55 protein-coding genes, 1 pseudogene and 1 riboswitch are annotated in these 57,671 nt (G+C 40.8%); of the genes and pseudogenes, 25 read left to right on the plus strand and 31 right to left on the minus strand.

The features are described from left to right. Positions 1-391: 391 nt before the first annotated feature. Positions 392-842 (plus strand): annotated as a pseudogene (locus H6G18_RS17075) (DUF4277 domain-containing protein); the annotation flags it as partial. Positions 843-1,013: 171 nt separating this feature from the next. Here H6G18_RS17075 and H6G18_RS17080 read toward each other — a convergent pair. From H6G18_RS17080 to H6G18_RS17095, 4 genes are all read right to left on the minus strand, one after another. Next, positions 1,014-1,562 carry a hypothetical protein gene (locus H6G18_RS17080; RefSeq protein ID WP_190408295.1) on the minus strand — a complete coding sequence of 183 codons (549 nt, stop codon included), beginning with the start codon at positions 1,560-1,562 and terminating at the stop codon, positions 1,014-1,016. A gap of 48 nt (positions 1,563-1,610) precedes the next feature. After that, positions 1,611-2,834, minus strand: a complete 1,224-nt coding sequence (locus H6G18_RS17085; protein WP_190408296.1) for a type II secretion system F family protein — start codon at positions 2,832-2,834, stop codon at positions 1,611-1,613. A gap of 74 nt (positions 2,835-2,908) precedes the next feature. Further along, complete coding sequence (locus tag H6G18_RS17090) at positions 2,909-4,045, minus strand: type IV pilus twitching motility protein PilT (RefSeq protein ID WP_449224090.1); 1,137 nt, start codon at positions 4,043-4,045, stop codon at positions 2,909-2,911. 106 nt (positions 4,046-4,151) lie between these two features. Continuing rightward, the gene (locus H6G18_RS17095; protein WP_190408298.1) at positions 4,152-6,167 is read right to left on the minus strand and encodes a GspE/PulE family protein; all 2,016 of its coding nucleotides are present in this window, start codon (positions 6,165-6,167) and stop codon (positions 4,152-4,154) included. A gap of 347 nt (positions 6,168-6,514) precedes the next feature. On the opposite strand from H6G18_RS17095, the gene grpE reads away from it, so the two are divergent. The 5 genes from grpE (at position 6,515) to rsgA (ending at position 12,452) form a co-directional block, all read left to right on the plus strand. Continuing rightward, positions 6,515-7,261: a nucleotide exchange factor GrpE gene (gene grpE / locus H6G18_RS17100; protein WP_190408299.1), complete on the plus strand. Its 747-nt coding sequence runs from the start codon at positions 6,515-6,517 to the stop codon at positions 7,259-7,261. Between the two features lie 240 nt (positions 7,262-7,501). Next, the gene (gene dnaK, locus H6G18_RS17105) at positions 7,502-9,463 is read left to right on the plus strand and encodes a molecular chaperone DnaK (protein ID WP_190408300.1); all 1,962 of its coding nucleotides are present in this window, start codon (positions 7,502-7,504) and stop codon (positions 9,461-9,463) included. Between the two features lie 426 nt (positions 9,464-9,889). Then, positions 9,890-11,017, plus strand: coding sequence for a molecular chaperone DnaJ (gene dnaJ, locus H6G18_RS17110; protein WP_190408301.1), 1,128 nt, complete (start codon positions 9,890-9,892; stop codon positions 11,015-11,017). Further along, positions 11,017-11,274, plus strand: coding sequence for a sulfurtransferase TusA family protein (locus H6G18_RS17115; protein ID WP_190408302.1), 258 nt, complete (start codon positions 11,017-11,019; stop codon positions 11,272-11,274). The genes dnaJ and H6G18_RS17115 overlap by 1 nt, the downstream gene beginning before the upstream one ends. Further along, complete coding sequence (gene rsgA, locus H6G18_RS17120; RefSeq protein WP_190408303.1) at positions 11,271-12,452, plus strand: small ribosomal subunit biogenesis GTPase RsgA; 1,182 nt, start codon at positions 11,271-11,273, stop codon at positions 12,450-12,452. The genes H6G18_RS17115 and rsgA overlap by 4 nt, the downstream gene beginning before the upstream one ends. 23 nt (positions 12,453-12,475) lie before the next feature. Here the strand turns inward: rsgA and H6G18_RS17125 are convergent, their stop codons facing one another. From H6G18_RS17125 to H6G18_RS17145, 5 genes are all read right to left on the minus strand, one after another. Continuing rightward, complete coding sequence (locus H6G18_RS17125; protein WP_190408304.1) at positions 12,476-13,225, minus strand: cobalt-precorrin-6A reductase; 750 nt, start codon at positions 13,223-13,225, stop codon at positions 12,476-12,478. A 38-nt stretch (positions 13,226-13,263) separates the two neighbouring features. Next, the gene (locus tag H6G18_RS17130) at positions 13,264-13,671 is read right to left on the minus strand and encodes a DUF1636 domain-containing protein (protein WP_190408305.1); all 408 of its coding nucleotides are present in this window, start codon (positions 13,669-13,671) and stop codon (positions 13,264-13,266) included. Between the two features lie 20 nt (positions 13,672-13,691). Next, positions 13,692-13,868, minus strand: a riboswitch (cobalamin riboswitch). 20 nt (positions 13,869-13,888) lie between these two features. Beyond that, positions 13,889-14,383, minus strand: coding sequence for a hypothetical protein (locus H6G18_RS17135; protein ID WP_190408351.1), 495 nt, complete (start codon positions 14,381-14,383; stop codon positions 13,889-13,891). A gap of 220 nt (positions 14,384-14,603) precedes the next feature. Continuing rightward, complete coding sequence (locus H6G18_RS17140) at positions 14,604-16,820, minus strand: pentapeptide repeat-containing protein (protein WP_190408306.1); 2,217 nt, start codon at positions 16,818-16,820, stop codon at positions 14,604-14,606. 142 nt (positions 16,821-16,962) lie between these two features. Next, positions 16,963-17,289 carry a hypothetical protein gene (locus H6G18_RS17145; protein WP_190408307.1) on the minus strand — a complete coding sequence of 109 codons (327 nt, stop codon included), beginning with the start codon at positions 17,287-17,289 and terminating at the stop codon, positions 16,963-16,965. 478 nt (positions 17,290-17,767) lie between these two features. Here H6G18_RS17145 and H6G18_RS17150 point away from each other — a divergent pair, with 478 nt between their 5' ends. Continuing rightward, complete coding sequence (locus tag H6G18_RS17150; protein ID WP_190408308.1) at positions 17,768-18,229, plus strand: hypothetical protein; 462 nt, start codon at positions 17,768-17,770, stop codon at positions 18,227-18,229. Positions 18,230-18,505: 276 nt separating this feature from the next. Here the strand turns inward: H6G18_RS17150 and H6G18_RS17155 are convergent, their stop codons facing one another. The 3 genes from H6G18_RS17155 to H6G18_RS17165 form a co-directional block, all read right to left on the minus strand. After that, positions 18,506-18,706: a hypothetical protein gene (locus tag H6G18_RS17155; RefSeq protein ID WP_190408309.1), complete on the minus strand. Its 201-nt coding sequence runs from the start codon at positions 18,704-18,706 to the stop codon at positions 18,506-18,508. A 387-nt stretch (positions 18,707-19,093) separates the two neighbouring features. Beyond that, positions 19,094-19,417 (minus strand): hypothetical protein, encoded by a 324-nt coding sequence (locus H6G18_RS17160; protein WP_190408310.1) that lies wholly within the window; start codon positions 19,415-19,417, stop codon positions 19,094-19,096. Positions 19,418-20,060: 643 nt separating this feature from the next. Beyond that, a complete protein-coding gene (locus H6G18_RS17165; RefSeq protein WP_190408311.1) occupies positions 20,061-21,692 on the minus strand; it encodes a serine/threonine protein kinase in 1,632 nt (543 codons plus the stop codon). A 378-nt stretch (positions 21,693-22,070) separates the two neighbouring features. On the opposite strand from H6G18_RS17165, the gene H6G18_RS17170 reads away from it, so the two are divergent. Together H6G18_RS17170 and bioB are read left to right on the plus strand one after the other, a co-directional pair. Continuing rightward, positions 22,071-22,811: a class I SAM-dependent methyltransferase gene (locus tag H6G18_RS17170; RefSeq protein WP_190408312.1), complete on the plus strand. Its 741-nt coding sequence runs from the start codon at positions 22,071-22,073 to the stop codon at positions 22,809-22,811. An 85-nt stretch (positions 22,812-22,896) separates the two neighbouring features. Then, positions 22,897-23,901 (plus strand): biotin synthase BioB, encoded by a 1,005-nt coding sequence (gene bioB / locus H6G18_RS17175; RefSeq protein WP_190408313.1) that lies wholly within the window; start codon positions 22,897-22,899, stop codon positions 23,899-23,901. A 70-nt stretch (positions 23,902-23,971) separates the two neighbouring features. Here the strand turns inward: bioB and petL are convergent, their stop codons facing one another. Beyond that, a complete protein-coding gene (gene petL, locus H6G18_RS17180; protein ID WP_190408314.1) occupies positions 23,972-24,067 on the minus strand; it encodes a cytochrome b6-f complex subunit PetL in 96 nt (31 codons plus the stop codon). Positions 24,068-24,296: 229 nt separating this feature from the next. Between petL and H6G18_RS17185 the strand changes: the two genes are divergently transcribed. The 7 genes from H6G18_RS17185 (at position 24,297) to H6G18_RS17215 (ending at position 35,755) form a co-directional block, all read left to right on the plus strand. Continuing rightward, positions 24,297-24,899, plus strand: a complete 603-nt coding sequence (locus H6G18_RS17185) for a Uma2 family endonuclease (RefSeq protein WP_190408315.1) — start codon at positions 24,297-24,299, stop codon at positions 24,897-24,899. A 191-nt stretch (positions 24,900-25,090) separates the two neighbouring features. Beyond that, on the plus strand, positions 25,091-26,182 hold the full coding sequence (gene aroB / locus H6G18_RS17190; protein WP_190408316.1) for a 3-dehydroquinate synthase: 1,092 nt from the start codon (positions 25,091-25,093) through the stop codon (positions 26,180-26,182). Positions 26,183-26,971: 789 nt separating this feature from the next. Continuing rightward, complete coding sequence (locus H6G18_RS17195; RefSeq protein WP_190408317.1) at positions 26,972-27,730, plus strand: peptidylprolyl isomerase; 759 nt, start codon at positions 26,972-26,974, stop codon at positions 27,728-27,730. Positions 27,731-29,146: 1,416 nt separating this feature from the next. Beyond that, complete coding sequence (locus H6G18_RS17200; protein WP_390825246.1) at positions 29,147-29,737, plus strand: helix-turn-helix domain-containing protein; 591 nt, start codon at positions 29,147-29,149, stop codon at positions 29,735-29,737. Between the two features lie 145 nt (positions 29,738-29,882). Next, entirely contained in the window at positions 29,883-32,921 is a 3,039-nt protein-coding gene (locus H6G18_RS17205; RefSeq protein WP_190408319.1) for a peptidase domain-containing ABC transporter, read from the plus strand. Positions 32,922-33,058: 137 nt separating this feature from the next. Next, positions 33,059-34,606, plus strand: a complete 1,548-nt coding sequence (locus H6G18_RS17210; protein WP_190408320.1) for an HlyD family efflux transporter periplasmic adaptor subunit — start codon at positions 33,059-33,061, stop codon at positions 34,604-34,606. Positions 34,607-34,972: 366 nt separating this feature from the next. Next, complete coding sequence (locus H6G18_RS17215; protein WP_190408321.1) at positions 34,973-35,755, plus strand: peptidylprolyl isomerase; 783 nt, start codon at positions 34,973-34,975, stop codon at positions 35,753-35,755. A 231-nt stretch (positions 35,756-35,986) separates the two neighbouring features. Here the strand turns inward: H6G18_RS17215 and H6G18_RS17220 are convergent, their stop codons facing one another. The 14 genes from H6G18_RS17220 to H6G18_RS17285 form a co-directional block, all read right to left on the minus strand. Next, a complete protein-coding gene (locus H6G18_RS17220) occupies positions 35,987-36,280 on the minus strand; it encodes a HetP family heterocyst commitment protein (RefSeq protein ID WP_190408322.1) in 294 nt (97 codons plus the stop codon). A 140-nt stretch (positions 36,281-36,420) separates the two neighbouring features. Next, positions 36,421-37,503 carry a T3SS effector HopA1 family protein gene (locus tag H6G18_RS17225; RefSeq protein ID WP_190408323.1) on the minus strand — a complete coding sequence of 361 codons (1,083 nt, stop codon included), beginning with the start codon at positions 37,501-37,503 and terminating at the stop codon, positions 36,421-36,423. A gap of 99 nt (positions 37,504-37,602) precedes the next feature. Then, on the minus strand, positions 37,603-38,775 hold the full coding sequence (locus H6G18_RS17230; protein WP_190408324.1) for an aminoglycoside phosphotransferase family protein: 1,173 nt from the start codon (positions 38,773-38,775) through the stop codon (positions 37,603-37,605). Positions 38,776-38,943: 168 nt separating this feature from the next. After that, the gene (locus tag H6G18_RS17235; RefSeq protein WP_190408325.1) at positions 38,944-39,165 is read right to left on the minus strand and encodes a hypothetical protein; all 222 of its coding nucleotides are present in this window, start codon (positions 39,163-39,165) and stop codon (positions 38,944-38,946) included. 188 nt (positions 39,166-39,353) lie between these two features. Further along, positions 39,354-39,587 carry a hypothetical protein gene (locus H6G18_RS17240; protein ID WP_190408326.1) on the minus strand — a complete coding sequence of 78 codons (234 nt, stop codon included), beginning with the start codon at positions 39,585-39,587 and terminating at the stop codon, positions 39,354-39,356. A gap of 116 nt (positions 39,588-39,703) precedes the next feature. Further along, entirely contained in the window at positions 39,704-39,937 is a 234-nt protein-coding gene (locus H6G18_RS17245; protein ID WP_190408327.1) for a hypothetical protein, read from the minus strand. 116 nt (positions 39,938-40,053) lie between these two features. After that, a complete protein-coding gene (locus H6G18_RS17250) occupies positions 40,054-40,287 on the minus strand; it encodes a hypothetical protein (protein ID WP_190408328.1) in 234 nt (77 codons plus the stop codon). A 132-nt stretch (positions 40,288-40,419) separates the two neighbouring features. Further along, positions 40,420-40,665: a hypothetical protein gene (locus tag H6G18_RS17255; RefSeq protein WP_190408329.1), complete on the minus strand. Its 246-nt coding sequence runs from the start codon at positions 40,663-40,665 to the stop codon at positions 40,420-40,422. 132 nt (positions 40,666-40,797) lie between these two features. After that, entirely contained in the window at positions 40,798-41,043 is a 246-nt protein-coding gene (locus tag H6G18_RS17260) for a hypothetical protein (RefSeq protein WP_190408330.1), read from the minus strand. 137 nt (positions 41,044-41,180) lie between these two features. Next, complete coding sequence (locus H6G18_RS17265) at positions 41,181-41,426, minus strand: hypothetical protein (protein WP_190408331.1); 246 nt, start codon at positions 41,424-41,426, stop codon at positions 41,181-41,183. Positions 41,427-41,568: 142 nt separating this feature from the next. After that, a complete protein-coding gene (locus H6G18_RS17270) occupies positions 41,569-41,820 on the minus strand; it encodes a hypothetical protein (protein WP_190408332.1) in 252 nt (83 codons plus the stop codon). 570 nt (positions 41,821-42,390) lie between these two features. After that, positions 42,391-42,645, minus strand: coding sequence for a hypothetical protein (locus tag H6G18_RS17275; protein WP_190408333.1), 255 nt, complete (start codon positions 42,643-42,645; stop codon positions 42,391-42,393). A gap of 275 nt (positions 42,646-42,920) precedes the next feature. Further along, the gene (locus H6G18_RS17280; RefSeq protein ID WP_242040378.1) at positions 42,921-44,393 is read right to left on the minus strand and encodes a M16 family metallopeptidase; all 1,473 of its coding nucleotides are present in this window, start codon (positions 44,391-44,393) and stop codon (positions 42,921-42,923) included. Positions 44,394-44,454: 61 nt separating this feature from the next. Beyond that, positions 44,455-46,047, minus strand: coding sequence for a M16 family metallopeptidase (locus H6G18_RS17285; protein ID WP_190408335.1), 1,593 nt, complete (start codon positions 46,045-46,047; stop codon positions 44,455-44,457). A 152-nt stretch (positions 46,048-46,199) separates the two neighbouring features. On the opposite strand from H6G18_RS17285, the gene H6G18_RS17290 reads away from it, so the two are divergent. Next, positions 46,200-46,814: a TetR/AcrR family transcriptional regulator gene (locus H6G18_RS17290; protein ID WP_190408336.1), complete on the plus strand. Its 615-nt coding sequence runs from the start codon at positions 46,200-46,202 to the stop codon at positions 46,812-46,814. 35 nt (positions 46,815-46,849) lie between these two features. Here H6G18_RS17290 and H6G18_RS17295 read toward each other — a convergent pair whose 3' ends face one another. Both H6G18_RS17295 and H6G18_RS17300 read right to left on the minus strand, forming a co-directional pair. Next, positions 46,850-47,290 carry a DUF4332 domain-containing protein gene (locus H6G18_RS17295; RefSeq protein ID WP_190408337.1) on the minus strand — a complete coding sequence of 147 codons (441 nt, stop codon included), beginning with the start codon at positions 47,288-47,290 and terminating at the stop codon, positions 46,850-46,852. 99 nt (positions 47,291-47,389) lie between these two features. Further along, complete coding sequence (locus H6G18_RS17300) at positions 47,390-48,184, minus strand: PhzF family phenazine biosynthesis protein (protein WP_190408338.1); 795 nt, start codon at positions 48,182-48,184, stop codon at positions 47,390-47,392. A 28-nt stretch (positions 48,185-48,212) separates the two neighbouring features. Here H6G18_RS17300 and H6G18_RS17305 point away from each other — a divergent pair, with 28 nt between their 5' ends. After that, the gene (locus tag H6G18_RS17305) at positions 48,213-49,586 is read left to right on the plus strand and encodes an aminopeptidase P family protein (RefSeq protein WP_190408339.1); all 1,374 of its coding nucleotides are present in this window, start codon (positions 48,213-48,215) and stop codon (positions 49,584-49,586) included. Positions 49,587-49,628: 42 nt separating this feature from the next. On the opposite strand, the gene H6G18_RS17310 is transcribed toward H6G18_RS17305, so the two are convergent. Then, positions 49,629-50,267 carry a Uma2 family endonuclease gene (locus H6G18_RS17310; protein ID WP_190408340.1) on the minus strand — a complete coding sequence of 213 codons (639 nt, stop codon included), beginning with the start codon at positions 50,265-50,267 and terminating at the stop codon, positions 49,629-49,631. Positions 50,268-50,638: 371 nt separating this feature from the next. Between H6G18_RS17310 and ffh the strand changes: the two genes are divergently transcribed. The 7 genes from ffh (at position 50,639) to H6G18_RS17345 (ending at position 56,074) form a co-directional block, all read left to right on the plus strand. Then, positions 50,639-52,108 carry a signal recognition particle protein gene (ffh, locus tag H6G18_RS17315; RefSeq protein WP_190408341.1) on the plus strand — a complete coding sequence of 490 codons (1,470 nt, stop codon included), beginning with the start codon at positions 50,639-50,641 and terminating at the stop codon, positions 52,106-52,108. Between the two features lie 192 nt (positions 52,109-52,300). Beyond that, a complete protein-coding gene (rpsP, locus tag H6G18_RS17320) occupies positions 52,301-52,567 on the plus strand; it encodes a 30S ribosomal protein S16 (protein ID WP_190408342.1) in 267 nt (88 codons plus the stop codon). Next, positions 52,524-52,964: a KH domain-containing protein gene (locus H6G18_RS17325; RefSeq protein ID WP_190408343.1), complete on the plus strand. Its 441-nt coding sequence runs from the start codon at positions 52,524-52,526 to the stop codon at positions 52,962-52,964. The genes rpsP and H6G18_RS17325 overlap by 44 nt, the downstream gene beginning before the upstream one ends. 325 nt (positions 52,965-53,289) lie before the next feature. After that, complete coding sequence (gene rpsU, locus H6G18_RS17330; RefSeq protein WP_190408344.1) at positions 53,290-53,466, plus strand: 30S ribosomal protein S21; 177 nt, start codon at positions 53,290-53,292, stop codon at positions 53,464-53,466. Between the two features lie 333 nt (positions 53,467-53,799). After that, positions 53,800-54,753, plus strand: coding sequence for a PhoH family protein (locus H6G18_RS17335; protein ID WP_190408345.1), 954 nt, complete (start codon positions 53,800-53,802; stop codon positions 54,751-54,753). A 39-nt stretch (positions 54,754-54,792) separates the two neighbouring features. Next, a complete protein-coding gene (locus tag H6G18_RS17340; RefSeq protein ID WP_190408346.1) occupies positions 54,793-55,197 on the plus strand; it encodes a ChuX/HutX family heme-like substrate-binding protein in 405 nt (134 codons plus the stop codon). An 82-nt stretch (positions 55,198-55,279) separates the two neighbouring features. Beyond that, positions 55,280-56,074, plus strand: coding sequence for a DUF6816 family protein (locus tag H6G18_RS17345; RefSeq protein ID WP_190408347.1), 795 nt, complete (start codon positions 55,280-55,282; stop codon positions 56,072-56,074). 13 nt (positions 56,075-56,087) lie between these two features. On the opposite strand, the gene H6G18_RS17350 is transcribed toward H6G18_RS17345, so the two are convergent. Further along, positions 56,088-57,401 carry an NAD(P)/FAD-dependent oxidoreductase gene (locus tag H6G18_RS17350; RefSeq protein ID WP_190408348.1) on the minus strand — a complete coding sequence of 438 codons (1,314 nt, stop codon included), beginning with the start codon at positions 57,399-57,401 and terminating at the stop codon, positions 56,088-56,090. Positions 57,402-57,671: the final 270 nt, after the last annotated feature.

The raw sequence follows: 57,671 nt of genomic DNA on the forward strand, positions 1-57,671 counted from the left end.
TCCTGAGCCTATTTTATTAAACCAGATTTTTGCCAAGCTTACTTCTTTAGGACGTATTCATCCCGTTTCTACGGGCGTTGAACCCTCGTAATTTGGCAAAGGTATTGCAATAAAGAGTATAATTTTGTTATCAATCCTGTAAGGCAGTACTGGCTTTCTTGGCGCAAAGACCCAAATAGAAGAATTTTAAATACTTGATTTTTAATACCAATTTAAAAAACGATGGCGACAGATAGACGAAGAAAACCCAGATACATCAAGCAGTTTTCAATCTAAAATTTAAAATCTAAAATCCAAAATGGTATAACTTCAGACTTCAATAGACTTCAATTTAGTAAAGACTAAAACCCAGATTCCCCAGGTGCGATTGTAAATGCTGCATTTTAGAAGCATGACAGCATCACCATTAGATATAAAGATACAGGATATTGACCACTGCGGTATAGTCGCAGACATATGTGATGGGATGAACCTAGTAGAACAAATTAACCGACTGCTGGGAACTCACCTCAAGAAATAATCAGTGCAGGTCAAGATGTCAAAGCGATGGTTTTGAATGAACTTGGGTTTATCAGTGCGCCATTATACTTATTTGAAATTTTTTTGTAAGTAAAGCTACAGAGCATTTATGAGGAGAAGATTTATTAGGAGAAGGCATACGCCCAGAACATTTAAATGATGACCGTTTGGATCGAGTATTGGACAAACTATATGAGGCTGGACTAACCGAAGTATTTGTGACGGTGGCGCTTTGTACAGCAAGTAATTCCGGTGTAAAAATGGACAGCCTGTACCTTGATTCGAGTTCGTTCCACGTCAATGGCGATTACATAAATAATGCCAAGGGTGAGAAAAAGGAGCAAACCTGGGGAATGTGGGCTAAAAGGAAGCATTCCTAATTTTAGTTTGATTTTAAACGTAGAGGAACGCAGGATTTCAAGCAGAGAAAAGTTTCTTGAAGCCGGGAAACCCTGCGCTTAGTAACTGTTAAAACTCATTATTCCCTCTTTACGCTAACCTCTAGCTTCTAGCCCCTCTTGATCTCTGTCCTCCTCCATTAGCGAACATGGTGCTTGAATCACAAATGGTAATTCTGTACCTATAAGACCGCGTTGAATACGTTCAGATCTTTCATTAAAAACCACAAATAAAGGATATACAGTATCAGCCCCTTCACTTAAAATATGACTGTGACGAAGGGGCATTAACCATTCATAATCTTGGTGTAGCAAAACTTGAGTTTGTCGCCAACGTCCCAACAAATCAGAAAAGTCTTCATGGGGTCGATGAATAAATAGTAGAATTTCGGCTCCTGTTTTGATTTTCCATTCGGGGTCACACATGATAATAGCCACATCGCAGGGTAAACAAGTCGCCTGTGTAGTTGCAGATACAGAATTACGCAGGTAAACGATTGGCAGAGGGATTATTATGACACTTTCATCAGGACGACGCAGACTAGGGATCATTTCCAAGTATGGACGGTGTTGCTTGAGTAGTGCGATCGCTGCCTGATGATTGCTATACTCTGCCAAGCTCGCTTCATAGTCAGATTTTTGCACAAGCTTAACAATTCAAAATTCAAAAAATTAAATTTTCTTATGTCTTATCTATGCCAAAGTTTCAAATACTTTGAACAGTGGTAAATACATCGCTAATAGAATTGTCCCCACCATACCCCCTAGAACCAAAATCATAATCGGTTCTAAAACGCTGGTTAATGCTTTTACTGCTTGCTCAACTTCATCTTCATAGAAATCAGCAATCTTCATCAACATTCCATCTAATTCCCCGGTTTCTTCGCCAATACTAATCATTTGAATTGCCATTGGTGGAAAAACCGCTTCTTTTTGGAGAGCAATACTAATCATACCTCCTTGTTGAATTTCGGCTCGTGCCGCATCAATAGCATTAGCAACAACCTGATTTCCTGATGTATCTCGCACAATCTCTAAAGAAGTAAGAATAGGTACACCAGAACGAGTCAAAGAACCAAAGGTGCGACTAAAACGAGCAACTGAAGACTTTTGAATTAAGTCACCAAATAAAGGCATCTTTAAAGAAAGTCGGTCAATTGTTTCCCTCCCAACACGAGTTTTATAATACTGTGAATAGGCAAATTTGAAGCCGACAATCCCAGCAATAATTACTAAAGACCACAAACTTCTCAAAATTTGGCTACAAGTCATTAAAAATGCAGTTAGTGGAGGTAATTCTGTTCCTAATTCTTGGAAGATTTTCGCAAAAATAGGAATTAAAAATACAGTCATTCCGACAAAAATACCAGTTGCTAAAATACCAACCACCACAGGATAAGCTAGGGCTGACTTAATTTGGTTCTGTAACCTAGCCATATCTTCTAATAATTTTGCTAGGCGGTTCAGCACTTCATCTAAAACACCACCCACTTCCCCGGCTTGAATCATACTGACATACAAACCATCAAAACAATCAGGATGTCTACGCATGGCATCTGAAAGATTTACACCACTTTGAACATCATTACTAATATCAGTTAGAGCTTGTTTGAGTTTAGCATTGGTACACTGATCACCTAATACTCCCAGTCCTCGGACAATTGCTACTCCCGCATTCACCAAAGTAGCAAGTTGTCGAGAGAAAACTGCCTTTTCCTTTACAGTAACTTTGACAAAGGAATTCTGAAATTTTTGAAAATCGAAATTAGCTCCAAAGCTTTGAAACTGTTTAAGTTCTTGAATGACGAACCCCTGATCTCTGAGATTAGTCCGCGCTTGCGCCAAAGATTCAGCCACAACTTTCTCGCTTCTGGTTTTTCCTTGTGTATCTCGAACACGGGCAATAAATGTCGGCATATATCAATTCAAATTTAATCATGATTCAATAGTCGTTAGTCAATAGTTATTACTAATAACTATTGACTAATTTTTTAATGTGTTTTGACAGATCCAGTTTTAGATCCTGGGGGTGGTGCAGAAGGGCCAATAAGGCGTTGAATTTCATCTGCTTTGGAGGTTTTAGACATTGCTGCTTCAAATGAGATGTTTCCTGCTTTATAATAATCAGCTAAAACCTTCTCTAAAGTCTGCATTCCTAACTTACCTCCAGTCTGAATTGCTGAATAAATTTGTGAGGTTTTACCTTCACGAATTAGGTTGGAAATAGCAGGAGTAACAATCATGATTTCCTGTGCCATGATACGACCATACTCGCCGGGCTTGGGGTTTTTCTTTGGCACTAATGTTTGACTAAATACTGCTACTAAAGAGTTAGATAACTGCACCCGCACTTGAGTTTGTCTTTCGTGAGGGAAAACGTCAATAATCCGGTCAACAGTTTGAGAAGCTGAACTAGTGTGTAGTGTACCAAAGACTAAATGTCCGGTTTCTGCTGCGGAAATTGCCAAAGAAATAGTTTCCAAATCACGCATTTCCCCAACCAAAATAATATCTGGGTCTTCACGTAAGGCTGCTTTCAAAGCATTAGCAAAACTTTTCGTATCTTCGCCTAATTGTCTTTGGTGAACTAAGCTTTTAATTGGTTCATATACAAATTCAATTGGGTCTTCTACTGTTAAAATATGTTCAGCTTTAGTGCGGTTGATTAAGTCAATCATTGCTGCCAACGTAGTTGTTTTACCTGAACCTGTTGGCCCTGTGACAAGGATTAGTCCTCTAGGCTTATCACACATTTCCCGTACTACATCTGGCAAACCCAATTTTTCAAAGTTAGGAATTTTGGAACTGAGCGCCCTTAAACAAGCAGCATAAGCACCACGCTCTTTATAAACATTGACCCGGAAGCGAGCTAAACCCTTAACACCATAAGAACAATCTAACTCCCAAGTCTGCTCTAGGGTTTTACGTTGGGTGTTATTGAGCATACTAAAAATCAGTCTTTGACACTGGTCGGCGGTCAGTACTTCTTCGCCTATGGGTGTGAGTTTACCGCTAATTCGGAAGTAGGGAGGTAGACCTGCGGATAAGTGCAGATCCGAGCCACCCATTTCAATCATCTGCTCCATCAAATCTTCAATCATCATTTCCATAGGGTCGCTTTGCTCCAATTCAAACTTCAAAATTCGTCTTGAAAAGTTGCTCTTCTGGGGCTTTGCTCAAGACCGCACTTTCTGCAAAATTCAAAAAATGTAGAGACGTAGCAATGCTACGTCTCTACGAATCTTGAAAACGGGGTGTCAGACAGTAGGGACAATCTAGCCATTCTGGTTGTAATAGGGCGTTACAACTCCGGCAGGTAAGACCAGTCTTGCGTTTAGCTTTTAACTCAGCTTCTAAACCTGTATCTGTAAATGTCACCCGTTCCACTTCTTCTAAGGTGGTAGCACCTTGGCGAACTAAGTCTAAGCTGTACGCCAGCAAGGTTTTCATCCCTTCTTCTACAGCTACTTCTTTGATCCGTTCTGTTGGTGCGTCTTCGTTAATTAAAGTTTGCAGGTTTTCTGTAACCCGCATCACTTCATAAACACCACAACGCCCTTTGTAGCCGACACCGTTACAAGCTGGACAAAGCTGATTTTTAGCTTTGGCTTCAGCGATCGCTTCTGCTGGTACAGTGTTAGCTTTATAGAAAGTAACTGACACTTCTTGAGAAGCAGTCATCCCATAACGAGCTAATTCCTCTGATGTTGGGTTGTAAGGGATACGACACTCACTACACACACGCCGCACTAGACGTTGTGCCAATACCCCAATCAAAGAACTGGAAACCATGAACGGCTCAATACCCATTTCTCCCAAACGAGCGATCGCTCCTGGGGCATCGTTGGTGTGTAATGTAGTTAATACCAAGTGACCGGTTAAAGCAGCTTCAATCGCTGTTTTCGCTGTTTCTTTGTCTCGTGTTTCACCCACCAGCAACACATCTGGGTCTTGTCTCAAAAAAGCCCGTAATGCTGTCGCAAAATCTAGCCCTTTTTCCCGAATTACCTGTACCTGGGTAATCCCTGGCAAACTGTATTCAATCGGGTCTTCTACAGTACTGATATTAATCCCTGGTGAGTTCTTCTCAGACAGTGCCGAATATAAGGAAGTTGTTTTACCAGAACCAGTAGGCCCTGTCACCAAAATTAAACCGAAAGGCTTACTCACCATATCTTGGACAATCTGCAATGTTTCTGGGTCAGTAATTAACTTATTGAGTCCCAGTTGCGTAGAAGAGTTATCCAAAATCCGCAGTACTACCTTTTCGCCGTAGCGACTGGGTAAGGTATTCACCCGGAAATCCACCTTACGTCCTTCAAACATCCGGCGGATGCGTCCGTCTTGGGGTAAACGTCTCTCGGCAATATCCAAATTGGAGATAATTTTAAATCTGGCTGTTACCGCAGGGATAATTTTTTTCGGTAGGGGAGGAAACGCTTCTCGCAGTACACCATCTTTACGGAAGCGGATGCGGAGGTTTTCTTCCTGCGGTTCAATGTGGATATCAGAAACCTTATCGTGCAGAGCCTTCGCCAAAATTCTATTGACGAGGTTGATAACTGGGGCATCTTCTGCACCCTTCATCGCTGCACCTAAATCAGCCTCCATATCGTCAGGAGCCTCTTCTAGGTCGAGACTACCGAGATTTTCTAAATCCTGATTAATATCTGTAAATTTTTCCTGTTCCAGGTGCTTTTGTCGCACAGCCAATTCATCCAAATATTGATTAATTAGCTGTTGGTAATCTTCCTGGGTGATAACCATACGCTGTAATGCCAAACCTTGTGGGCGCAAGATGCGGTTTAGATCATCTGACGCTTCCAGATTGTCTGGAGCAACCATCGCCACTAAAACGTAAGGCGGCGTTTGTTCATCATTCTTGGATAGTGGGACTAAACGATGACGACGGCAGATATCAACTGGGATGAGAGTTTCAATCAGATTACCCACCATCGTACTACCGATATTGTTGACCTCAGGATCGAGGTATTCAACACCGTATAGTATTTTCAATTCAAATAATTGCTGTTTCTTGTATTGCCTGAGGTACTCAGGTGATAGTTGTCGCCCTGTAATTGACTCCAAAACTTCTGTTAAGGGTCTACCAGACTTGCGACTTTCAATCAGCGCCTGTCTCATCTGTTCGGTATTAGCGTAGCCAGATTGTACTAGCTTGTTACCGAAAGGCGAAAACTCTGTTCTTGTAGTAAGAGCGGTACTGCGCCGTTGTGGTGACGAGTAAGTCATAGGTGAGCAATGAGTAGGAAAAACCTCTGCTTAGAGTATTCCCAGTCAGAGATATAAAATTTTCATTTACACTGAGTAAATTCCAGCCAAAACTTTATGAAAGGAGTAGGTGTGGAGGGATAAGAGAAAAATTTTTGATTTTTGATTTGATTCCTCGTTCGGAATACCGCCCCTATAATGTTTACGCTAACTGGTTCACCATTTGTAAAAATTAAGATGACGGTGACAACATTTCCAGAGAGATTTCAGGGAAAAATCAGTCTCAGTGTACAGCCATCAACTACAAGGGTTGTTCATTGTGGTGAAATACTGCTGTAAATCGCATTTGGGATGAGTAGACTTGAACAATGATCGACGAAAATAAACAGGTAAACAATACCAGCCAGCAATTGGGTGAATCAACAGAGGTAAAGCAAGTAATTATGAGTGAATCCCCAGCCGAAATTAACACTAACGAATTTGCTAGCGAAGTGACTGAGCAAGTGGCAACTCCAACTAATGTAGTGGGAGACACTACACTTACAGAAGATAATAGCTTCGCTGCAACACAGACACCGGAAGTTGATACAGCCGCTTTGGCTGAACTGACTCAACAAATCAATTCCCTCAAAACACAGTTAGAAGAACGTAGTACGCAATATATGCGGATTGCGGCAGATTTTGAAAATTACCGCAAACGGACTCAAAAAGAGAAAGAAGAGCTAGACGTACAGGTGAAGAGAAACACAATTTTGGAATTGTTGCCCATAGTCGATAATTTTGAACGGGCGCGATCGCACCTGAAGCCACAATCCGATGGCGAAATGACAATTCACAAAAGTTATCAAGGAGTTTATAAACAACTCGTAGATTCCCTGAAACGCTTAGGTGTATCACCAATGCGCCCCGAAGGACAAGACTTCGATCCCAACCTTCATGAAGCAGTAATGCGGGAACCTACGGATGAACATCCTGAAGGAACAGTGTTAGAAGAGTTAGTGCGCGGATATTACTTGGGCGATCGCGTGCTGCGCCATTCAATGGTCAAGGTGGCTGCTCCAAAGGAAGATACACCGCCTGCACAAGAAGATCAGTCGAGTCCAGCCGACAGTTAAGCTGTATTAGCTCGCCTCGCTGACCAATAGTGCTTGGGTTGTAGCAGAGGCGAGCATTGTTAGGGACTAAGAATTTTAGATTTTAGATTTTGGATTTTAGATTGGTTTTCAATTCAAAATCGCAAATCCAAAATCCAAAATTGAATACCCTTCTGCCGTTAGAGTCAGCCTAAATCCGTACCCAAACAAAGATAGTCCGCGTAAAATTACGGCAACAGCACTCAATATAAATACTTACGTATGGGAAAAGTTATTGGGATCGACTTAGGCACTACAAACAGTTGTGTTGCGGTTTTGGAAGGTGGTCAACCAATAGTGATCGCTAATTCTGAAGGTGGGCGAACTACACCGAGTATTGTGGGATTTGGAAAAAGTGGCGATCGCTTAGTCGGTCAACTAGCAAAACGCCAAGCTGTGACTAATGCCGAAAACACGATTTTCAGTATTAAGCGGTTTATCGGTCGTCGTTGGGAAGATACGGAAATAGAACGCGATCGTGTACCTTATGGCTGTGTCAAAGGTCGAGACGATACTGTTGATGTACAGATTCGCGGACGCAACTACACACCCCAAGAAATATCTGCCATGATCCTGCAAAAGCTCAAACAGGATGCAGAAAATTTTTTGGGTGAAGCTGTAACACAAGCAGTAATTACCGTACCTGCTTATTTTACTGATGCCCAAAGACAAGCCACTAAAGACGCTGGTACCATTGCGGGGCTAGAAGTTTTACGAATTATCAATGAACCAACTGCTGCTGCTTTAGCCTTTGGATTAGAAAAACAAGACCAAGAGCAGCTCATTTTAGTGTTTGATTTGGGCGGAGGAACCTTTGACGTATCAATCCTACAGTTGGGCGACGGAGTATTTGAAGTCAAAGCCACTAGCGGTAATAATCAATTAGGCGGTGATGACTTTGATGGCTGTGTTGTCAGTTGGATGATTGAACGCTTCCAACAACAAGAAAAAATTGACCTCGCCCAAGATAAAATGGCGTTGCAACGCCTACGAGAAGCAGCCGAAAAAGCCAAAATTGAACTCTCTAGCATGGCAAGTACCTCAATTAACTTGCCTTTTATTACGGCTGATGAAACTGGGCCAAAGCATCTAGAAATGGAACTCAGCCGTTCTAAGTTTGAAGAATTGGTGGGGCAGTTAATTGAAGCTACCATTGAGCCAATGATTCAAGCTCTTAAAGATGCAGACCTAAAAGCACAAGACATAGATAAGATTATTTTGGTAGGTGGTTCCACTCGCATTCCCGCAGTGCAGAATGCCTTAATTAAGTTTTTTAATGGTAAAGCCCCTGACCGTTCGGTTAATCCTGATGAAGCGGTAGCTTTGGGTGCAGCTATTCAAGCTGGTGTACTAGGCGGGGAAGTTGATAATCTGCTGCTATTGGATGTCACTCCCTTATCTCTGGGAATTGAAACCTTGGGAGAAGTATTTACTAAAATCATCGAACGTAACACCACAATTCCTACAAGCAAATCTCAAGTATTTTCCACAGCTGTTGATGGGCAAACCTCGGTAGAAATTCAAGTCCTCCAAGGTGAACGAGCAATGGCACGGGATAATAAGAGCCTGGGCAAATTTCTGTTGTCAGGCATTCCTCCCGCCCCCCGTGGTGTTCCACAAATCGAAGTTTCTTTTGAAATTGATGTCAACGGTATTCTCAAGGTTGCTGCCCAAGATAAAGGCACAGGTAGAGAACAAAGTATTAGAATTACTAATACTGGTGGATTAAGTACCAATGAAGTAGAACGGATGCGGCAAGAAGCCGAAGTGTTTGCCGAAGAAGATAGAAAACGCAAAGAACTAGTTGAACTGAAAAACCAAGCAGATAATCTGTTGATAATTTATGAATCTACTTTAAAAGATAATGGTGAATTGATTGGCGACCAAATGAAAGCTTTAGCAAGTGAAAAATTTGCCCAAGTCCAGACTGTAATGACGAATCCTGCCATTTCTCTTAAAGAATTTCAACAATGCTTGGATGATTTCCAACAAACTCTATTTTCTATCGGTGCTGATGTTTACCAACGAGCTAACACTCAAAATGGTGATGAGGTAGAGGTAATATCTGATAGTTCGTTACCCTTAGACATAGAACACACGATCAGTGGAACCTTAATCCCACAATTTAATTTTGATTTTGATGACGAAAGTACAGCACAGGCTGATTATGAAGCGATAGATTAAGGAGTAGTGCTGAATGCTGGGTACTGAGTAATGAGTGCTGAATGAGTAAGATTATCTACCGAGTACTTGTTACTCAGTACTCAACACTAACTAGCATGGGGGGTTTTCCACACCTAATGGTGCGGCTAGCCCCTCTAGTTCATAAGCAGGGTTTTCCCGTAGTACGTAGCACAATTGTAAAAGAGGCAGCCGACTTGGCAGTGAGATACCAAAGTTATGCTTTCTCTGCTCCCAACTTCGGTAGCTTTTTTCGGTTCTACCAGGAAAGTACTCATTACTTGACTTGTTGGTGATTTTTGTAAAGAGTAAAAGGTAAAATCAGTTATTAACATAATTTAACTTTGCCTTCTATCTATTTTCCGGCAAGTTGCCCTTGTGGTGTCTACTGCCTATTGCTGTCTTCCTCCTAACCTTTACCTTTGCTATATGGCCCGCGACTATTATGAGATTCTAGGCGTTGCTCGTGACGCTGACAAAGAAGAAATCAAACAAGCCTACCGCCGTCTAGCCCGGAAATATCACCCTGATGTGAATAAAGAACCGGGAGCCGAAGAGCGTTTTAAGGAAATTAACCGTGCTTATGAAGTACTTTCTGAGCCGGAAACCCGTGCGCGTTACGATCGCTTCGGCCCTGAAGGTGTTTCAGGTGCTGGTGTTGGCTTCCAAGATATGAGCGATATGGGTGGTTTTGCCGATATCTTTGAAAGCATTTTCAGTGGTTTTGCTGGTGGTATGGGTGGACCAACACAGCAAAGGAGACGCGGCGGCCCAGCGCGGGGTGATGATTTACGGCTAGACCTGAAGTTAGACTTTCGGGAAGCAGTATTTGGTGGGGAAAAAGAAATTCGCATTTCCCATCTAGAAACCTGTGAAACCTGTAGTGGTTCGGGCGCGAAACCAGGGACTCGTCCACGTACTTGTTCAACTTGTAGCGGTTCTGGTCAAGTCCGTCGTGTCACAAGAACGCCATTCGGTAGCTTTACTCAAGTCTCAACTTGTCCTACCTGTAATGGTACGGGTATGGTAATCGAAGACAAATGTGATACCTGTGATGGTAAGGGAACCAACCAAGTTACCAAAAAACTGAAAATTACCATTCCCCCTGGTGTGGATAATGGCACACGCTTACGTATATCCCAGGAAGGTGATGCTGGTCAACGTGGTGGACCCCCTGGTGATTTATATGTGTATTTGTTTGTCAACGAAGACGAAGAATTTCAACGTGATGGCATTAATGTCATCTCGGAAATCAAAGTTAGTTACTTGCAGGCAATTTTAGGTTGTAGATTGGAAGTAAACACTGTAGATGGGCCTGTTGAATTGATTATTCCGGCTGGTACTCAACCAAATACGGTGATGAAGCTGGAAAATCGTGGTGTACCTCGCTTGGGTAATCCCGTTAGCCGGGGAGATCATCTATTAACAGTGTTAATTGATATTCCGACTAAAGTGATCCCTGAGGAGAGAGAACTGCTAGAGAAGCTGGCTAAAATTAAGGGAGACCGCACTGGGAAAGGTGGTCTAGAAGGATTCTTGGGAAATTTGTTTAAGTAATGACGCTCTCTTCTTTATCAACTTCTGATGGTCAACTTGACCTCCGTGGCACTCCTTGCCCGATTAACTTTGTGCGGACAAAACTCCGTCTGGAGAAAATGCCCCCAGGAGCATTACTGGAAGTCTGGCTAGACCCAGGAGAGCCAATTGAGCAAGTCCCTGATAGCCTGACAATGGCAGGTTATCAGGTTGAACAAATTACAGATTGTACTGGCTATTTTTCTTTGTTAATTCGCCGTCCTCTAACTGCCCAATGAAAGTTTTAACCACTGGACAGTTCATCGGTACGGTGTTAGCCGTGCAAGCAAATTTTTACAAAGTACAGCTAGACCAAGAGGCAGGAGAGCAGGGGAGCAGAGAGAAGTCCGAGCGGAGGCTTCCTCCGATGGGCGAAGCCCCACCTTTGGTGATCGGAACTTCGGAGGGAACAAGGGAGAAAGTGCATTTGGATTCCCCTCTGCCCCTCTGCCCCCTGCCCCCTCTCCTCCTATGTACTCGCCGAACCCGGTTGAAAAAAATCGGTCAACAGGTGATGGTAGGCGATCGCGTGGTCGTAGAGGAACCAGATTGGGCTGGAGGACGGGGAGCGATCGCCGATGTTTTATTACGGCGAACCCAGCTAGATAGACCGCCAATCGCCAATGCTGACCAAATTCTGCTAGTTTTTGCGGTGGCTGACCCTCCCCTAGAACCCTATCAACTCAGTCGATTTCTGGTTAAAGCGGAATCTACTAGTCTGGATGTAGTTTTATGCTTGAATAAAAGCGATCTAGTTTCACCAGAAGTGCAGGAACAAATTAGCGATCGCCTATTAGCTTGGGGTTATCAACCACTATTTATTAGCGTCCAAAATCAAATCAATATTGACCAAATAGCCAAATATCTGAACAAGAAAATCACTGTAGTTGCAGGCCCTTCTGGTGTAGGTAAGTCAAGCTTGATTAATACTCTGATTCCCGACATTAACCTGCGAGTGGGGGAAGTTTCCGGTAAACTGGCTCGTGGTCGTCATACCACCCGCCATGTAGAATTATTTGAGTTACCCAATGGTGGTTTGTTGGCGGATACACCGGGTTTTAATCAGCCTGATTTGGATTGTAGTCCAGAAGAATTAATACACTATTTCCCAGAAGCCAGAGAACGTTTAGCAGTTGCTAGTTGTCGGTTTAATGACTGTCTGCATCGAGATGAACCAGATTGTGTTGTGCGGGGTGAATGGGAACGATACGAACATTATCTAGAATTTTTAGCAGATGCGAGCGATCGCCAAACTTATCTTCACCAACAAGCTGATCCCGAATCTACCTTGAAGCTAAAAACAAAAGGTAAAGGTCAAAGTCAGTACGAACCCAAACTTGAAAGTAAAAAATATCGTCGAACTTCCCGACGCACTCAAGTACAAGGGCTACAAGATTTGTATCAAGATGAAGAATGAGGCGATAGTCTAGGACTGAACGCCTATGTTTCTAAAGAGAATTGTTCTAGCAGCCAGGCGATCGCAGCATCAACTTCTGTAACTTGTTCACCTGCTGGTACAGCTGGACGATTTACCATAACAACCTGTACACCTAGTTCTCGCGCTGCTACAATCTTGGCGTAGGTGGCATTACCACCACTATTTTTGCTAACGATGGTGTCAATATTGTGTTGAATGAGGATTTCCCTTTCTTGAACAAGGGCAAAGGGGCCGCGATCGCACAATATCATTCCGGTTGGCACTAAAGCATCAGTAGCCGGAGGGTCAATCATCCGCATGAAAAACCAGATTGCTTGCAAATGGGCGAAAGCTGCGAGTTCTTGTCTACCAACAGTTAAAAATACTCTTTTTGCTTGATTTTCTAAAATAGCGGCGGCGGCGCTTGTACTATCAACTTCAATCCAGCGATCACCTGATACTTTCTCCCAAGGTGGACGGATTAACATTAAACGTCGTATCCCCACTTCATCAGCCGCCACCGCCGCATTGTGAGAAATTTGGGTGGCAAAGGGATGAGTAGCATCAATTAATACATCGATTCCCATCTGACGTAGATACTCAGCTAGACCAGACGCACCACCGAAACCTCCTACTCGGACATGACCAGATGGGACAGAAGGTTCACGGGTGCGACCAGCTAAAGATGCGATCGCTTCAATACCTGGGATATTTGCAACTCTGGCACTTAGTTTGGCTGCATCACCAGTTCCACCCAGAATTAAAAGGCGCATCTTCACAATTCAAAATTAACATTAATACTCTATACGCCCTAGTTGTTGACGGGTAAGGTTGGAATCCTGGCCAGAATTCCTTTTTTCAACGGTTCAGGGCGTTCTGACCAAGGTAGTAAACCTTCTGCTTGCTCATAGTATTTACTAGCACATTCCAGCACAGCAGAAGCACTGTTATCTAGAGTTAAATCCCCAAACATATAGGTTAATTTACCTTTGCCGGTAAAAGCAATAACACAAGAACGGTTGCAAGCACTCATACACTCAACTTCTTGAATCGGGAATTTATCTCGTAATTCCCAGTCTTGTGCTAGCTGCTGAAGTTCGTTTAAGAGTTTTTGACCACCACTTTCACCTACGCGTTTACCATCTTGCCAAACACTAGCGCAGGTTTTGCAGACAAATAAGGTGTGTTCCGCCACACCCACGGTATTATTAGTAGTCATCCGTACCTCGCAGATGTTGATAATAAGAGGAGATTTCGGCGGGTGTTCTGACTGAGAAAGTCAAAAAATTTGCCTTTCCTTCACAGTTGCGGGACAGCGCCGGATTTACACCGTTAGCCTACGGAATACCACAGGCATACTTTCCCCGTTACCTCTAGTGACTGCTCCCCACCAGAACCGAACATTCACTTAATAGTAACACCAATGTTTACAATCTTTAAAAGCGTAAACCTACACCACCTTGTACAGAGACAGCCGCACCGCCACCATTACGATAAGCATCAAAAGCGATGATGGCATTACCAAACAGCACCGTATTACTATTAGGAACGACGTAATCAATACCTGGTTGTAGGGCAAAACTAATTTTATCGCCTACGGGAGAGGCGCTATTACCACCAGTCAACACTAACCCAGCACCTAAGTAAGCATCTGTTTGCCAATTTAAGGGTAAGTCATAAGAAACTGTAGGTACAACGGCGGTATTCTGCCCTACTAAAGCTTGAGCGCGGAAGGAAATTGGTGATTCTAGAAGTTTGTAGCGAAAAGCCAGTACTCCCCCAACTTGGATACTATCCGTTAAACCAATGGTCGGACCAACACCCACATAGCTACCGTATGCGACTTGAGCTTGTGCTGATTGAGTGTTGACAACAAGACTCAAAGCAGAACTAATTCCCAAAACTGCAACTAAATAAGGTAAATACTTCATCACCCGACTCCTCACACCATCTTGGATTTTCAAGGTTCCTTTGAATACTTATGTTATCGCTGTTGCTGGTCATAGGTCATGGGTAATATAGCAGGGAATCGGGAACAGAGAAAAGGGAACAGGCTTGAAAGTCTCTTGGTATGGAAGTTTTCTGATGAAAGAAGAGTATAAAGATATGAAGAATTTTTCCTCACACCCTTATACTTACACCCGCAAATGACTACGGACAACGTGGGTGAATACCACCTTGAGTGCAAATGTAAGCTAATTGCTTACCATCTAAATTTTTGGCTTGAGAAAAATCTACTCCTTTAACTACCGCAGATACTGAGCCTAGTTCTGGAGTTTGTACGAATTGATCTGCTGGATCTTGTCTGCTCGGTGTGAGAATAGTGTCTTTAAAATCAGCGCCTGCAACATTGGCTCCCCGTAAATCTACAAGGCTCAAATCTGCATTTCGCAGATTGGTATTTTCTAATTTAGCGGAGCGTAAAATCGCACCTGTCATTCGAGTGGCGCTGAGGTCAGCATTACTAAGATTAGCTCGTTCAAAATCAGCACCAGAAAGGTCTGAGCTTTGCCAATCGGTTTTAGTTAAATTGGCAAAGGACAATTGAGCGCCTATAGCGATGACTCGACCGAGACGCGCACCATAGAGGTTAGCTTCTTGCAATTTAGCATCACCTAAATCTGCCCCCGTTAAGCTGGCATTTTCTAAAACTGCACCCCGCAGATCGGCTCCTACTAATTGAGCGCTGCTGAGGTTAGCACCAATTAAACGTGCATTCGATAAATTAGCTCTGTTGAGGGTGGCGCGGCTTAAGTCGCTGCGAGTCATGACAACGCGACTGAGGTTCGCATCAGTGAAGTTGGCTTGTTTCATCTGCGCTTGGCTTAAATCAGCGATCGCATCGTCGTATGTATCCCAACGTCCATCTTCACCAACACCACGAAAACGGCTACCCTTAAAACTAGCTTGGTTGAGATTGGCAGATTTAAACTTAACCCCTGATAAATCAATGTTTTCTAAAACCAAGTTAAAGAAGGAAATACCCGGAGTACCACTTTGACCTAGTTGAGTACGACTGAGGTCAAGCCCTAAGGTTTTACCACTGTAAACATTGAGAATTTTGTTAATTGTCTGCTGGTTGATTTGTAAACGTTTTTGCCGAGTTTCTCGTTCTTGTGATGCGCTACCAATAGAGTCTAACTCTGTAGCCAAAAACTGGTTTTTGTTTTGTAATTCGGGGATGGCGGCGGTTCCTATGCTGGTGAGTGCTTGTTGGATGGTATCGAGAAGGATGGGATCAGTTTCTTTCACCATCAGATCCGTCAAAAACTGGATAGACTGGGCATCATTGAGACTACCTAAAGCCAAAATTGTCCTCTGGCGGTCTTCAATGCTAGCTCCAAACTCAGGACTTAATTGTTGAACTAGTGCTAGAAACTGCTGACTATTAATTTTTTGCGATTCTTGATGGCTTTGTTGGGCTTGGATATAAACTTGAGTACCAATTAGAGTAGCCAGTACCGCCGTCATGCTTGTGAGTGCGACCCCAAATAAGGTGAGGCTGGGGTTTTGCTGCATTCGTCGCCACAGGGAAAGCAAATTGCTGTTGTCTGTAGCGATGACCTCCGGTCGGTTGGAGATCATCGCTTCTGGTTGGGGGTAGCTCATCGCCATTGCTGTTGTCGCTAATGTGGCATTTCCCTCTAATTGTTGTTCTGTCTGATGACTAACAGTAGACAAACTTCGGCCACTAGCGGCTACATCTACGGATGGTGCGGGACGATTGGCATCTATTACGTAAGTCCCTGCCAACCAATCGTGCAAAGCTTTCCGTCCCCGGCGCGCAGGTAAGGCTAAGGCTTCCCCTATGACCATTAATACAGCTAATGATGTAAACAATCCCAAGTTGGGAAAGGCAAAACTGTAACGCCAGAGAATATAGGCGACGGACATAGGTACAGTCCAGCGACCAATACCTTCTCGTACTGCTACGGCGGCTAAACCTGGGGGAGTACCTTCTTCGTTCACAACCTTAATGCCAAACCAACGCTTAGGAAGAGTACTCCCTGTTTTTGCTAGTAAGTATAATTGCCACCACGAAATGGTTGTGGGTGCTAACAAGGCTAACATCCATAAGTAATTCGTCGGCCAAGCTACATTACGAATGCCGTAGTCTGCCGGTAATGCCAAAGGTCTGGCGATCGCTCTTTCTGTAACTATCAATGCAGGGTGAAGCGGTACTCGATTAATATCACTTCTGGAATTGATGTATACACCAAGGCCAAAGGGAACTAAGCCTGTTGTCGCCAGCAAAGTGATCTCTGTCACCCAAGCGGCTAACCGTCTTGTTGTCAGGGGTAGTGAATTTGGTTTTGCCAGATTTTTGCTAGGTTGATTATGAATTTTTTTAACAATTGGGGTCGTCATTTAAATAATTCCCTTTAAAAGTTATTTTTTGCCGCTTCCGACATGGTTAACATATAGCGTTTCTGATTTTGCTCAGGTATACCTCTTAGAGGTTATAAGCTAGGGTGTACTTGATGTAATTGACAACTGCCATAAGACAAGACTATTGCTTATTTTGAGAATTGCCGGATACAAAAAATTTGTATCCAAGATACACTAAGCCAGCTAACAGTGCCAAAGATATTGCAGATACAACAACTTTCAAAACCATTTGGGCGATCGCTATACCTAAGACTACTGAACCACCAACAACTACAACTTTCTTCGTACCTGATAAGCCCTTAAACCAGAGTTGTAATTTCTGAAAATTAGGGTTCCAATTTAGCCAACTCAATGGGGAATTTTTTTCTGGCGCTGGAGGCTGGGAATTCATTTGTGCCTCTAGCTGTTGGAGACGACGCTGCAAATCATCATCTGGTTGAGGATTCATTGATCTTTTTTACCTCGGTTAACATCAAAGGGAATGGGTGGGACTTATAAAGAGACAGAGTAGCCAGGGTAAGCCGTGGATCAGTTTAGGTTTTTAACCAAGCAATGAGTGATGACTATAAAAGTAAGGAAAAAATCATAGTTTCATCAACTCCCATACCCTACCCCTACTCCCCTCACAGGTTTAAGGAACGTTGTTTTTGTTAGAGAAATTAGACAATTTGTGTTTTGGTATTCTCATATTCCTAGCCTCTAGTGAATAATCGCTTATTCCTAGTCCCTATTTTCAAGAGAGCTATCGTCTTAATTAGACACTTTATCTAATCTTTAACATTTAGCCATATATTCATTAACTTAGTAGATAAAATTTTATACAATCTATTTTGGAACATAGCCGGATTGGCAACGTCTCTTAGCTTAGACTATTTAATTTATATCTATAAAAAATGCTCTATAAATAGTCAGAAGCATTAATTTATATGAAAATGTTTAGGCTGTTGAAAGTTCTTCCTGTAGCTTTGGTCATGATCTTGGCATCAACCGAAGCTAATTTTGCTCAAGTACCATCGATTCAAATCAGGAGAAAGTTACCCTCAGACCCACTAGTTTTACGTGGTCAGTCTGAAGGCTCAGTCAAAAGTAATTGCGGCCATGTCGGGACTGAACCCAATCAAATTATCCAAGTTACAGAGGCGCTACCTTATTTACGATTAACTGTTGAAGGTCCTGGTAAACCCACATTGTTTATTGATGGTCCTGACGGACGGTTCTGTGTCTTAGCGGATAGTTACTCAGGAAGTAAAGCCGAACTGTCCGGTTTTTGGCAACCAGGAAGGTATTTATTACACATAGGTAATTTATCACCAGGACAGTATAACTACAACCTCTTGATTTCTCAAGAAAAACTGCCAAATAGCAGCAACATTAGGCAATCTCGATAAATTATTATTCAGTTCTAAATGCTGAAGGCAAGTAACAATAGTTACTTTCGCTTCTACTTGTTCCCTCTTGTTTTAAAACTAGACAAACAAGCTTCTAAGTGCGTACAGTCTTCACACTGGATTTCTTTACCAGGGTTATGACATCCACAGGGAGGATTAACAAAACAATCATTTGGGTTTGTAGGGAATAATTGCTTTTTGCGTAGTAGTTGTAAAGCAGCCTCTTGTAGACAAAAAATACAATCTTGCACCATCGTTATCTCCTATAAGGTGGAATTAAGAGGCTACTGACCACCTAATCCATGCTGAAACTCGATCTTCCACTACAAATACTCGCTTTTGCGAATTAGCACTTTCAGCCACAAGCACTTTCAATGTCACCGTATCTACATGATTAATAGGATGGTTTCCGTAACCAACAACTTTTCCTAAATGACCAGTTTGTTGATTAAGTACATAATCTCCAATGGAGAACATAACAGTATTACAACTTTTTAAAATAAATTAATCACACTGCATTGATCTTCTGTAAATGGTTTAGTAAAAGCCTCATACTTCTAGAGTGTTTTAATCAAAACTTCAGAAATATATTAGACCTATTCATTCTCTTACCTGAGATATAAGACAATTTTTATTGTTGCCATTATTCGCTATATCAGCAATTAAAAAAAACTGTGGTGTAGACTTTTAGGTTACACCACAGTTTTTTTACCAATGAATTAATAATGGAATTGAAAAATTCCCCTAATTCAAGCTTTTGCATTTGCTAGCTTGAAAAATTGCATTTTTACCAACTAACAAACCTAGTCCTATCACAGATAAGCTAAGTTTACCAGTACTTGAATTGATAGCTAAGTACTGACGTTATTTATTTAACGCTAGCTCTTTTTTCTTCTTCATGATTTCCAAATATTCAGTGCGGGTACCATCGACTCGATAATGGTCACAAATTTGGCAGAGTTTGAGAACATCCAATCGGCTGAATACTTTTTGGTGTTCAATTCCGTTATCATTTCTCCAACGCCAGAATGTTGTGCGGTCAATGCGGCGATCGCTCTCAGTCCATCTTCGTCGAGACAGAAAATCTACAACTTCTTCTTCATAAAATGAGTAGCCTTTTGGTAACTTAAGGAGTTCTTCTTTTAAATGAATAAGCGGTATGAGTGGATCTAACTCAGATAGTCTCATGCCAGCAAGCCCTTATAGTCTTGTGTAAATTCAACTAAACAGAAGACTTCATGCAAAACGGTATCATTATCTATAAGTTAGATTCTATACTGTACGGTTAATAAAAAAGGAAGTAATTAGGCTATTTGGGACTTTCTTAATGTATTTTCCCTTACTCAATACTTTCTATTCAATTAAACGAACAGTATAGAGCTAAATTATTAATTTATACAATAATCTAATTTATACTACCTGACAATATATATGCAACAAATTCTACACTAGATTACTAACAGTATCATATATAAAAAATACTAAGTAATTGTTATTTTTTAATCTTGTGAGTCTAATAACATTTAAAATATAGGTCAATAATGAAAACGATAAATCTTATTGGCGTTATTTTAAATACACTAATTAATTTAATAAAATATTTTTTGGTCTTTAGACTTATTTATTGCGATACTCGTGTCAGTTGGTTTTGGATCGAGTGTAATATCCCGTTCCCATGAGCGACTGCTGAAAAGTGTCCCCTCGCTTGTAGCAAGTGGCGAATACTGTTGGTGAATTTCTGAACATAGAAATATTTAATGAACCCGTTGTTTTAAAAACGTTGGGTTTCCTTGCGTCAACTCAATCTAGGGAACAATTTGGAATTAAAGTGTTAATAATTGTTAATTTGTGTATTATCTGGTGATTTTTCGTTTTTTTGTGAGGGCGTTTGAGTTTGGCTATCAGTAGATGAATTTTGTTTCACTTCCACAGTTGGAACGACTACAGAACCATCCGAATTTTTCGGTTCGATGGCTGGTGCTGGAACAACTACAGGACTTGATTGTGGCTCCACTTGGGGGGTGGTGGAAGACGGGGTGGTGTTTGTAGCGTTGGCTGGATTTGCTTTGCGAGATGAACGTATTTCGCGCAGTGTTTCTACTAAGGATGGTGTGGGAGAAGTGCTAGGTGAAATAGCAGGCTGTTGAGAACTAGGGCGTTGTGATTCTCTGGAATTAGGTTGTGGTGATTGTTCTGGAGAACTGCTGTTGTTATTGGAAGATTCTGTTTGTTGGTTATTTAGACTGCGCCTGCGGCGCCTGGAAGTTGAGACGGGTGTAGTTTCGTTTGGGGAAGCAGTTTGATAATTTTGTCTAGTATTATCTTGCTCTTGAGGAGAATTAGTGTTGGCTTTTCCGCCTATCGGTTTCATTGGGCGCTCTTCAAACAGGGGTTTTGCATTTGGCTGTGGCTGAGAGTGAGAAAATAAGCTGGTGACACTAAATCCGGCTGTAGCTGCAACTAAAGCTATACTGACACCTAGTAAAACTTTAGAAGCACCATGCTTGTAAGCTATTAACGCGAAATTTTTCAGGGGTGATGGTTTCTTTACAAGACGGCGTTTCTTTACCCCAGAAAAGTTTTCTTGCAGATGCACGGATAAATCAATAGTTGGCACTGCATGAGTGGGTAATAGTTGAATTGGCAAATTTACGCCACTACCTGGTAGTAATCGCAACCATTCTGCAATTGTTGGGGGGCGAAAGCGTGATTCTACCGCCATACCGCGCATGACGGCTTGATTAACTGCTGCACTGAGATGGGGTTGTAGTTCGCGGGGGGCTGGCATTTGTTCGCGATCGCGCAATAATGCTGGTATGGGAACTTGTCCTGTTAACAGTGCATACAAAGTTGCCGCTAAACCATAAACATCTGTGGCGGGTGTGCGTGGTGCTTGAGTTAAGTATTGTTCTATAGGGGAATAGCCCTCAGATACTATACCTGTATGAGTTTGTCGCACACCGCTATTAAATTCGCGGGCTATGCCAAAATCAATCAGTACTACTTCCTGTGTACCTTGGCGGAGGATAATATTATCTGGTTTCACATCCCGATGTAGCAAACTATTGTTGTGTACTACCTGCAATGCTGCCCCAATTTGGCGGATGTAATGAATTGCTTTTTCTTCTGGTAAGGGTATCGCTGGTAAGACAAAAGCATCTCCTAAGGTTTCTCCAGGGATATACTCCATTACCATGTAAGGTAGTCCATCCTCAACAAAAAAGTCGCTGACTCTAACAATATTAGGATGGATACAAGTAGCTAGTCTCCTGGCTTCATCTTGGAACTGACGCTCGAACTTCGCAAAATCAGGATGTTGTCTTAGCCGTTCGTTGATGGTTTTCATTACTACCTCTTGTCCTAAGTAGTGATGAATAGCCTTAAACGTAATGCCAAAGCCACCACGTCCTATTTCTTGGATGAGGGTGTATTTTCCACCCTGTAAAATTTGGCCTGCTAACATAGATAGTCTTGAGTCCTGAGTCTTAATTCCTGACGGAGCAGATAACTACTAATTCCTAATTGTGAGGAACTGGTAAACAATTAAAAATTAAAAATTAAAAATTGTTTCTTCAGATAGGGTTTTAGACACTCGACTGTAACATAAGCATTTATCCCTGGGGTATAAATTTCAATTGCTTCCCATATATTGTATTCAGTAGTCAGATTTTTCTTACTTTTACCATCCAAAATACTCTTAGGTTAGCTCCAACCAGAATTTTTTGTAGAAAAATCTTACATCCTTCATATAAACACTTTGTTTCAGAAAAACCACCTTGATTGAATACTTATCCGATTTTACTTCGTATTCACCATAACTTTAAGGAACTATATAGCCCTAATGTCTCAAAAGTCATCTCAAAGCCATCTGTCTACTTCACAAAATTCTTACACAAACAACACCAATCGTTCAGATAAATGGCAACAAAGGGTAGCACAGGTAGCATATCGCTTTAACCAACAGTATCAAAATCAATCCTGGGAACTACCAGCAGAAGTAAAGGAAATGCCGATTTATCAAGAGTGGATTTCTGGTATATTGGCAGGAAAAATTGCTTCTCCTTTCTGGGAAATTGCCCAACCCCAAAAGAATCAGCACTGTTTGGATATTGGCTGTGGAGTCAGCTTTTTGATTTATCCTTGGCGAGATTGGCAAGCGTTGTTTTATGGGCAAGAAATCAGTAATGTAGCACGGGATACCCTCAATTCTCGTGGTTCGCAGTTGAATTCCAAGCTGTTTAAAGGGGTGGAATTAGGGGCAGCTCATCAGCTAAACTACACACCATCTTATTTTGATTTGGCGATCGCCACAGGATTCAGTTGCTATTTTCCCCTGGAATATTGGACATCTGTATTACAAGAGGTCAAGCGTGTGCTAAAACCAGGGGGACATTTTGTCTTTGATATCCTCAACGCAGAACACCATCAAGCTGAAGATTGGGCAGTTTTGGAAACTTATTTAGGTGCGGAAGTATTTTTAGAACCTGTGGCTGAGTGGGAAAAAACAATTAACGCTGCTAGTGCTAAAGTAGTTGGGCGACAACCAGGGGAATTTTTTGATTTGTACAAGGTGCGGTTTTAAGATTGGTTTTGATTGTTGACTTTTGACTGTTGACTGTAATAGCCCAGTCCCCAGTTCTTAATACTAGAAGAAGGATACTATACTGATGTCGGTGGGAAGAATACGCTACGATTGGCAGCAAGCAGAGATTCGCGCAGTATATGACACGCCATTACTAGAGTTGATTTATCAAGCTGCTAGTGTACATCGGCAATTTCATAATTCTCAACAAATACAAGTATGTAAGCTGATATCGATTAAAACAGGTGGCTGTCCAGAAGATTGTAGTTACTGCGCCCAGTCTTCTCGTTATCAAACTGAAGTGAAGCCCCAAGCACTCCTGGATAAGCAAACGGTTGTAGAAATTGCCCAAAATGCTAAACAAAAGGGTGTCAGTCGTGTCTGTATGGGTGCGGCTTGGCGGGAAGTGCGGGATAATTCTCAATTTGACCGAGTTTTAGAAATGGTCAAAGATGTTACAGATATGGGTTTGGAAGTGTGCTGTACTCTGGGAATGCTCTCTACAGAACAAGCGAAAAAGTTAGAGACAGCAGGGTTGTATGCTTATAATCATAATTTGGATACATCATCTGATTATTACAGCACAATTATCACCACGAGAACTTATGGCGATCGCCTAAACACAATTGAAAATGTCCGACAGACTAATGTTACCGTATGTTCTGGCGGCATTCTTGGTTTAGGTGAAAGCATCGATGACCGCGTAGCTATGTTGCAAACTTTAGCCACCCTCAATCCTCACCCTGAATCAGTCCCGATTAATATTCTCTCCCAAGTAGAAGGCACACCCTTAGAAGATCAGCCCGATGTACCTATATGGGATATATTACGGATGATTGCCACTGCACGTATAGTTATGCCCACTTCGGATGTACGTTTGAGTGCTGGTAGGGCGAGGCTTTCCCAAGTTGAACAAGCCTTATGTTTTATGGCGGGAGCAAATTCCATTTTCTCCAGCGATGACAATAAAATGCTGACGGTGACAACTCCCTGTCCAGATTACGATGCTGACCAGGAAATGCTCAACCTACTAGGCTTGGAAATGCGTCCTCCAGCCAAAAGACCAAATTTTGTAGCAACTAATTCGTAATTGTTGCAGATCCCTGACTTTTTAAAGAGTCGGGGATCTAGTTTTTCACAAAGGATTTAGGATTGTTAGATTACAGTACCTTAGCAGAACGCAGACCGAACAGCAGACCTACAGTGATCCCGGTGAACAAAGCCAAAAAGCCAATATAAGCTACTATTGCCAACATTTATTTTTCTCCACAATACTTTACTAACTCTATTGAATCATCAATTTTTGGTCATTGGTCAATAGTCCATAGTTAACAGTTAGTAAGCGGTAGGGATTTTATTTTCCTTTGTTGTTTTCCCTGCACTCCTGTTCAACAACAGTTTGCGTGAATGTTAATCTGGAACTAACTAGAAGAGAAACTAGTTTAGCCTGCTGTAGCATTTTGGTTCTAGTTTCAGGACGGTAAAATGACACAAACTAACTTATCCCCAACACTTGCCGTCAATATTCCACCTACGTTAACGCTAACACTCTCTCATGAGCAGTTTGTTGAATTAGCACTGGCTAATAGAGATTTACAATTAGAACGAACTGCTACGGGAGAGTTGATTGTTATGCCTCCTACTGGGAGCGATACAGGATACAGAAATCTGGATATTGCTGGACAATTGTGGTTGTGGAATCGCCAGAATAAATTAGGAATAGTTTTTGACTCTTCCAGTGGTTTTCATCTTCCTAATGGTAGCGATCGCTCTCCTGATGCAGCATGGATACGTCAAGACCGATGGGATGCTCTCAGTATAGAACAACAGGAGACTTTTGCCCCAATATGTCCTGATTTCGTGCTAGAACTACGTTCTAAAAATGACTCTATAGATAAGTTACGCGCCAAAATGAGAGAATACATAGACAATGGCGCTAGTTTAGGTTGGTTAATTGACCGCAAAAATCAACAGGTAGAAGTTTATCGCCCAGGTCAGGATGTAGAAGTATTGAATCATCCTGTCAATTTGTCAGACGAAAATATTTTACCGGGGTTTGTGTTGGATTTAACTGAAGTGTGGAGTTGAGTAGTAAGTTCTTAGTTAGGACTTTAGTCCTGATTGTTTTAGGCTAAGACAAATATTCAAAACGAACTCGACCAAGTACCATAAACGCAAAAATAGTCAATAATTCTTGTATTTGGATAAAAATATGTCCTCCCCTGGACTTCCCAGAATGAGGTAGAATACAGCCCACGGCGCTTGTTGGGGTTTGGGCAATGACTTCTTTAATTAATGTGAATTTACCAACGCAGTCCTATGAGATTGCGATCTCATCTGCAAGTTTAGAGCAGTTGGGTCAAAGTTTGGCTGGGTTAAAACTGGGCAAGAAAGTATTATTAGTATCCAATCCCACTATTTTTAAACATTTTGGCAAAATTGCCGTCGATTCGCTAGAATCGGCTGGTTTTCAAGTAGCCAGCTATTCTCTACCACCAGGGGAACGCTACAAAACCCTTAACTCTATTCAGAAACTTTACGACATTGCCCTAGAAAATCGCCTAGAACGTTCCTCAACGATGGTGGCGTTAGGGGGAGGGGTAATTGGGGATATGACTGGCTTTGCCGCCGCTACTTGGCTACGGGGGATTAATGTGGTGCAAGTACCTACTACACTCTTGGCAATGGTCGATTCGGCTATTGGTGGTAAAACAGGTGTGAATCATCCCCACGGGAAAAACTTGATTGGTGCGTTCCATCAGCCGCGATTTGTCTTAATTGATCCCGAAGTATTAAAAACCTTACCTGTGCGAGAATTGAGGGCAGGCATGGCAGAAGTAATTAAGTACGGTGTAATTTGGGATGCGGAATTATTCAGCCAGTTAGAAGAGAGTCAACGCCTCGACCAACTCCGCTACATCAAACCGGAATTGATAGATGCTATTTTAACTCGTTCTTGCCAAGCCAAGGCTGATGTTGTGGGTAAAGATGAGAAGGAAGGCGGACTGCGGGCAATTTTGAATTATGGACACACCATTGGTCATGCGGTGGAAAGCTTAACTAACTATCGGTTACTCAAACATGGAGAAGCAGTAGGTATCGGTATGGTAGCGGCTGGACAAATTGCTGTAAATTTGGGACTTTGGCAACAAGAAGATACAGACCGTCAAAATGCTTTAATTGAGAAAGCCGGTTTACCGACAAAATTACCAGTCGGATTAGATATTGAAGGGATTATTGAGGCGTTGCAATTAGATAAAAAGGTTAAAGATGGTAAAGTGCGGTTTGTTTTACCAACACAAATTGGTGTAGTGACAGTTACAGATGAGGTGACATCTGATAACATTCGGCAAGTTTTACAGGAGATGTAAATTAATCACTAAATTCTGCCAAAATGGCAAATTTTCAGTGATGGAATCTTATACATTAAATATAGCTACTTAAATAGAGGTCATCGATAAAATCGATGATAATCTGACTATGAAACCTATGCAACTGAGTGCTATTGCTGAAGCACTTAGTGTTTGGGGAATTCACTAAATCCTACAGCAAGACGAACAAGCTAACTATTACTAGTAGTTCTTTTTTCGAGAAAGTTTGAGCAAAGATAAGTTTGGTATGCTGGCACCTGCCAATCTTAACCTTTAATGCTCTCTAGCGAATTTTCATGTGGTGGTGAAAACTTCGAACAACTTTCTATACTAGGGATGGTGTTGCTTGAACCAACCCAAAAGTAGTAAGAAAAAAGAGTAGAAGTAGTGGTTTAACTGTTATCGTAGCTGGTAGAACTTATAGTTCTTGCCCTTTTTAAAATCAGTAATCCTTGTTCTCCTAGATAGGATTACTTCTGCTAGATAAATTTGCAATTTATACAGCAACTCCTAAAATCTGCTGGAAGCTAACCAAATTAATTAGCTTCCAGCTTTTTTATGTGTTAAAAAATTGATAGATTACACTGGATTGGTGAAATTATGTAGATATATAGGATGTTTTATGCGGTAGGCTAATGCACCTTGGATTATTGGCGGTGCGCTGCGCGACAACACACTTTACATTTAATTTGTCTTTACATAGTTATAAATATTCGCGCCTAGCTACTTGTATTAAACATTTGCTTGTTATAACTTCAGTACACAACATAGCTACCTTCTAATACATTAATGAATGACTTAACAAAGGTATTTATTGCGCCTGAGGAAATTGTTAATTTTCTCAAAAAAGATATGAATTTAAAGGAAGTTTATCAAAAAATTTTATTTCAAAGGTTGATCTGGCAAGTAGCCGAGGTCAGAGGAATCACGGTGACAACAGAAGAAATTGAAACTGAAGCCAACCGCCAGCGCCGGGAAAAGCGTTTAGAGAAAGCCGCAGATACAATGGCGTGGTTAGAAGATCAGTTGGTTTCCCCTGAGGATTGGGAAATGGGTATTCGCGATCGCTTATTATCTCAAAAGTTGGCTAATTTCCTATTTGCTGACAAAGTGGAAGCTTTCTTTATCCAAAACCAACTAGAGTTTGAGCAAGTTAGTCTCTACCAAATTATTGTCGATTCAGAACAACTTGCTCAGGAAATATACTACCAAATCGAAGATGATGAAATCAGTTTCTATGAGGCTGCATACTTATATAATATTGATGATTTTCGTAGGCAAAAATGCGGTTATGAAGGTAAAGTTTATCGGTTCGCACTTCCATCAAATATAGCTGCTGTCATATTTAGAACTTCACCTAAACAGTTAGTTGGCCCTCTGCAAACTGAGCAAGGTTATCACCTATTTATGGTAGAAGAATTTGTGTCTGCTGAATTAACTCTAGAACGATATCAAGAAATTCTCGGTAATATGTTTCACCAATGGTTAGTTACGGAACTAAATAATATACTTAATTCGTCCATTACTCATCATTTACCAAAATACTAAATAGTCATAATACACATTAAATATTTGTCATCATAATGACGTCAAATGTGAAGTTGATTGATTTGATAGTTTTAATGTTAGCTTGAATACTACTAAGATGAGTAGTTATTATTTATTCATAGTAAAAATATTTTACTCGGTAAATAAGCTATTTTAAAAATTAATTTCGCTATAAGATTTATACTTAATTTGGGAAATGGATGTATCCGGGAAATACCCACCAAGATATGATACATTGACTAATGCTTACTCTACAGATGTTGAATTTTTTCAAAAATTAAATTTTCATACATTCTTTGTTTCATGCTTAAGATAGAGGGAAATTTAATATTTTTATTTAGAATATTCTATTTTAATGCTGAACAAATAAAATGGAGAATAAAATTATGTGCCTTATTTTTTTGTCTATTAAATAGAAGAAAAACTAATAAATTATTCAGAATCCAATCGGAACAATAAGTAATATTTAACTTTCAGTGAGTTTAATATAAAGATTTGATGAAGTTTAGGATTTTTTGATAAAACCTATTGACTATAGGATGAAAAATTCTTAAAAGAATAACAGTGGTGTTTAGCACTAAATTGATAACTGTCACTTTTGCTCTAATTTTGTCTTTTAATTGACTGTAGGCACATCATATTCGGCTGCTGAGAAAACAATTAGTGTTAGGTTAATGTAAATATATTTTTTACATTTATACCTAACCGTATATGTTTTTTTATTCCAATGTATAACAGGCTTCACCTTCTTTTTAGTGTCTAGAAACCTAAGTTTAAAGATTGAGAGGCTTACCTCTGAAGCAAAATTGCAGAGTTCGGTAACATCCTAAGAATCAGAGTAAGTATTAGAATTCAGTAAATTACCTGCATTGAGCTAAATACCAGCATTACACCAAGCTTCAAAAAAACTATCAAGTTATTAAGGTTAACCAGTGCAGAACAATTGGATTACACTTACGTCTCAAAAGGTTTGACTATTTTGACTACCGGATTCTGAATGCTAAATGCTGATAAATAGCCACCCTAATTTTCTTACAAATAGGGGGGTAAACACTCATCATCTGTATATCAGTGACAGATGAATTTTGTATCTAGAAAACTAGTACTGCAAGGTGAAATGTGTAATAGCTTACGGCTAGGCTAGGGCCTCAATAACTAAGGCTAAGGACAACGTAATTCGTAATTACGTTTTTGCAAGGTTTTCTACCAATATTTCTGATATTTGGCTTATCTATGCCTTGTTTTATTAGTACTTTGTCAAGTTATTTTTGGGGTTTGTAGTAAGCACTATAGTACTTAGAAGAATCAGGGCTAAAAACCTGAATAAGAACTTACTTATCCATAAATTTAAACTTGGCTTACTAATAGTTGCAATCCATAAATTTGCCGCAATTTTACATTAGACAGCAACTGGTAATGATTATGTCAAATACCTTTACTCAAGACACAGTTTTTAGTATTTACGAAAACCAAGAAAGCAAGTTTTTAACGCCTTTCCAACGTAAGGCTTTACTCAAACATTTACAAAATAATCTACAGCCAGAATATCGCCGACGCATCGAAATTATGTTAATGGCAGATATTGGTAAATCTCAAACTCAAATTTGCGAAATATTGGGTTGTTCGCAAGAAATGGCACGTTATTGGATTGGAATAGCCGAAGCGGGTTTAGCACACAAATGGAACGAACGTCCAATAGGTAGACCGAAGATTGTTAATGCTCAATATTTAGAAAGACTAAGAGAATTGGTGAGTAATAGTCCTCGTGATTATGGCTATGCTTTTACTTATTGGACTGCTCAATGGTTAAGCAAGCATTTAGCCGCAGAGTTAGGGATTGAAATTAGCGATCGCCACATCAATCGCCTGCTCAAACAAATGGGACTTTCTACTAAACGCAAAAGTTCCCAGCCAAAACCAGCTAATCCTATTGAGGATGCTGGGATTACAATTGGTGACTTACAAACTACCTCTAAGCCTAGTTTTAATTGGTCGATTAATTCGTAATTATGCTTGGTCTCAATAATTCAAAATTATCCAGAAAATCCCGAATTTTGAATTTTGTTGGCGCAAGCTTTCCCTACGGTGGCCTTAGCCTAGCCGTAGGCTATGAGAGAATTTTGAATTCCCCAAAGGGGTTGGAGGTAGGGAAATGCCATCAGGGTTTTCCCGGCAATATTTAGCCGAACAACTCACCCAACTCTTGGGTGAGTCTTTATCCGAAAGAGAATTAGAAAAGTGCATTTCAGCTTTAGAAATTATTGAACCACCCATTGCCAAACAATTTTGGCAAGCAGCTACAGCATCGGCGGGTATTCATATTGTTCTTGGGGGTAAAGTCAGGCTGCTAGATAGCACTCACAACTTAATTACTACCCTCTCAACTGGTACATCATTTGGGGAATTGACGCTGTTTCCTGACGCAGACTTTATTCCTTATGTCGCCAGAGCTTCAGTAAACTTAAAACTCGGCTATCTTCCCCAAGCAATTTTACAAGAATTGATGGGTGAAAATACCAGTATTGGCGATCGCCTGAAAAAACACGCCGAAACTTGGGATTTGTTGGTGCTATGTTGTCAAAATTCCTTATTGCCGCAAAATAGCTCGGTGGAGGAGATAATTAAAGCCCTAGCTTTATTTGAACGGCATACTTTAGATATTGGCTCACTACCAAATCAAATCTTTGAAGATACTAAGCTTTGGCTGTTGCGTCGGGGAGAATTAGTAAAAAATAGTGGACGCACATTTCAACCTGGAAAAATCTCTCAATACAGCAAACAGGGAACTTGGCGGGTAACGCAATCCGCTATTGTCTACATCCTCAAGAATGATAATTGGCAAGTAGCACAGGAATATTGGCCGGAATTGGGGAGTAGGGAGTGGGGAGTGGAGAGTGGGGAAAATGCTACTCAATCTCCCTTACTTAATCTTCCATCCCCAGTTATTAAGGAACCAGAACCCAAGCCAAAACAAAAGCAACGACGAGCCTATTTTCCTAGTCCGCGTGTAAAAGTTGGTCATTTATGGGGACGACTGACTAAGCGCTATCCCATATTTGAACAACAAAGTGCGGCTGATTGTGGTGCAGCTTGTTTGGTGATGATTAGCCGCTATTGGGGTAAGCGTTTGAGTGTAAATCGGCTGCGGGATTTAACTAACGTCAATCGTGATGGTGCATCGCTGAAAGGTTTAACAGCAGCAGCCGAAACCATTGGTTTTACTACCCGTCCGGTAAAAGCAAGCCTGGATAAATTGGCACAACAACAGCTACCAGCGATCGCACACTGGGAAGGTGTACACTACATTGTAGTTTATGAAATTAATAAAAGACAGGTAATTGTCGGTGATCCGGCAATCGGACAACGTAACCTTAGCCTGGCTGAATTTAAAGCTGGTTGGACTGGTTACGCCTTGTTACTACAACCGACAACTGAACTCAAAGAAAACCAGGAAGCGAATACATCATTCTGGCAACTGTTTGAGTTAGTTAAACCCCACACGCGGGTGTTGGTGGAGGTATTCAGCGCTTCTTTATTGATTCAAGTGTTTGGACTAATCACACCCCTATTTACTCAGTTGTTATTAGATAGGGTGATTGTTCAAGGAAGCACTTTGACATTAAATGCAGTGGGTTTGGGGTTAATGATATTTGGTTTATTCCGTGTTGCACTCAACGGACTAAGGCAATATTTGCTAGACCATACAGCCAACCGCATCAGCATATCTCTACTGGTAGGTTTTATTAAACATACCTTCCGTTTACCCTTGTCGTTTTTTGAGTCGCGTTACGTCGGGGATATTGTTTCTCGCGTCCAAGAAAACCAAAAGATTCAGCGCTTTTTGACTGGGGAAGCATTGTCAATCATTTTAGACTTGCTGACAGTGTTTATCTATGTAGCATTGATGTTTTGGTACAGTTCAGCAATGGCGTTGCTGAGTTTAGCGATTGTGCCGCCTTTTATGTTGTTGGCAATCATTGCTACACCATTTTTACGTCGCATTAGTCGGGAGGTTTTTAGTGCTACAGCTAGCGAGAATAGTTATTTAATTCAATCCCTCTCTGGTATTCGCTCAATTCGCTCGATGGCAATTGAACAAACAGTCCGTTGGCATTGGGAAGAACAACTGAATAATGTCATCAGAAAAACCTTCACCGGGCAGATAATTAGTAACAAATTACAAATTTTTAGTTCTGCCTTAGAAACTCTGGTGACTACGGGATTACTTTGGTTTGGGGCATGGTTGGTGATTCAAAACCAACTGACGATAGGGCAATTAGTCGCCTTTAATATGCTGTTGGGTAATATTATTCGCCCCTTTCAGAGGTTGGTAGTATTGTGGAATCAATTGCAAGAAGTAGTTATTTCTACAGAACGAATTAACGATGTATTAGAAGCAGAACCAGAGGAAGATTTACAACGCCAACATCGGCAATTTTTACCAAGATTACAAGGACATATTCGCTTTGATAATGTCACATTTCGTTATCATCCAGAAAGCGATCGCAACATCTTAGAAAATCTCAGCTTTGAAATCAAGCCTGAGCAAACCGTGGCTGTGGTAGGGCGGAGTGGTTCCGGCAAAACCACCCTGTTTAAACTGATTTTGGGTTTATATCCCCCGACAGATGGAAAAGTTTTAATTGATGGGCAAGATGTGACTAATATAGCCCTGCGATCGCTCCGTTCACAAATCGGTGTTGTCGATCAAGATACCTTTTTATTTGGCGGCACAATCCGCGAAAATATCAGCATTGCTCACCCAGACGCTCCTTTAGAAGAGATTATTGCCGTCGCCCGTTTAGCAGGAGCAGATGACTTTATCAAGCAAATGCCAGTAGGATATGAAACCCAAATTGGTGAAGGTGGGGGGATGTTATCTGGCGGACAACGACAACGTTTAGCGATCGCCCGTGCTTTGTTAGGAGACCCCCGTCTACTGTTGTTAGATGAAGCAACCAGTCATCTCGATTCTGAATCAGAACGTATAATTCAAAACAATCTGAAAACTATACTCAAAGGGCGCACCAGTATTATCATTGCCCACCGCCTGTCCACCGTGCGCCATGCAGACCTGATCCTGGTTTTAGATCGCGGCTTATTAGTCGAAACTGGAACCCACGATGAATTAATTGCCAGAAGAGGTCATTATTTTTATCTCAACCAACAACAATTGGCACAAGCAGGTTGAGGAACTGGGAACTACTTAGTGCTGAGTCATGAGTACCGTTAGCGCGGCGTAGAGCAGCGTGCTGAGTAAGTATCTTACTCAGCAATCGGTACTAGATGATACTCCATGTTATATCCCACATTTCCGCTAAATAATTTATGCCACATCCATCTGTTAATTCATCATCTGTACTTGTTCAACAACAGCCGGATCAGCTGCAACGAGGTCAAGATGCTCATGACTTCGTTGATTATCGGACACAGACAGGAACGGAGACAAACGATTGGTTTTACGGCACAGAAGAACTACTAGATGCTTTACCGCAGCGCTGGACGCGCTCCATGCTGTATTTGCTCATCAGCTTTACAATCGTTGTTTTACCTTGGGCAATGTTCACCAAGGTAGATGAAACTGGCAGCGCCAGAGGGCGTTTAGAACCCCAAGGCGCAACGCAAAAATTAGGTGTTGCGATTACCAGTAATGTCAAAGCTGTGAATGTGGAAGAAGGAGCGACTGTCAAAGCCGGACAAGTGCTATTGGAATTAGATTCTGATGTGTTGCAAACACAGGTAGAGCAAGCGCAGACAAGGTTAGAAGAACTGATCAATCGTCAAGGACAACAAGAACTACTCAAAAACCAATTGATGTTAACAATTAACATCCAACAACAGCAAAATCAAGCCCAAGAATTAGAAAAGATGGCTCAAGTCCATCAGGCGCAGCAAAATCTTGATGCTAGACAAAGTACATATAACTTACAAAAATTAGAAAAATTGTCTCTAGTTGAACAAGCTAGGCAAAATATTAATTCCGCTCAATTAGCTAGGAATTTAGCTAATAGTCGTTTGCAAAGAGATATTAAGGAAGTTGCACGCTATCGCCAACTGTTAAAACAAGGTGCGATCGCGCAAATTAAAGTTGTAGAACTAGAAAAGATAGCTGAAGAAAGTCAACGTTCTCTATTGCAAGCTAATGCTGATTTTACTCAAGCCCAATTACGCTTGCAAGAACAAGGCAGCCGTTATCAAACAACTGTCAGCCAAACTTTAGCTGACATTGAGCAAGCAAAACTCCGGCTACAAGAACAGCAAAGTAGCTATCAAAGCCTTGTACAAACAGGTAAATTGGCGCTGTTAAGAAGTCAGGAACAACTCAAAGACCTGCAAAACCAACTAACGACATTGCAATCAGAAATCATCCAAACCAAGAGCCAGATTAACGCCTTCAAGATTCAAATGCAACAAAGAATAGTGCGATCGCCTGTTGATGGTACGATTTTTGATCTGCCTATCGACAAACCAGGCCCCGTAGTTGAAGCTGGACAGATCGTTGCTCAAATTGCTCCCAAGAATGCAGCATTAGTTCTCAGAAGCTCAATGCCTAGTCAACACAGTGGTTTCTTGAAGGTAGGAATGCCAGTTAAAATCAAATTTGATGCCTATCCTTTCCAAGATTATGGAGTATTGCCAGGACGTGTTAGCTGGATTTCTCCTGACTCGAAAATACAAACTACAAGCCAGGGCAACATAGAAGTTTATGAAATGGATATTACCCTAGAGCATCCTTATATTCAAGCTGGTAATAAGCGGATTTCCTTAACTCCTGGTCAATCAGCAACCGCCGAAGTAATTATCCGTCAGCGTCGAGTTATTGATTTCATCTTAGACCCATTCAAGAAGTTACAAAAAGGTGGGTTAGAGCTTTAACTTTCTTCCTTAATTTGTCTGCCAATAATTTTTTGTAGCGTGTGTTGTCCCATAGTGCAACACACCATCTAAGATTTCCCGTGCGTTATGGACGTTAGTTCTAACTCACGCTACTTAAATAGAACATAATAAATAATTCAAAGTTTGTAGTCAGGAGTTTAGTCCTAATAAAAGGGCTAAATCCCTCACTATGAACTAAATTTATGCTATTTATTAAGAATGAAATCGGACTATCATATTAATTATTGAAGATTGAAAACTATCACTAGATAGAGTCTAGAAAACATTTATCACGCAATCATAATAAATGAATAATTACTGCAAAATATCAATTTAATTTAGTTGAAAAACGGGAGAGAACGTAATATGGATAAATTATTGAAAATGTCAGCCGAAGACATTATTAATCACCTGAAATTATCTTTCCAAGTTCCTAGTATATTAGAAGCGATCGCTACTCAGAGAATTATTGCCCATACAGCCGCAGAAGTCGGAATTGAATTAAGTGTAGAAGAACTACAACAAGCGGCTGATAGTATGCGCTTGGCTAACCGCTTACTGAAAGCAGATGATACTTGGAATTGGCTACAAAAACACTACCTAACTATAGATGATTTTGAAGAAGTAGCGAAAACAAACTTACTGTATATGAAATTAGCGGAATATTTATTTGCAGAAAAAGTTGAACCTTATTTTTATGCTCACAAAATTGATTATACTGGAGCGGTAACTTATGAAGTTATTTTAGATGACGAAGACTTAGCTTTAGAGTTATTTTATGCTTTACAAGAGGGCGAAATCAGCTTTCAAGAGATCGCCCGTCAATATATCCAATATCCCGAAATTCGCCGCGCTGGAGGGTATCAAGGTACTCGCTATCGTCAAGATTTTCGTCCAGAAATAGCAGCCGCAGTTTTTGCTGCAACCCCTCCCCAAATTCTTAAACCAATAATTACACCCCAAGGAGTACATATAATTGTTGTTGAAGAAATCATTACACCAGAATTAGATGAGTCACGACGGATTCAAATACTTAAAGATTTTTTTACTAATTGGTTACAACAACAAATTACTAATTTAGAACTTGTGGCTGACCTTTCTCAAAATGGCTATTCTCCATCCTCATCAGAATTGCCAAAACCAGCCTAAATGGGGAATAAATTAAATTTATCCCTCTCTGTGCCTCTGTGATGTAAGCTTTTTTAGGGACTTCCAGATAAAAAATATCCAAGTAGGTTGGGTGCGTCAGTGCAAGAAAATCTAGCTGTACCAAGAAATTATTCATACTGACGCACCCTACTAACCGTCAATTTGGAATAATTTTTTTTGGTGTTCCCTTATTGAACCACATAGGCACAGAGTAAATAATTTTAAAATCTGTTAAAGATGACTTGAGTCTATAGCTATAATCTTTGTTTTTATCGCCACGAACTTAACATTTATACTATTGGTTTTACGAATTTTAATAATGTTAGGTGTGGGATTATTTTTACGTAAGCGAATATAGGTACGATAAGGGATATATGTAAGAGGATTATAACCAACTGTCTGGAGGATTAATACACAAGCCCAAGAATACTTACCAGTAGATATAGCCTTAAGAATAGCCTCCCATTCTTCAGTGAGAATTGCACAGTCAGAAAGTTGATGATGCTGGGAAAGTTCTTGAGTCATAAGCCTAAATTTTAAGTATTATTGAGAAATAGCCTTTTGCCCAACCGGAATAGCTGCCAAAACCTGTTTACCGAGTGAAAAATCAGTCAACTCAATATCAATACATCTCTAACTTCAATGATGAAGATGAAATTTGAAGATTACAAAGGTGTATAGATATCTTCGGAGTAAGCATTGAGGTAAGGACGCTGCAATTCAATGTTGAGTGAAGAGAAGTGTTGCAAAATTGCAGTCATCCTACCTATTGGCGTATCATTACCTTGTTGCCAAGCCTCCAACAAACCATTAGCCACAATTTGACAACGGTGTGTCCCAAAACTTTCGTTTTCGCCAAATCTATGGTTTGGTTCTTCTGCGATCGCTAACCCAGATGCGATAGGCTTAGTAAATAGGGGTACTTGTTCCTGAAAATGCCCTTGATTTTCTGCATAAAGCCTCTCTAGGACAGGGTGAACCTTTTCATAGTCATTTTTACCAAAATACAGCACGGCTGAGTCATAGCGGTCATAATCAGAAGGATTATATAGTGCTTTAAATGTGAAGTTAACAGGGATAGCGTTGAGGTGTGTAGTCAAATTGTCCATGACAGCAACTGCACCATCTGGTGTTAAGTTGAAGTAGACACGCACCAGAGTTTGATTGTGTGGTGCAGCACCTGCGTTTGCTACAGCCATATAAAATCCATTTTGGACTAGATTTTTCGGCAGTTGGATACCAACAGAGTCATCTATAGTATTAGTTTCCAAACCACCCCGTTCAACGTGCAGAGTCAAACCATCTCGATACACAGCGAAAGTACCATCTGATTCTTCTCTAACTACTTGCCAACCATAATTCCAGTAGCCAGTACCTCTGTTATTTTCATGCAGGCGATCGTAAAAAGCTAGGTCTACACCCAAAAATGTATTATTCTCTAAATTTTGGTTGACGGCTAAATTAGATATCTCTGCATCAGATGCCAAAACACTTTTCAATGAACCATTGTAATAAATACCGTAAAGAAAACTACGCAATTGCTGACTCAAGTACTTATTTTGTAAATCTGAAGATAATTTTTGAAACCGAGATACTGAAGACTCAGGTAACTCTAAGGCTTTATAGTTTGGATGCTTAATACAATACTGAGACTGAATTTCAAGATTATGAATAATGTCTTGCAATGATATCTGCAATGACTCTGGAATATCCGACAATTGCACAGATAGAGAATCTAATAGTTGCATAGAGATTTGTCCATAAATGATTTTGAGAGATGAGGGGGATGAGGGAGATAGAAAGATAAGGTAAGTAGAAATTCTTCCCTATCTCCCCCCACTCCCTAATTAACGCTGAGACAAACTTGCAGGTGAAATATCTGATAACTGCACACCAAGAATTGTGGGGATAGATGCTTCTGGACGACACAACAAACTTTTGGCGACTTGCAGCATACAAATACCTGCATTCCCAAAGGTTTTTTCATACTGGAGTTGAGCTTGAATAGCGGTAACTAAAGCTAAACCACAAAATTGCATTACCCGTTGTAAGAAATCTGGCCGATGTTCTAAGATTTCTGGGAAATTAGTGAGATAAGCCGTTACTAACTCTCTCATTGAAGGTTGGAGAACATACAAGGGGGTAGCTGCTAGACGTAAAGACTCTTCAAGAGCAATTGATTTACCAGTAACCATGCTGTACAACCAAATTTGCAAGTAGCTGGCGATGACTGTACCTAAATCATTTGCGGGGTCTCCCCAATTACCACGTTCCCAGTCAATTAAGCGGACAATATTTTCATCATCTGCATCTTCCCAATTGAGAGAGAGAAGAATATTGTTCAACTTCAGGTCATTATGGGTGAGACAACAGGGAGTAAAGCTATTGAGTAATTGTGCGATCGCCTGACCCAAACTATCGTAACGTTGATATAGAGCAAAAAATCTCAGACCATCAGCAGGAACCTTACCAAATATTTCTGGAGCCAGTCTTTCTAATCCCCGATTTAGATTAGGTGTTGTGGGGTTAAGTGTAGTATCACTAGGATTTTGAAAGAACTCTCGATACTTTTCACTGTTAAATGATGTGCGATGAATTAATGCCAAAGTATTGCCAACTGCCTTTGCTAGCTGAATGGGAAATAAATTTAAATTCTCCTTGGCATAAAAATCCATCAAATCTCGATAATTATCAAGATAATTGAAAATAATAATAGAATTTTCCCAATTAAACTGTACTGCTTCTGATAAACGGGAACGTATATGGCTAAGTTCTGGAAATTTTCTCACAAAATCGTGAATGCGCCATTCTAGCAAAAATTCACCAGTTGTTTTTCCTTCTAAATTATGACGCTCTTGTTTAACAAGCAGTTTCCTCCCGTCTGGAAAAGTAACTAATAAATTAAAGTTTTTAGCAGGTTTTAGCTCTATTTTGCTTAAGGACTGCTCATCAGAAGTACACAAATTTAACGAAATTAGGTACTCGAATACATTTTGAGAACTCAAGATAAATGGTGGCATAGTCAGAAGATGATTTACAACATTAATAATTATTTTTTTAGGGTTGCAACAATATGCGGTATTGAACTGATATTGTAAAAGCTACTAAGTTTTTGTTAGATGGGAGCAAACTTGAATCTTTATTGAATATTTATAAATAAGATTCAAATTAGCTTTAGCTTTTGTTTTCTATTGTCTGTTTTTAGCTAAATATGAATCCACTAGTTCTACAATAGTAGCTATTGCAAATGCTACAATAGCAAATTCAAAAACCTTTTCTACAAATTCTAATATTTGAGTAGGAGAATGATTGTTTCCACCATATATTAATTTACAATCTCCGTCATTTAGGTCAATAAAAATTTTTTCCGAATCATTAAAATGTAATTCAGTAATAACTATTTTGGACATTTTTGTATTGGTCAAATAACTGACGTTTAATAAAAATACTTTAGATAAAGTACTTTTATTGTACTATTATTAAAATCAGAGTTATATCCTCAGCTTAAATTTATACTTAAGAGAGATTACAAGCGATTAAACAATATATTGTTTAATCGCTCATGGCACAATCTCAACAAAGCTATTGAGCTTAGTATTTATGCAGCAGAACTGAAAGAAATTGCCAAGTGTCCAATAGCATCAATACCATAAGTGATGACACCAAACTCAAATCCTTTCGCCGCTAAATCTAAAACTCCGTTGGTGCTTTTAGAATAGTTACCACCATGAACGGAATCATCAAGATTGTTCAATTCATTAAGGAAGCTTTCAGAATCTTGGAATAATTCTGAACCAGTAGCTTGTAATTCCTTAACAGCAATAAACGCCATGATTGACTCCTAAAATAATTTTGGTTTGCAATGGAAAGTGCAGGCGATTAAGCTGAATATTTTGATATAGCTTAATCGCTGTTGTCTCAATTTCAACAGAGCTTTTAACTTAGTACTTATAGAGCAGAACTGTAAGACTTAGCTAGGTGTCCGATAGCATCAATACCATAAGTGATGACACCAAACTCAAATCCCTTCACAGCCAAGTCTAAAACTCCATTGGTAGTATTAGAATAGTTACCACCATGAACCGAGTCATCAAGATTGTTCAATTCATTGAGGAAGCTTTCAGAGTCTTGGAATAATTCTGCACCAGTAGCTTGTAATTCCTTAACAGCAATAAACGCCATGATTGACTCCTAAAATAATTTTGGTTTGCAATGGAAAGTGCAGGCGATTAAGCTGAATATTTTGATATAGCTTAATCGCTGTTGTCTCAATTTCAACAGAGCTTTTAACTTAGTACTTATAGAGCAGAACTGTAAGACTTAGCTAAGTGTCCAATGGCATCAATACCATAGGTGATAACACCAAACTCAAATCCCTTCACAGCCAAGTCTAAAACTCCATTTGTAGTTTTAGAATAGTTACCACCATGAACCGAGTCATCAAGATTGTTCAATTCATTGAGGAAACTTTCAGAATCTTGGAATAACTCTGAACCAGTAGCTTGTAATTCCTTAACAGCAATAAACGCCATGATTGACTCCTAAAATAATTTTGGTTTTTAATAGAAAGTGCAGGCGATTAAGAAGTTCAAAACCTAATCGCTCATGCCACAATTTCAACAGAGCTATTGAGATCGATTCTTCACGCAGTCAGCAAGTGAATTTTAGTAATAACCGTTACCAGCATCGCTGAAAGACTTAGCTAGGTGTCCGATAGCATCGATACCATAAGTGATGACACCAAACTCAAATCCCTTCACAGCCAAGTCTAAAACTCCATTTGTAGTTTTAGAATAGTTACCACCATGAACAGAGTCATCAAGATTGTTCAATTCATTGAGGAAACTTTCAGAATCTTGGAATAACTCTGAACCAGTAGCTTGTAATTCCTTAACAGCAATAAACGCCATGATCGACTCCTAAAATAATTTTGGTTTTTAATAGAAAGTGCAGGCGATTAAGAAGTTCAAAACCTAATCGCTCATGCCACAATTTCAACAGAGCTATTGAGATCGATTCTTCACGCAGTCAGCAAGTGAATTTTAGTAATAACCGTTACCAGCATCGCTGAAAGACTTAGCTAGGTGTCCGATAGCATCGATACCATAGGTAATGACACCAAACTCAAATCCCTTTTCAGCCAAGTCTAAAACTCCATTTGTAGTTTTAGAATAGTTACCACCATGAACAGAGTCATCAAGATTGTTCAATTCATTAAGGAAGCTTTCAGAGTCTTGGAATAATTCTGCACCAGTAGCTTGTAATTCTTTAACAGCAATAAACGCCATGATTGACTCCTAAAATAATTTGTGTTTTGCCGAAAGCATAAGCAATTAAGCTTGATAACTGAATATTACTTAATCACTTATGCCACAATTAAAACAGAGCTATTTAGCTCGGTCTTTACTCACCAGCTAATGAGAAATTAGTAGTAACCACCATTAGCAGAACTGAAAGACTTAGCTAGGTGTCCGATAGCATCGATACCATAAGTGATGACACCAAACTCAAATCCCTTCACAGCCAAGTCTAAAACTCCATTGGTAGTATTAGAATAGTTACCACCATGAACAGAGTCATCAAGATTATTCAATTCATTGAGGAAGCTTTCAGAGTCTTGGAATAACTCTGAACCAGTAGCACGTAATTCCTTAACAGCAATAAATGCCATGATTGACTCCTAAAAGGATTTGCTTTTTTACTAGAAAGTGCAGTCGATTAAGTTTTATATGTTGATTTTGCTTAATCGCTCATTCCACAATTTCAACAGAGCTATTTAGCTCGAAATTTATGCAGTGACTAATGGAAAATTACTAGTAACCGTAACCGCCACCAGCAGAACTGTAAGACTTAGCTAAATGTCCAATAGCATCGATACCATAGGTAATGACACCAAACTCAAATCCTTTTACTGCTAAATCTAAAACTCCATTGGTGGTATTAGAATAGTTACCACCACCATGAATAGAGTCATCAAGATTGTTCAATTCATTGAGGAAGCTTTCAGAATCTTGGAACAATTCTGAACCAGTAGCTTGTAATTCTTTAACAGCAATAAACGCCATGATTGACTCCTAAAAAAGTATCATTTTGAGCAGTAGTTTCAGGCGATTAAGTTTTTATTTGCTTAACCGTTGATTCAATTTTTATTTACTTCTTCCATGAAAATCAAGTCTAAAATCTTGATTAACAAGACATAAATAAGTGATATATGTCTATTTTTGAGTTTGATTATTACTGGATTTAATATTGATATAACAATCCAATTTGATTTTTTTCGCGCAGTGTAGCATAGCCATAGTTACTAGCATAGAAAAGCAATAATTAATAAAAAAGAAGGCTCTCAATACCGTTCGTTTAAGGAATTTTTGGTTGAGGCAGGCAGGGGGAAAAGAGAAGCAGAGGGAGAGAAGAATTACTGAACAATAATCCTCTTTCCTCCTCTGCTTCCTTTGCTTATCCGAATAGTATTGAGAAGGCTATTCGATGTGTACTGAAGATTTAAGTATAATAGATAGTAATATTGCAGAAATTGCCTCAAATATCTGATGATTTCCATGAAAAATCGCGTGCCTAACTTAATCTGAGCTAAAGCACACGATAATTGTAAGTATTAAGTTGTAATTAGTTAACAACTATTGGGGAATACCAAGCTGTTCTCGCAAGTCTTTAATTTGAAAGTCTAGATTATCCATCCATTGACCAAGAATTGCATTTGTATCAGGTATTGAGTTTGTGTCTGGCTCTTCTAGACTAGTTTCAACTTGTCGTCTTCTACCATATCTTCTTTCTAAACCAGCATACACAGTTTTCATTTCCCAAACAGTGAGTTCATTAATAGATTTTCCTTCGTCACCGGGAGAAAGGTCAGAGATTTTTATGTTCACCATTTACTTGGCTCCTGCAATTTGTTCATATCAATGCAAAGCAATACATGGATATAGCTAATCTAAAAGATTAGAATTCCTCCCCTATATTTTGATTTTTTATTTAATAAAGTCAATATTATCTGACTGATTTTTCAGACAAAATTACTTGGATTTTGTCTATAAAACCAAATTTTTTATATTAGTACAACTTCTTTGTCTTCATGGAATTTATAAACTGAAAACCCCAGATTTCTTCAATAATCTGGGGTTTTCATCATCCTCAAAAACTTCAGTGATTAATTCTGCGATTGTTGTTGTGGGACAGGAATAGTCACATCTATCGGCGTGACTTGAGCCGCTAACCGAGTCAATGGTGGTTGTATGGTGGCTTGATTTCCGACAACCAAAGTCACGAGATTTTCTGGCTTGAGGTATTGCTTGGCTACCCGTTGCACATCAGATGCTGTAGTTGCAGCTACAGCTTTTTGATAGCGGAACAGGAAATCAGCCGGATAGCCGTAATATTCATAACGCATTAACCGTGACAAGGTTTGGCTGGGGTCTTGAAAGTTGAATACAAAAGAATTGAGTGTAGACTCTTTAGCGCGAGATAATTCTTCTGCTGTCACTGGTTGAGCTTGAATGCGTTTAATCTCTGTCTTTAAAGCATTGATGAACTGCACAGTAGCATCAGAACGGGTTTGTCCACCAGCCATGAACATCCCTGGATAGTCAAAGCGGGGACTCCAGTAACAATATACAGAATAGGCTAAACCTTGACGCGATCGCACTTCATTAAATAAACGTCCCCCAAAACCGTTTAATACACCATTCAATACATCCAAGGCTGCATAATCGGGGCTATCGAACTTACCACCCAAATGCCCAACTAACACACTACTCTGAGTTAACTGGGGTTGATTGACGAAAAACACCCCACCTGTCTTAGCTGGGGATACTTCCGGTAAAGCTGGTTTAGTCAATCTAGGGTTACGTCGCCAGTCGCCTAACTTGGCTTGTACAAGCGATCGCATTTGTTTAGGATCAAAATCGCCGACAATGCCCAAAATCATATTATTGGGGTGAAAATATTGCTGGTGAAATTTGAGCAAATCTTCGCGGGCGATCGCATCCACTGTGGCATACTCAGTAATACGGGCATAAGGGCTATCCTTGCCATAAATCAACTTGCGAAATTCCCTACTGGCTATATCATTGGGGTTATCATTACGGCGAGCAATACCACCCTTAGCTTGAGTTTTCACTAAATCCAGTTTTGTTTGAGCAAACACTGGCTCTCGCAGTACCTCCGAAAATAGCCCAAACACTGTTTCGACATCTTCACTCAGTGCCTCAAAACTAGCACTACCCGCAGCTTCACCGATATTAACTTCTACAGATGCTGCCCGTTGTTCTAGTATTTCATTGAGATTATCAGATGAATGTTTCTTAGTACCACCAGTCCGCATGACTGCACCTGTAAAACCCGCCAAACCGACTTTATCTGCTGGTTCCCAACGACTTCCAGTCCGTACTAGTGCTGTACCACTAATTAAAGGTAGTTCCCGATCCTCCATCAGATAGACAACCAAGCCATTTTGCAACACAAACCGTTCATACTTGGGTAAATTTACCTCAGGTAAAGGCCCAAACTCCAACTCTGTGTAGTGCTTGGCTGCTGCTGTCGCTGTCAGCGAAAAGTTAAAAGTTACACCTAAAAAGGCAAAAATAGCCACCAACGCATAAATTAACCTTTTGCCTTTTCCCATTTTGAAGTTATTTTGCCTGTGCATATTTGTTGCTTATTTCCTCATCTTTGCGGTGTATTGCTCATGCTTTTTTGGATAACAACTTGCCAATTGTGCGATTCTCTGGTGTAAATGCTGCCTTGGCCACTCGTTGAATATCAGCAGGAGTCACAGCAACAATCTCATCTAATTGTTTAAACAAATTTCGCCAAGAGCCAGTTTTCACCTCATATTCCAAAAGTTGCTGTGCCATGCCACTATTAGAATTGAGGCTACGTAACAAACCAGCCCTAGCTTGAGTTTTTACCCGTTCTAATTCAACTGTAGATACAGGTTCAGTTTTTAACTTGTCAATTTCTTTGCTTAAAGCTACCGCTACCTCATCAACTGTATGACCAGGCGCTGTGAGAGCATAGAACAGCATCAGGTTGGGATACTTATCCCCAGGGAAGCCACTAAAGCCTTGGGCATTTAACGCTAAACGCTGTTGTTCCACCAAAGACTTATATAACCGCGAAGTGCGTCCATTACTTAATAAACCACCAATAATGTCATATACCGCATTATCTGGATGAGTACCTGACGGACGATGATAGCCTTCCAAATACCAAGGTTGAGAAGGTAATTCTAAAGTAACTTCTCTTGTTTGTGTCTGCTTTGGTTCTGGAGCAATTTCTGACTGTGGTTTCGGTGCTGCTTTGTAGCGTCCAAAATAAATTTGTGCCAGTCGTTTCACCTCAGCCGTCTTCACATCCCCAACAACAGCAATAGTAATATTACTGGGTACGTAGTAAGTTTCAAAAAACTTCTCTACATCGACTGGTGTGAGATTACGGATATCTTGGTCATAACCAATGACAGGCCGTCTGTAAGGATGAACTGTGAAAGCGGTATCGATAAATTTCTCTATCATCATACCAATAGGTGAATTATCCACCCGCATCCTGCGTTCTTCCAAAATCACATCTTTTTCTTTATAAAACTCCCGCCGAATCACCGGCTCAAGAAATCTATCTGACTCCAAGGACATCCAAAGTTCCAACTTATTCGCGGGAAAACTGTAGAAGTAACGAGTTGCTTCCGCCGAGGTAGTAGCATTTAAACCTACACCACCAGCCTGTTCCACAATTTGCCCCATTTCATTTTGGTTGACTAATTTGTCAGCTTGTGCTTCCACTTCCTTAAAAGTAGCTTCCAATTTAGCAACCTCATCTTGCTTACCATTAGCTCTGGCTGCTCTAATTTGAGTGTCTAACTGTTCTAAACGCTCAAGTAGAGGTTTTTCCGCCTGATAATCCTTCGTACCGATGCGTGTAGTGCCTTTGAACGCCAAATGCTCCAGAAAGTGGGCTACACCAGTCTGTCCTTCTGGCTCATCCACACCTCCAACATCTGCATAGGTGAGGAAAGAAACTACTGGTGCTTGATGGCGTTCTAAGACAATAAACTTCATGCCATTATCAAGCCGGAACTCCGTCAACTGATCAATTACCCTGTCTAGATAGGGCTGAATCGAAGTTGGAGCTTTTGTGGTTGGCGTTTTGCTTGGTTGTAGTTGGAGCAGGGTTGGCGTTTGTGCTAACGCTACTTCTGGTGTCCATCCCCACCAAGAGACAACTGTTGCCATTAAAATTGCCAACAGCCGACGCGATATTGAACGACTAAGTTGATTCATAAGCAACAAGTAAGTGTATGTATCCACTACCTAAGCCACAGGTCAATTGACAATTGGAGCGTTAATCTTGTATTAAGCTTTCTGTGCTTTTTGTACCTGACGTTAGACAATAATGCTACAAGTAGTGTTCCGGAGATTTTACATTAACTATTATGCGAGTTTTTAATTCTTCTCCACCTTCAGAGGCACAGACACGTACCCGAATTTTGCAAGCGGCGCTGAAATTATTCGCTTCCCAAGGCTTTGATGGTACTACCACCCGCGATTTAGCGCAAGCCGCAGGTGTAGCCGAAGGGACTTTGTTTCGGCATTTCCAGAATAAAAAAGCGATTTTGGTGGAAGTAGCAACTAGCGGTTGGGTGGAAATTCTCACAGATTTGCTCACAGAATTGAGTGAAATGGGTAGCTATAAAGCTGTCGCTCAGGTAATGCGCCGCCGAATGTGGAATTTACAAAAAAACGCCGATTTAATGCGGGTTTGCTTCATGGAAGTGCAGTTTCATCCAGACTTACGCGATCGCATTCAAGAAGAAGTCATTGGTAAAATGACCGATGTCGCCGAAGCCTTCTTCCAAACCGCAATGGATAAAGGCATTTATCGCCAAGCAGATGCCAATCTTGTAGCAAAAGTCTTCCTGGGAATGTTTGCGATCGCTGGTTTCTCTAACAATACTCTCATGCAACCAGATGCTTCACCCCAACAAATGCAGCAGATGGCAGAAGGACTTGCCGATATCTTCCTCAACGGGGTGCTGGCGAAAGATTAGGGAATCACTGTTAACTGTTAAATGTTAAGTAACTGTTAAGTGTTGATCATATTCGCCTGCTGACTCCATTGTTGGACTAATTCAATTGCTGGACACAAATCTCGACGCTGCAAAGTGGCTACTTGTAAGCGCAAAATCTGTTTGTGTAATCTGTGAGTAGGAATCTGGGCTAACTGTGCCACAGAACCAACACCTGCATGAAGTAACAGACCACAATATTGTGTTCCCACACTAGGAATCCTGGCTAAATCTGCTAAAGCCACCCATTTATTTACATACTGAAGATGTACTTGCAACTTATTAGCCAAAGCCAACCTAGATTCTAAAGTTTTACCTTGTTTGACTAGCCCTAATGTAGTCTTAATTCCATAATTGTCTAGTTGAGATTTTTCATCTTCGCTCAATCCAGGCAACTGCTCAATAGGCCAATCACAACCGACAATAGAACTTTTATTAGCTGTATTTTTAGCAGACATGGGAAATAAAATATATGTTTATTCATCTATTGTGACGCTTAATTTTAAACGCAGAGGAACACAAAGCAAACTCTCTGCGTACCTCTGCGCCCCTTTGCGTTAAATTAACTCCCCCCTCAACACAGTAACCGCCTGTCCTGAGAGAAATACACGATCGCCTCCCCCATAACTAACCTTCACCACCCCACCGCGACTAGAAGCTTGATAAGCCAAAAACTCATTTTTATGCAAGCGATCGCGCCAATAAGCAGCCAAGCAACAATGAGCCGCCCCTGTAACGGGGTCTTCATTTATACCCAAACCAGGAGCAAAGAAACGAGAGACAAAATCATATTGGGAATCAGGCTGAGTTTGACTAGTTACAATAGCATTACCAGTTAATAAGGTTGCCAGTTTTGAGAAATTCGGCTGCATTTGCCGCACCAAATCCTCAGACTCCACCTCTACCAAATAGCCCAAGGAGTTCTGTACAACTACTTTCAACGGCACACCCAAAGCCTCACCTAGTTCAGGCGGCGTTGTTATTGGTTGTGAGTGATTTACCGGAAAATCTAACTCAATCCAATCATCTTGGCGCTTGGCAATCAGTAAACCACTTTTGGTATGAAAACGGGCAATTTCATCGGGGGACAAATGCCCCTCTGACCACAAAACATGGGCGCTGGCTAAAGTCGCATGACCACAAAGCGGTACTTCCACCGTCGGCGTGAACCACCGCAGACTGAAACCATCATCTTGTTTGACTAAAAAAGCCGTCTCCGATAAATTCATTTCCTGGGCTACATTTTGCATCCAAGTGTCATCTTGAGGAGCAGGTAAAACACAGACAGCCGCAGGATTGCCCGCGAACGGTTTATTAGTGAAAGCATCTACTTGAATAATTTGTTGTCCCATAAAATAATTCGTAATTCAGATTAACTTTATGAATTTTTTAGCAAATACTTTACGCGATCGCCGCCAAAGACTAGCTAATATAATTAATTTTCCAGCAATTTTATGGTCTGGTGGTAGCAATTCCCGTAACTTTCCTGCCAATCGTTTTCCTTTTCGTGCCAGCAGTCACTTCCTCTACTTTGCTGGCTTACCCTTACAAAATGCCGCCATTCACCTAGAAGCCGGCAAGTTAACCTTATTTATTGATGATCCTGCACCCAGTAGCGCCCTGTGGCACGGAGAAACCCCCAAGCGTGAAGAAATCGCCCAAACCATTGGTGCAGATGCAGCTCAACCATTATCAGAATTAACTCCATTCCTAGAAGGTGCAGCTACTATTGCCGTTCAAGATGCGACAACTTGGACACAGCAATCCCAACTAATGAATAGATGGGTTTTACCCCAAAGTCAACCAGAAGGAATTGACTTAGAATTAGCCAAAGCGATCGTCACCTTACGCCTCACCCACGACCAAGACGCATTAGCTGAGTTACGCAAAGCTGCAACTGTGAGTGTAGCAGCACACAAAGCCGGTATGGTAGCCACAGCAAACGCCAAAACCGAAGCGGAAGTTAGAGCCGCAATGGAAAGCGTTTTCATCGCTCACAACATGACTACTGCTTATAACAGTATTGTCACAGTCCACGGCGAAGTTTTACACAACGAACAATATCACCATCTTCTGCAACCAGGAGATTTATTATTAGCCGATGTCGGCGGCGAAACAGAGCTAGGTTGGGCTGCTGATATCACCCGTACCTGGCCTGTGTCTGGTAAATTTTCCCCCACCCAACGCGATATATATGATGTAGTCCTAGCAGCCCATGATGCTTGCATTGCCAATATCCGCCCCGGTGTCGAGTATGCAGAGATTCATCTATTAGGGGCTAAGGTGATTGCTGAAGGTTTGGTAAATTTAGGCATTTTACGAGGTAATCCCGAAGATTTAGTAGAAAAAGATGCCCATGCTTTATTTTTCCCCCACGGTATCGGTCATCTATTGGGTTTAGATGTCCATGACATGGAAGATTTGGGAGATTTAGCCGGATATGAAGAAGGGAAGAAAAGGAGCGATCGCTTCGGCTTAGGCTACCTGCGTTTAAATCGTTCCCTACGTACAGGAATGTTGGTCACAATTGAACCCGGATTTTACCAAGTTCCCGCCATCTTAAACGATGAAAAAATTCGCTCAAGATATCAATATACAGTCAACTGGGAACGCCTATCACAATTCGCCGATGTCCGAGGAATCCGCATTGAAGATGATGTTTTAGTCACAGACAGAGGTAGCGAAGTCCTCACCGCCGTGTTACCAAATGATGCTGATACCGTAGAAAATTTAGTTAATTCTTCAATTTCATGACTTCTTCAAGAAGTTGCGGTTCATTTTGAATTTTGAATTGATTCATCGATGCTCAATTTTACTTTTAACCCAGCCACGAAATTCTCGAATCAAATCTAAATAATCTTTCTGCTCAACCTGCTCTAAAAAGTTAACTATTTCTAAAACAGGCAACCCAGGAAAAGCCAAACTCTGATCAACATTAGTATACGTTTTATTTTGTAAAATGTGGATACTAAAAGTTTGGCGATCGTATACCCAAATCTCTGGTACACCCATTTCAGCATAAACTTCAAAACGATTTTTAGAACTACTGCTGATATCAATTTCTACTACCAAGTCCGGTGGCGGATCTTGCTGTAAATCAATTCTTGTTTTACCCTTAATTAAATTGATATTTTTAATATAAAAACATTCATCTGGTTCTGCTCCACTTAGTTCTGGGTGTTTAAAAGTTGTAGAACCAAGCGGTTGAATCTTAACATTTAATTCTTCTGACAAAGTTTCGACAAATCGACCCAATACTTTCTTATAAATTTCATGTTCAGGCGAAGGAAGCATAATTTCCAGATTACCCCGATTGTAAGTAAGTCGGAGGCGACGACTAGCACTCAGTTCAACTAGCAAATTTTCGTAAGTTTGCCAACTAATCCCTGACAGGTGAACAATTTCTGTAGATTGAATGAGAGTGTTGCTAGTCATAAGTAATACTTTGAGATATGTTCTCTCTTTAATCCCTAATAATAGATGAATTATCATTCGCCGTTAGCGGTAGATACATCTCTATACAGTGAGTTCTTTGTTGTTCCAGCAATCACCCATCAACCAGGAAGTACAGGGAGCAACCAAGCGAATTATGACCGCTTTTGCCTTCTAATCCAGTAGCATCATCGGCAAATATAAATTTAGATGTTCAGTTAGCCACTTTAGCCACCCAACACAAAGGTAGGTATCCTCTGCTCAAGTCGCGGGAAAAACTACTAAGCTGGTAAATAGCACATTATAAAAATTCCTGAATCGCATTATATAGCTGATTCGGACATCCCCATTGGCTCAATAACTGTAACTAAGATATGTTTGACGCATTAGCAGACCGTTTAGAATCCGCCTGGAAAAAGCTGCGCGGGCAAGATAAAATTTCCGAATCTAACATTCAAGATGCTTTGCGGGAAGTGCGCCGCGCCCTATTGGAAGCAGATGTTAACCTCCAAGTAGTCAAAGATTTTATTAGCGAAGTTGAAGCCAAGGCCCAGGGAGCCGAAGTTATTAGCGGCGTGCGACCTGACCAGCAGTTCATCAAGATTGTTTACGATGAGCTGGTACAGGTGATGGGGGAAGAGAATGTTCCCCTGGCGGAAGTGGAACAAAAGCCCACAATTGTTTTGATGGCTGGTTTACAAGGTACTGGTAAAACCACAGCCACCGCCAAATTAGCTTTACATTTACGCAAATTAGAACGCAGTTGCTTGTTGGTAGCTACAGACGTATATCGTCCAGCCGCTATTGACCAGTTGCTCACACTAGGTAAACAAATTGACGTACCAGTGTTTGAATTGGGAAGCGATGCAGACCCGGTAGAAATTGCCCGTCAAGGTGTGGAACGTGCCAGAGCCGAAGGTGTGAACACGGTCATCATTGATACAGCAGGTCGTCTGCAAATTGACGAGGATATGATGGCGGAATTAGCCCGCATCAAAGAAACCGTCCAGCCCCACGAAACATTGCTGGTGGTGGATTCGATGACTGGTCAAGAAGCCGCAAACCTCACCCGTACTTTCCACGAGCAAATAGGTATAACTGGGGCAATTCTTACCAAGATGGATGGTGATAGCCGTGGTGGTGCGGCGTTATCGGTACGGCAAATTTCGGGAGCGCCGATTAAGTTTGTGGGTGTGGGGGAAAAAGTCGAAGCCCTACAACCATTTTACCCAGATCGTATGGCATCCCGGATTTTGGGTATGGGTGACGTGCTGACACTGGTAGAGAAAGCCCAGGAAGAGTTTGACTTAGCTGATGCTGAGAAAATGCAGGAGAAAATCCTGTCAGCGAAGTTTGACTTTACCGACTTTGTGAAGCAACTGCGGATGTTGAAAAATATGGGATCACTGGGGGGTATCCTCAAGATGATTCCAGGGATGGGTAAACTCTCAGATGACCAACTCAAGCAAGGAGAAACCCAACTCAAGCGGTGTGAGTCGATGATTAATTCCATGACCATGCTAGAACGCCGCGACCCCGACTTACTTGCCAGTTCCCCCAGCCGACGGCGACGGATTGCGTCTGGTTCCGGTTATAAAGAAGCCGATGTAAATAAACTGGTGGCTGATTTCCAAAAAATGCGATCGCTCATGCAGCAAATGGGTCAAGGTAATTTCCCCGGAATGCCGGGAATGTTCGGTGGTGGCGGTGGTATGGGTAATGCCTTCGCTGGTGGGGGCAATCGTCCCGCAGCTCCCGGCTGGCGCGGCTACAATAGCGGTAGTGCAGGGACGAAAAAGAAAAAGCCCAAAGACAAAAAGAAAAAAGGTTTCGGCAATCTTTAAATCAATAGTCAATAGTCATTAGTCGTCAGCCTAATTTACAGGTTTGCTCACACTCGACTGTGGACTATTGACTCTGGACTAATAGCACGAAACCCTGGGCAAGTGCTAAAATTAGCATTTCAGTAAAAGAAGTTCTGAATCAAGACAGCAACTTCCTCAATTACCTACAAATAGGAGAATGTTTCTTCAATCATGATCAAACTGCGCTTGAAGCGATACGGTAAAAAGCGGGAAGCGAGCTACCGCATTGTCGCCATGAATAGTCTCTCTCGCCGCGATGGTCGCCCCTTAGAAGAATTGGGATTTTACAACCCTAGAACTGATGAAGTGCGATTAGATGTCCCCGGCATCGTCAAGCGACTACAGCAAGGCGCTCAACCCACTGACACGGTACGTCGCATCTTACAAAAACAAAATGTCTTTGAACAGGTCAGTGCAACAACCGCAACCGCATCATAGTCTCACAGCCAATTCACTAACAACTAGTCCTAATTACGTTGGACTAGTCAAGTTTTTGATGCAGCCATTTTTAGAAGCTCCAGAGTCTTTAAGTGTCGATTGTGAAATTTCTCCAACCCTAAAACGGGCTTGGGTTCGCATCGCCTTTGAAAGTGCAGATAAAGGGAAAGTGTTTGGTCGAGGGGGACGAAATATTCAGGCGATTCGCACGGTAATTGCTGCTGCGGCACAACTTACTGGACAATCAGTTTACTTGGATATTTACGGCAGCACCACTCCAGGCCGGGAAGGTATGTCTGTTGAAGAAGATCAACAAGAACGTACACTTTTGCCCATATCACGAGAAAGAAGTGGAAACGCAGCACCAAGACCGATTGTTAAACCACGCACTCGCTAGTACCGCTACGCGGAATATCCTACGGGTAGGCTTACGCTGACTCAGGAAAGCAAGCTACAAAATTCAAAATTCAAAAAGCTGATTAAGCAAGCTTTTTACGTATTTTGAATAGTTGATTTATCTAATCTGTGCTGTACTAAGTTAAAAATAGAAGAGAAGCCTGAGCGGTTTTAGTTAACTCCGCTCAGAACCTTCGATAAATTTGGGAAGTGGTCAAAAAATACTTACATCTTTTGGCAGCTACCAGTAGAAGTTACCCACTGTATACAGTTAATAATGGTTATGCACAACTGTGAGAATCTCTGCCAGGAGGTGAATCCAGGGAGTGGCTGAAGTCCGGTTAGGGGAAAATGAGTCTATTGACTCGGCAATCAGACGTTTTAAAAAGAAAATTCAAAAAGCTGGGATTTTATCAGAAGTTAAACGTCGGGAAAGATACGAAAAACCCAGTTTGCGACGCAAGCGCAAAGCAGAAGCTGCACGCAAAGTTGGTCGCTACTAAATCAGAGCAGTGTCTTTGGTTATGATGGTGAACCTATTTTGAATTTAGTGAGTTAAGGTTGGCAGGTTTTTTAGCTCAACTCTTAATAAAGTAGAGACGTTATTGCGTCTCTACTTGAGAAATATTAAAAAATGATTAAATATTTTGGGATTTACAAAATTATAAAAATACAGTTCGTCAGTAAATTTAAATAAAACCTTGATAGAGTCGAGAATTAACGAGGTTTTTTATTATAAAATAGTATAAAAACTAACTAATCGAAAATGAGATAAAAACCTCAGGAAACTACTGAAATTTAGTAAGAATTGCTCTTCACAAATTAAAAAAATACTTATGGCAGATGCCTTGATAATTCAGCTGCCTAACATTCCCAGTACGATCGCTCTAGCTGGTGATAGAGAAGAAAACCTGAAAATCCTATCACGGCACACAGGAGCTAATTTAGTACTGCGTGGGCAAGAGTTACATATTTATGGTACGGAAACCCAAAGAGACTTAGCAGCAAAATTAGTGCGATCGCTAGAAAATATTTGGATTCAGGGCAATACTATTTCTAGTGCGGATATTTTAACTGCCCGTCAAGCTGTAGATAATCACCGCGAAGACGAGCTACAAGAACTACAGCGAGATGTCCTAGCCAGAACCCGCAGAGGCGAAGAAGTCCGAGCTAAAACCTTTAAACAACGCCAGTACATCGAAGCTATCCGTAAACGTGACCTCACTTTTTGCATCGGCCCGGCTGGGACTGGTAAGACATATCTCGCCGTTGTCGTCGCCGTCCAAGCGCTCCTCGCCAATCAAGTAGAAAAGCTGATTTTGACTCGTCCGGCGGTAGAAGCTGGGGAAAGGTTGGGTTTTTTACCTGGAGATTTGCAGCAGAAAATTAATCCTTATCTCCGCCCCCTTTATGATGCAATTTACGAATTCATCGACCAAGAGAAAGTCCCCAATTTGATAGAAAGGGGTATTATTGAAGTCGCACCCCTCGCCTATATGCGAGGACGTACCCTCAATCATGCTTTTGTGATTGTCGATGAAGCTCAGAATACCACACCCGCCCAAATGAAGATGGTTCTAACCCGTTTGGGTTTCCGTTCTCGCATGGTAATTACAGGTGACACCACACAAACCGATTTACCAATGAATCAACAATCAGGTTTAACAGTGGCTTTACAAGTTTTAAAGCACGTTGAAGGTATTGGTGTTTGTGAATTCACTCAAAAAGATGTCGTGCGCCATCCCCTAGTTCAGCGCATTGTTAGCGCCTATGAACAGTACGAGAAGTAATCATTAGTCATTAATTAATATTGAGAAAGGGTAACAGGTATGAGTGCAACTTTGAAAGAATTTTTAGAAGCTTGTGAAGACTTGGGAACTTTGCGGTTAATTGTTACTAGCAGTGCAGCTGTATTAGAAGCACGAGGCAAAATAGAAAAGCTATTTTATGCAGAATTGGCTAAGGGCAAATACGCCAATATGCACACCGAAGGTTTTGAATTTCACTTGAATATGGAAAAAATTACACAAGTGAAATTTGAATCTGGTGAAGCAAAAAGAGGTAATTTTCCAACCTATGCCATTCGGTTTTTAGATGAGAAACAAGAGTCAGCTTTGAGCTTATTTCTACAATGGGGTAAACCAGGAGAATACGAACCGGGACAAGTAGAAGCTTGGCAAGCCTTGAAAGAAAAATATGGTGAAGTTTGGGAGCCTATACCAACATTGCTTTAAGAATGTTCGTATTAGGGGCTTTAGCTTTAGCCCTCTCTAACAAGAATTGAAGGGCTGAAGCCCTGACTACAAACTTGTCAAAATGAAATTAACATTTACTATCAGGGTTATTTGTAATCTTTGCTTAATTGTTTTCTTGGTGCTGGGTTGGGGTGAAAAAGTAACCGCAGGTGAATTATCTGAACGCTTGGCTCATTTTCCTCAGTGGAAACAACTAACTTCTGTGGAGCCAGCTAAGGGAGATTTGGTTTACCCTGAATGGATGGCTGGAACCTGGGAAGTTAAAAGTACCTTGGTAGATTTAGCAGCACCTTTAGCGCCGGATATTGTTACACCTGGATTTGAAGGGAATCGTCAGCAATTAAATCAGCCCATGAGCTTTTTAGTGCGGTTTGTAAAAGCACAATCTTCGGTTGCTGGCTTAAAATTCATGCTTCAGCTAGATGCTAAATCAACAATTTTAGTGGCTGATAGAGCATTTAATAGTTTGAATTTAGCTAGGTCTTATTTAGGCGATGAAGCAGTATTGTCAGTCAAAGTAGATCCAGATTCACCTAATCGTCAGATTACATTTTTACGTGGTGAACGTCAGTTAATTTCTATAGTTACGGCAAGAGGTACAGAAACTACACCAGATGGTAAATTTATTACTACAGAAGTTTTTCAGCAATTATTTAAAGGTGGTTCCTTACCTTACTTAAATTCAGTTGAATCTACTACCTCTTACCATCAAATGTCTACTTCATCTCCAGCAATTGAAGCAGATCAAGTTACTGCCGTCTACCTTTCACCCCAAGATCCAGATTACTTTACCGCAGGCGATCGCCCAGTTGCTCTTTATCGTTATCGTCTGGAATTCTTGCCTACAGCTAAATAATCAAAATATATTGTTAATTAACAGTTTTTGCTTGTACAAAAGCTTCTCGACCTGTAATTAATCTAGAGCGACGGTTACGAGTAATATAATTCCATGCCCACTGAAATACTACTAGTAATTTAGTATCAAACTCGATTAAGAAGTAGATGTGGATTAATAGCCAAAATACCCAAGCAATGAAACCTTGGAGTTTGATTAAACCTAAATCTACAACAGCTAAATTTTGTCCAATCATTGCCAAACTACCTACGTCATTGTAACGAAACTGTGGCAAAGTTTGACCTTTAAGCCGTCGTTTAATGAGTTTAGCTACATACTCTCCTTGTTGTGTAGCTACGGGTGCAACACCAGGTAAGGGTTTACCATTTTGATGGGAAAAGTTGCCTAAATCCCCCACTACAAAGATGTTTTTATAATCCCTAATAGTTAAATCCGGTTCTACGATCACACGTCCAGCGTGATCGCACTCTACACCTGTACGTTCTGCTAAGATTTGTCCCATTGGAGAAGCTTTTACACCTGCTGCCCACAATATAGTTTGTGAGGGAATTTCTTTGATTTCATTGCCTTGCTTGAAAGTAACAGTGTTATTTTCAATATTTGTCACTCTGGTTTTAGTGTGGATAACTACACCCAACTTTTCCAAAGATACTTGGGCTACTTGGGATAACTCTGGCGCAATGTGTGGAAGGATGCGATCGCCCCCTTGCAATAGTAAAATTTTTGTTTCTGAGGTGTCGATGCTGCGGAAATCTTCTTTGAGGGTTTTGTATGCCAATTCAGCGATCGCACCCGCCAATTCTACACCAGTTGGACCACCCCCGACAATCACAAACGTCAACCAAGCACGGCGTTTTTCGGGATCATTTTCACTTTCTGCTGCTTCAAATGCGCCAAATATCCGACGACGCATTTCTATCGCATCTTCAACAGTTTTCAAGCCAGGTGCAAAATCTTTCCAGTGATCTTTACCAAAATAAGAATGGTTAGCACCTGTGGCAACAATTAATGTATCATAGGGTACTATTTTATCATCCAAAATAACTTGTTGAGCTTTGGGATTGATATCCTTTACTTCTCCCAGCAACACTTGTGTATTTTTGCTTTTGCTGAATACAGCTCGTAATGGTGAGGAAATGTCACCAGGTGATAGAGTACCTGTGGCAACTTGATATAAAAGTGGCTGAAATAGGTGAAAGTTACGTTTATCGATCAGAGTAACATTTACATTCGCTGTCTTCAGCGTCTTTGCTGTATACAGTCCACCAAAACCACCACCAATGATTACAACCTGATGCGGTGACTTCTTTTCAAGTGAATCTACCATAAAATATATGTCCTATGTTAAGCGTCTTGTAACTTTTCTTAACAAAGATGTAGCAGAATTATGATATTGGTTGCCGCTTATTTAGAACAATTGAAAAAAGAATAAAAGTAGTCAAAGTTATTAATGATTCGTTTGAATGTTGACCAACTATTGAAAGTATTTAGCATCTGTTGGGATACAGCATTTCACAAACTATTACAGTGGTCTTTCTCTCCCAAATGGGCGATTTAATTATCCGGCTCTTGACTACAATTGTAATATTAATGTAGT

This window comes from Anabaena subtropica FACHB-260, assembly GCF_014697105.1.
GTDB lineage: Bacteria > Cyanobacteriota > Cyanobacteriia > Cyanobacteriales > Nostocaceae > Trichormus > Trichormus subtropicus.

Coding starts and splice junctions, on each gene's coding strand:
- H6G18_RS17125 (WP_190408304.1), bottom strand. CDS start 13,225: ATGCGCCTTTTAATTCTGGGTGGAACTGGTGATGCAGCCAAACTAAGT.
- H6G18_RS17235 (WP_190408325.1), bottom strand. CDS start 39,165: ATGTCCAAAATAGTTATTACTGAATTACATTTTAATGATTCGGAAAAA.
- H6G18_RS17250 (WP_190408328.1), bottom strand. CDS start 40,287: ATGGCGTTTATTGCTGTTAAGGAATTACAAGCTACTGGTTCAGAGTTA.
- H6G18_RS17305 (WP_190408339.1), top strand. CDS start 48,213: ATGAATTTTTTAGCAAATACTTTACGCGATCGCCGCCAAAGACTAGCT.
- H6G18_RS17155 (WP_190408309.1), bottom strand. CDS start 18,706: ATGTTCTCCATTGGAGATTATGTACTTAATCAACAAACTGGTCATTTA.
- ffh (WP_190408341.1), top strand. CDS start 50,639: ATGTTTGACGCATTAGCAGACCGTTTAGAATCCGCCTGGAAAAAGCTG.
- H6G18_RS17115 (WP_190408302.1), top strand. CDS start 11,017: ATGACGCTCTCTTCTTTATCAACTTCTGATGGTCAACTTGACCTCCGT.
- grpE (WP_190408299.1), top strand. CDS start 6,515: ATGATCGACGAAAATAAACAGGTAAACAATACCAGCCAGCAATTGGGT.
- H6G18_RS17225 (WP_190408323.1), bottom strand. CDS start 37,503: ATGCAACTATTAGATTCTCTATCTGTGCAATTGTCGGATATTCCAGAG.
- H6G18_RS17205 (WP_190408319.1), top strand. CDS start 29,883: ATGCCATCAGGGTTTTCCCGGCAATATTTAGCCGAACAACTCACCCAA.
- H6G18_RS17215 (WP_190408321.1), top strand. CDS start 34,973: ATGGATAAATTATTGAAAATGTCAGCCGAAGACATTATTAATCACCTG.
- H6G18_RS17325 (WP_190408343.1), top strand. CDS start 52,524: ATGTCTTTGAACAGGTCAGTGCAACAACCGCAACCGCATCATAGTCTC.
- H6G18_RS17295 (WP_190408337.1), bottom strand. CDS start 47,290: ATGTCTGCTAAAAATACAGCTAATAAAAGTTCTATTGTCGGTTGTGAT.
- H6G18_RS17340 (WP_190408346.1), top strand. CDS start 54,793: ATGAGTGCAACTTTGAAAGAATTTTTAGAAGCTTGTGAAGACTTGGGA.
- H6G18_RS17210 (WP_190408320.1), top strand. CDS start 33,059: ATGCCACATCCATCTGTTAATTCATCATCTGTACTTGTTCAACAACAG.
- H6G18_RS17085 (WP_190408296.1), bottom strand. CDS start 2,834: ATGCCGACATTTATTGCCCGTGTTCGAGATACACAAGGAAAAACCAGA.
- H6G18_RS17275 (WP_190408333.1), bottom strand. CDS start 42,645: ATGGTGAACATAAAAATCTCTGACCTTTCTCCCGGTGACGAAGGAAAA.
- H6G18_RS17195 (WP_190408317.1), top strand. CDS start 26,972: ATGAATGACTTAACAAAGGTATTTATTGCGCCTGAGGAAATTGTTAAT.
- H6G18_RS17145 (WP_190408307.1), bottom strand. CDS start 17,289: ATGAATCCTCAACCAGATGATGATTTGCAGCGTCGTCTCCAACAGCTA.
- dnaK (WP_190408300.1), top strand. CDS start 7,502: ATGGGAAAAGTTATTGGGATCGACTTAGGCACTACAAACAGTTGTGTT.
- H6G18_RS17345 (WP_190408347.1), top strand. CDS start 55,280: ATGAAATTAACATTTACTATCAGGGTTATTTGTAATCTTTGCTTAATT.
- H6G18_RS17135 (WP_190408351.1), bottom strand. CDS start 14,383: ATGAAGTATTTACCTTATTTAGTTGCAGTTTTGGGAATTAGTTCTGCT.
- H6G18_RS17160 (WP_190408310.1), bottom strand. CDS start 19,417: ATGAGACTATCTGAGTTAGATCCACTCATACCGCTTATTCATTTAAAA.
- rpsP (WP_190408342.1), top strand. CDS start 52,301: ATGATCAAACTGCGCTTGAAGCGATACGGTAAAAAGCGGGAAGCGAGC.
- H6G18_RS17335 (WP_190408345.1), top strand. CDS start 53,800: ATGGCAGATGCCTTGATAATTCAGCTGCCTAACATTCCCAGTACGATC.
- H6G18_RS17280 (WP_242040378.1), bottom strand. CDS start 44,393: ATGGGAAAAGGCAAAAGGTTAATTTATGCGTTGGTGGCTATTTTTGCC.
- H6G18_RS17265 (WP_190408331.1), bottom strand. CDS start 41,426: ATGGCATTTATTGCTGTTAAGGAATTACGTGCTACTGGTTCAGAGTTA.
- bioB (WP_190408313.1), top strand. CDS start 22,897: ATGTCGGTGGGAAGAATACGCTACGATTGGCAGCAAGCAGAGATTCGC.
- H6G18_RS17290 (WP_190408336.1), top strand. CDS start 46,200: ATGCGAGTTTTTAATTCTTCTCCACCTTCAGAGGCACAGACACGTACC.
- H6G18_RS17165 (WP_190408311.1), bottom strand. CDS start 21,692: ATGTTAGCAGGCCAAATTTTACAGGGTGGAAAATACACCCTCATCCAA.
- H6G18_RS17130 (WP_190408305.1), bottom strand. CDS start 13,671: ATGACTACTAATAATACCGTGGGTGTGGCGGAACACACCTTATTTGTC.
- H6G18_RS17230 (WP_190408324.1), bottom strand. CDS start 38,775: ATGCCACCATTTATCTTGAGTTCTCAAAATGTATTCGAGTACCTAATT.
- H6G18_RS17200 (WP_390825246.1), top strand. CDS start 29,147: ATGATTATGTCAAATACCTTTACTCAAGACACAGTTTTTAGTATTTAC.
- rsgA (WP_190408303.1), top strand. CDS start 11,271: ATGAAAGTTTTAACCACTGGACAGTTCATCGGTACGGTGTTAGCCGTG.
- H6G18_RS17270 (WP_190408332.1), bottom strand. CDS start 41,820: ATGGCGTTTATTGCTGTTAAAGAATTACAAGCTACTGGTTCAGAATTG.
- H6G18_RS17285 (WP_190408335.1), bottom strand. CDS start 46,047: ATGAATCAACTTAGTCGTTCAATATCGCGTCGGCTGTTGGCAATTTTA.
- dnaJ (WP_190408301.1), top strand. CDS start 9,890: ATGGCCCGCGACTATTATGAGATTCTAGGCGTTGCTCGTGACGCTGAC.
- aroB (WP_190408316.1), top strand. CDS start 25,091: ATGACTTCTTTAATTAATGTGAATTTACCAACGCAGTCCTATGAGATT.
- H6G18_RS17350 (WP_190408348.1), bottom strand. CDS start 57,401: ATGGTAGATTCACTTGAAAAGAAGTCACCGCATCAGGTTGTAATCATT.
- petL (WP_190408314.1), bottom strand. CDS start 24,067: ATGTTGGCAATAGTAGCTTATATTGGCTTTTTGGCTTTGTTCACCGGG.
- H6G18_RS17240 (WP_190408326.1), bottom strand. CDS start 39,587: ATGGCGTTTATTGCTGTTAAGGAATTACAAGCTACTGGTTCAGAATTA.
- H6G18_RS17220 (WP_190408322.1), bottom strand. CDS start 36,280: ATGACTCAAGAACTTTCCCAGCATCATCAACTTTCTGACTGTGCAATT.
- H6G18_RS17170 (WP_190408312.1), top strand. CDS start 22,071: ATGTCTCAAAAGTCATCTCAAAGCCATCTGTCTACTTCACAAAATTCT.
- H6G18_RS17095 (WP_190408298.1), bottom strand. CDS start 6,167: ATGACTTACTCGTCACCACAACGGCGCAGTACCGCTCTTACTACAAGA.
- H6G18_RS17260 (WP_190408330.1), bottom strand. CDS start 41,043: ATGGCGTTTATTGCTGTTAAAGAATTACAAGCTACTGGTGCAGAATTA.
- H6G18_RS17185 (WP_190408315.1), top strand. CDS start 24,297: ATGACACAAACTAACTTATCCCCAACACTTGCCGTCAATATTCCACCT.
- H6G18_RS17310 (WP_190408340.1), bottom strand. CDS start 50,267: ATGACTAGCAACACTCTCATTCAATCTACAGAAATTGTTCACCTGTCA.
- H6G18_RS17245 (WP_190408327.1), bottom strand. CDS start 39,937: ATGGCGTTTATTGCTGTTAAGGAATTACAAGCTACTGGTGCAGAATTA.
- H6G18_RS17300 (WP_190408338.1), bottom strand. CDS start 48,184: ATGGGACAACAAATTATTCAAGTAGATGCTTTCACTAATAAACCGTTC.
- H6G18_RS17255 (WP_190408329.1), bottom strand. CDS start 40,665: ATGGCGTTTATTGCTGTTAAGGAATTACAAGCTACTGGTTCAGAGTTA.
- H6G18_RS17140 (WP_190408306.1), bottom strand. CDS start 16,820: ATGACGACCCCAATTGTTAAAAAAATTCATAATCAACCTAGCAAAAAT.
- H6G18_RS17150 (WP_190408308.1), top strand. CDS start 17,768: ATGAAAATGTTTAGGCTGTTGAAAGTTCTTCCTGTAGCTTTGGTCATG.